Annotated in this window: 40 protein-coding genes and 1 tRNA gene (2 of these 41 cut by a window edge); 35 read left to right on the forward strand and 6 right to left on the reverse strand. The window is 42.6% G+C overall.

What is annotated here, in order from left to right; translation table 11 throughout:
• Both ACNEUN_RS04685 and ACNEUN_RS04690 read right to left on the reverse strand, forming a co-directional pair.
• Positions 1–832, reverse strand: partial view of an ATPase gene (locus ACNEUN_RS04685; RefSeq protein WP_463631166.1) — the 5' portion only. The gene continues 74 nt to the left of window position 1, outside the view; only the first 832 of its 906 coding nucleotides appear in the window; its start codon is at positions 830–832; its stop codon lies beyond the left edge, outside the window.
• Positions 833–967: 135 nt separating this feature from the next.
• Positions 968–1,043: transfer RNA gene (locus ACNEUN_RS04690), tRNA-Asn, on the reverse strand.
• A 286-nt stretch (positions 1,044–1,329) separates the two neighbouring features.
• Here ACNEUN_RS04690 and ACNEUN_RS04695 point away from each other — a divergent pair.
• Positions 1,330–2,034, forward strand: a complete 705-nt coding sequence (locus tag ACNEUN_RS04695) for a M23 family metallopeptidase (protein WP_463631167.1) — start codon at positions 1,330–1,332, stop codon at positions 2,032–2,034.
• Between the two features lie 222 nt (positions 2,035–2,256).
• Positions 2,257–4,071 (forward strand): AMP-dependent synthetase/ligase, encoded by a 1,815-nt coding sequence (locus tag ACNEUN_RS04700; RefSeq protein WP_463631169.1) that lies wholly within the window; start codon positions 2,257–2,259, stop codon positions 4,069–4,071.
• A 170-nt stretch (positions 4,072–4,241) separates the two neighbouring features.
• Here the strand turns inward: ACNEUN_RS04700 and ACNEUN_RS04705 are convergent, their stop codons facing one another.
• From ACNEUN_RS04705 to ACNEUN_RS04715, 3 genes are all read right to left on the reverse strand, one after another.
• A complete protein-coding gene (locus ACNEUN_RS04705) occupies positions 4,242–5,882 on the reverse strand; it encodes a type 1 periplasmic-binding domain-containing protein (RefSeq protein ID WP_463631170.1) in 1,641 nt (546 codons plus the stop codon).
• Between the two features lie 146 nt (positions 5,883–6,028).
• Positions 6,029–6,832, reverse strand: a complete 804-nt coding sequence (locus ACNEUN_RS04710; RefSeq protein ID WP_463631172.1) for a fructosamine kinase family protein — start codon at positions 6,830–6,832, stop codon at positions 6,029–6,031.
• A gap of 131 nt (positions 6,833–6,963) precedes the next feature.
• A complete protein-coding gene (locus ACNEUN_RS04715; RefSeq protein ID WP_427877202.1) occupies positions 6,964–7,383 on the reverse strand; it encodes a hypothetical protein in 420 nt (139 codons plus the stop codon).
• A gap of 240 nt (positions 7,384–7,623) precedes the next feature.
• Here ACNEUN_RS04715 and leuS point away from each other — a divergent pair, with 240 nt between their 5' ends.
• The 12 genes from leuS (at position 7,624) to metF (ending at position 22,915) form a co-directional block, all read left to right on the forward strand.
• Positions 7,624–10,608: a leucine--tRNA ligase gene (gene leuS / locus ACNEUN_RS04720; protein ID WP_463631174.1), complete on the forward strand. Its 2,985-nt coding sequence runs from the start codon at positions 7,624–7,626 to the stop codon at positions 10,606–10,608.
• Positions 10,609–10,780: 172 nt separating this feature from the next.
• Positions 10,781–11,530: a ComEA family DNA-binding protein gene (locus tag ACNEUN_RS04725; protein ID WP_463631176.1), complete on the forward strand. Its 750-nt coding sequence runs from the start codon at positions 10,781–10,783 to the stop codon at positions 11,528–11,530.
• A gap of 32 nt (positions 11,531–11,562) precedes the next feature.
• A complete protein-coding gene (locus ACNEUN_RS04730) occupies positions 11,563–13,296 on the forward strand; it encodes a ComEC/Rec2 family competence protein (RefSeq protein ID WP_463631177.1) in 1,734 nt (577 codons plus the stop codon).
• A 79-nt stretch (positions 13,297–13,375) separates the two neighbouring features.
• Positions 13,376–14,395 (forward strand): DNA polymerase III subunit delta, encoded by a 1,020-nt coding sequence (holA, locus tag ACNEUN_RS04735; protein WP_463631179.1) that lies wholly within the window; start codon positions 13,376–13,378, stop codon positions 14,393–14,395.
• Between the two features lie 30 nt (positions 14,396–14,425).
• Positions 14,426–14,974, forward strand: a complete 549-nt coding sequence (gene tsaE / locus ACNEUN_RS04740; protein ID WP_463631285.1) for a tRNA (adenosine(37)-N6)-threonylcarbamoyltransferase complex ATPase subunit type 1 TsaE — start codon at positions 14,426–14,428, stop codon at positions 14,972–14,974.
• 102 nt (positions 14,975–15,076) lie between these two features.
• A complete protein-coding gene (gene tsaB / locus ACNEUN_RS04745; protein ID WP_463631181.1) occupies positions 15,077–15,904 on the forward strand; it encodes a tRNA (adenosine(37)-N6)-threonylcarbamoyltransferase complex dimerization subunit type 1 TsaB in 828 nt (275 codons plus the stop codon).
• A 25-nt stretch (positions 15,905–15,929) separates the two neighbouring features.
• The gene (gene rimI / locus ACNEUN_RS04750) at positions 15,930–16,460 is read left to right on the forward strand and encodes a ribosomal protein S18-alanine N-acetyltransferase (RefSeq protein ID WP_427877191.1); all 531 of its coding nucleotides are present in this window, start codon (positions 15,930–15,932) and stop codon (positions 16,458–16,460) included.
• Between the two features lie 22 nt (positions 16,461–16,482).
• A complete protein-coding gene (gene tsaD / locus ACNEUN_RS04755; RefSeq protein ID WP_427877189.1) occupies positions 16,483–17,526 on the forward strand; it encodes a tRNA (adenosine(37)-N6)-threonylcarbamoyltransferase complex transferase subunit TsaD in 1,044 nt (347 codons plus the stop codon).
• Between the two features lie 112 nt (positions 17,527–17,638).
• On the forward strand, positions 17,639–18,778 hold the full coding sequence (locus ACNEUN_RS04760; protein ID WP_463631287.1) for a tRNA (adenine-N1)-methyltransferase: 1,140 nt from the start codon (positions 17,639–17,641) through the stop codon (positions 18,776–18,778).
• A gap of 9 nt (positions 18,779–18,787) precedes the next feature.
• On the forward strand, positions 18,788–19,345 hold the full coding sequence (locus ACNEUN_RS04765) for a SixA phosphatase family protein (RefSeq protein WP_463631184.1): 558 nt from the start codon (positions 18,788–18,790) through the stop codon (positions 19,343–19,345).
• A gap of 372 nt (positions 19,346–19,717) precedes the next feature.
• A complete protein-coding gene (gene metE / locus ACNEUN_RS04770) occupies positions 19,718–22,057 on the forward strand; it encodes a 5-methyltetrahydropteroyltriglutamate--homocysteine S-methyltransferase (RefSeq protein ID WP_463631185.1) in 2,340 nt (779 codons plus the stop codon).
• A gap of 3 nt (positions 22,058–22,060) precedes the next feature.
• A complete protein-coding gene (gene metF, locus ACNEUN_RS04775) occupies positions 22,061–22,915 on the forward strand; it encodes a methylenetetrahydrofolate reductase [NAD(P)H] (protein WP_427877183.1) in 855 nt (284 codons plus the stop codon).
• Positions 22,916–22,926: 11 nt separating this feature from the next.
• Here the strand turns inward: metF and ACNEUN_RS04780 are convergent, their stop codons facing one another.
• Positions 22,927–23,307 (reverse strand): hypothetical protein, encoded by a 381-nt coding sequence (locus ACNEUN_RS04780; protein WP_463631187.1) that lies wholly within the window; start codon positions 23,305–23,307, stop codon positions 22,927–22,929.
• Between the two features lie 666 nt (positions 23,308–23,973).
• Here ACNEUN_RS04780 and ACNEUN_RS04785 point away from each other — a divergent pair.
• From ACNEUN_RS04785 to ACNEUN_RS04885, 21 genes are all read left to right on the forward strand, one after another.
• Entirely contained in the window at positions 23,974–31,329 is a 7,356-nt protein-coding gene (locus ACNEUN_RS04785) for a peptidase (protein WP_463631189.1), read from the forward strand.
• An 851-nt stretch (positions 31,330–32,180) separates the two neighbouring features.
• Positions 32,181–35,399 carry a bifunctional [glutamine synthetase] adenylyltransferase/[glutamine synthetase]-adenylyl-L-tyrosine phosphorylase gene (locus ACNEUN_RS04790; protein ID WP_463631190.1) on the forward strand — a complete coding sequence of 1,073 codons (3,219 nt, stop codon included), beginning with the start codon at positions 32,181–32,183 and terminating at the stop codon, positions 35,397–35,399.
• 95 nt (positions 35,400–35,494) lie between these two features.
• Positions 35,495–35,728: a hypothetical protein gene (locus ACNEUN_RS04795; protein WP_004106418.1), complete on the forward strand. Its 234-nt coding sequence runs from the start codon at positions 35,495–35,497 to the stop codon at positions 35,726–35,728.
• Positions 35,728–36,060, forward strand: coding sequence for a type II toxin-antitoxin system RelE/ParE family toxin (locus ACNEUN_RS04800; RefSeq protein WP_463631192.1), 333 nt, complete (start codon positions 35,728–35,730; stop codon positions 36,058–36,060). The genes ACNEUN_RS04795 and ACNEUN_RS04800 overlap by 1 nt, the downstream gene beginning before the upstream one ends.
• A 142-nt stretch (positions 36,061–36,202) precedes the next feature.
• The gene (gene pyrB / locus ACNEUN_RS04805; protein WP_463631194.1) at positions 36,203–37,453 is read left to right on the forward strand and encodes an aspartate carbamoyltransferase; all 1,251 of its coding nucleotides are present in this window, start codon (positions 36,203–36,205) and stop codon (positions 37,451–37,453) included.
• A 55-nt stretch (positions 37,454–37,508) separates the two neighbouring features.
• Positions 37,509–38,921, forward strand: coding sequence for a dihydroorotase (locus ACNEUN_RS04810; protein WP_463631196.1), 1,413 nt, complete (start codon positions 37,509–37,511; stop codon positions 38,919–38,921).
• Between the two features lie 23 nt (positions 38,922–38,944).
• A complete protein-coding gene (gene pyrF / locus ACNEUN_RS04815) occupies positions 38,945–39,982 on the forward strand; it encodes an orotidine-5'-phosphate decarboxylase (protein ID WP_463631198.1) in 1,038 nt (345 codons plus the stop codon).
• Positions 39,983–40,090: 108 nt separating this feature from the next.
• Entirely contained in the window at positions 40,091–40,987 is an 897-nt protein-coding gene (locus ACNEUN_RS04820; protein WP_463631200.1) for a dihydroorotate dehydrogenase electron transfer subunit, read from the forward strand.
• 9 nt (positions 40,988–40,996) lie between these two features.
• Positions 40,997–41,989 carry a dihydroorotate dehydrogenase gene (locus ACNEUN_RS04825; RefSeq protein ID WP_463631201.1) on the forward strand — a complete coding sequence of 331 codons (993 nt, stop codon included), beginning with the start codon at positions 40,997–40,999 and terminating at the stop codon, positions 41,987–41,989.
• A gap of 61 nt (positions 41,990–42,050) precedes the next feature.
• Positions 42,051–42,743: an orotate phosphoribosyltransferase gene (gene pyrE, locus ACNEUN_RS04830; protein WP_463631203.1), complete on the forward strand. Its 693-nt coding sequence runs from the start codon at positions 42,051–42,053 to the stop codon at positions 42,741–42,743.
• A 150-nt stretch (positions 42,744–42,893) separates the two neighbouring features.
• Positions 42,894–44,153, forward strand: a complete 1,260-nt coding sequence (locus ACNEUN_RS04835; protein WP_463631204.1) for a zinc ribbon domain-containing protein — start codon at positions 42,894–42,896, stop codon at positions 44,151–44,153.
• A gap of 176 nt (positions 44,154–44,329) precedes the next feature.
• Complete coding sequence (locus ACNEUN_RS04840; RefSeq protein WP_463631206.1) at positions 44,330–45,178, forward strand: hypothetical protein; 849 nt, start codon at positions 44,330–44,332, stop codon at positions 45,176–45,178.
• Between the two features lie 118 nt (positions 45,179–45,296).
• Positions 45,297–45,860 carry an elongation factor P gene (gene efp / locus ACNEUN_RS04845; protein WP_004115197.1) on the forward strand — a complete coding sequence of 188 codons (564 nt, stop codon included), beginning with the start codon at positions 45,297–45,299 and terminating at the stop codon, positions 45,858–45,860.
• A gap of 166 nt (positions 45,861–46,026) precedes the next feature.
• A complete protein-coding gene (gene nusB, locus ACNEUN_RS04850) occupies positions 46,027–46,548 on the forward strand; it encodes a transcription antitermination factor NusB (protein ID WP_463631208.1) in 522 nt (173 codons plus the stop codon).
• Positions 46,549–46,966: 418 nt separating this feature from the next.
• Complete coding sequence (carA, locus tag ACNEUN_RS04855) at positions 46,967–48,190, forward strand: glutamine-hydrolyzing carbamoyl-phosphate synthase small subunit (protein ID WP_427877155.1); 1,224 nt, start codon at positions 46,967–46,969, stop codon at positions 48,188–48,190.
• A 23-nt stretch (positions 48,191–48,213) separates the two neighbouring features.
• On the forward strand, positions 48,214–51,606 hold the full coding sequence (gene carB / locus ACNEUN_RS04860) for a carbamoyl-phosphate synthase large subunit (RefSeq protein WP_427877154.1): 3,393 nt from the start codon (positions 48,214–48,216) through the stop codon (positions 51,604–51,606).
• A gap of 3 nt (positions 51,607–51,609) precedes the next feature.
• The gene (gene pyrF, locus ACNEUN_RS04865; protein ID WP_427877152.1) at positions 51,610–52,506 is read left to right on the forward strand and encodes an orotidine-5'-phosphate decarboxylase; all 897 of its coding nucleotides are present in this window, start codon (positions 51,610–51,612) and stop codon (positions 52,504–52,506) included.
• A 69-nt stretch (positions 52,507–52,575) separates the two neighbouring features.
• Positions 52,576–53,187, forward strand: coding sequence for a guanylate kinase (gene gmk / locus ACNEUN_RS04870; RefSeq protein ID WP_463631289.1), 612 nt, complete (start codon positions 52,576–52,578; stop codon positions 53,185–53,187).
• A gap of 81 nt (positions 53,188–53,268) precedes the next feature.
• Positions 53,269–53,553: a DNA-directed RNA polymerase subunit omega gene (rpoZ, locus tag ACNEUN_RS04875; protein WP_427877151.1), complete on the forward strand. Its 285-nt coding sequence runs from the start codon at positions 53,269–53,271 to the stop codon at positions 53,551–53,553.
• Between the two features lie 246 nt (positions 53,554–53,799).
• The gene (gene metK / locus ACNEUN_RS04880; RefSeq protein ID WP_463631212.1) at positions 53,800–55,101 is read left to right on the forward strand and encodes a methionine adenosyltransferase; all 1,302 of its coding nucleotides are present in this window, start codon (positions 53,800–53,802) and stop codon (positions 55,099–55,101) included.
• 93 nt (positions 55,102–55,194) lie between these two features.
• A protein-coding gene (locus ACNEUN_RS04885; protein ID WP_463631213.1) for a primosomal protein N' family DNA-binding protein crosses the window boundary here: on the forward strand, positions 55,195–57,671 show its 5' portion. It continues 46 nt past the right edge of the window; 2,477 of the gene's 2,523 nt are visible here — the first part of the coding sequence; the start codon lies at positions 55,195–55,197; the stop codon falls past the right edge of the window.

A 57,671-nucleotide genomic window follows, 5' to 3' on the forward strand; every position in this document is an offset into this window, starting at 1 on the left:
TGTTAGGATCCTTAGTTTTGTTAGGATCCTGTGTGATTAATGGAGTTGGATGTGGTGTATCACCAGGCTTCTCACCCTTCTTGTCGTCCGGCTTATTCTTATTGTCTTTTTGTGGTTGTGCTGGAGTTGGGGCTGGAGCTGGCTTTGGTGCTGGAGTTGGAGCTGGAACCGGAGCTGGGGTAGGAGCTGGAACCGGAGCTGGCTTTGGAGCTGGCTTTGGAGCTGGAGCAGGCTTTGGCCTTGGTTTAGGATTTCGCTTTACGTTCTTCTTAGGAGCGTTGTTAATTATAGAATTAGTTGCTTTTTGCACTTCTTGCTGAACTTTAGCATCTTTTTGTGCTTCGGCTTGTTTTGCTGCGTCAGCATTATTAGTTTCCTCAGTATTTGGTTGATTTTGAGGTGAGATCAAAGATAATGTGAGTTCACGTAAACGCTTTGCTTTTGCTGCGTACCATTCTCCTGCGGCAAGTGCTTGTGCGCCCTTAGACCCAAGTTCCTCAGGGGAGTTTGCGTTGCACGACACCTTTTCAGGCTCTTTTTCTTCAAGAAGTTTCTTTAACTCTACTGCATCAGGTTCGCTTGAATTGGCAAGTGACTGAACGTAGGAATTAGATTTCAGTGCATCCCACATTTTGCTGGATTTCATAATCTGTGAAACTTTAATCTCACACTGTCTTCTAGCAGCTTTTGTGCGATCTTGTTGCTTAATATACCAAAATACGCCTATTCCGCTTAATACTAATGCAAGTACAACAATACCTGTAATCAAAATTATTAATTGCTTTTTGTTGTTGCCTTTATTATTAGTGATTGCAGATTCTTCTTCTGCCATATTTTTCCCCTGTTCGTCAGTGATGGTTCAAGGTTTAATGGATATTTCTATGTTACGACAAACTTATCATGTTTTCTAACTTAGACGATGAAAATATTTTATAACAAAAAACCACCGCACAAAGGCGGTGGTTGTTGGCTCCTGCGGCTGGGCTTGAACCAGCGACCATTCGATTAACAGTCGAACGCTCTGCCAACTGAGCTACGCAGGAATATTCATTTTTGTGTTCAGCTTTGTGCTGTGCACAAGACATTTATATTACACGCATTTTCGCGATATGCAAATTTCTAGCTTTTGGGCGTGTCGTATTTTGATATTTTTGTTGATTTTCTAGCGTTTATTAAGCCTGTATCCACAATCTAAATTTTTTCTATTAATAAAAATTCGTAAATGAGAAACTGTATACAAAACTGTTTTACTTAAAAATTTAGTAAGAAAGATTTCTAATTTTTGGAAAACAGAAGTAAAAAAGTGAGTTTTTATAAATAAGGGGAATTATGTTGATTATAAAAAATCATGCAGTTTTCGCGTGTGCTGCAGTCGCGTTGTTATCTTTTGCCGTGATGGTGGAATCAGTTGCATTTTTTATAGATGATAGTCGATCCTGTGAGTATAAACTTTCAGAAAGTGCTGCTTATAGTTTTCAACAAAAGCATTTATCTTACAATTCTTGTGATTCTGTGCCAATTACGTATAAAAAATACGAAAAATCAGCTTCTTTTTACACGCTTACTTCTGCGACTTCTCTAGTTTTGCCGGCAATATCTTTCGATAATCCTTCTGCAGAAAGTTGCAATTCGCAAATGCAGTGGCCTGTAAAAAGAGTGAAAGTAGTTAAAGAATTTAATCCTCCTCCAAAACCGTGGATGGCAGGCCATCGTGGAGTAGATTTATCTGCATCTCAAGGCACTTTGCTTTATGCACCGGCGGATGGAGTAATAAGTTTTTCTGGCTTTGTAGCTGGTAAATCTGTTGTAAGTATTCGTCATGGAAAATTAACTTCAACATTTGAGCCTGCAATAACTGACTTGACTGTAGGAACTGCAGTTAGAAGAGGTCAGCTTTTTGGAAGAGTAGAAGGAGGTTCGGATCATTGTGGAGAAACTTGTGTTCAATGGGGTCTTAAAAGCGGTAAGAAAAGTTATGTTAATCCACAAGCTGTAACTAAAAAAAGACGTATTGTTTTTAAACCAATAGATTAAAGCGACTTGCAGAAATACTAGTGTCAGTAGCTAAATATAAAAATATTCTACTTTTCTAATCAATATAGGAATAATTTTTTGAAACTGTGAAGTTGTACAAAGTTTATTGCAAAAGATTGTGATATAAACGTAGCGAAACGCTACTTAAAACGCGTATAGTGAAAGTTGTGCCGAGTTTTTTAATATCTTGGCAATAACGGTTTCGTAAAAAGGAGCGCTTGCATGCAGGAGTATACTCGTCCTCTTGATGAAGTAATTGACTATGATGCCAATATTTTTTCGCTTCTCGATGAGCGTGCGAATCGCACTCCTCAAGATTCGCTTGTGGAGTATGTAAACGAGAAGGGTAATTGGGATTCCTACACTGCGCAAGAGTTTAGAGACCTTGTTATTTCTGTAGCAAAAGGCTTTATAGCTAGGGGAGTTATGCCAGGAGATAGTGTGTCTATTATTTCTCACACTTCTTGGCAATGGACTGTGCTCGACTTAGCAATTATGTCGATTGGTGCTTTAACAGTTCCTGTTTATGAAACTAATTCAGCAACCCAAATGAAAACTATTTTCTGCGACTCTAATGTTGGAACAGTGTTCGTAGAAACTCCAGATTTGCGCGCTACTGTAGATACAGTTAAAGATGAATGTCCAACATTGCGTGACGTTTATGTTATTACGCAAGGCGCTCTTGATGCTTTTATTGAATTTGGAAAGTCAGTAACAGATGCTGAATTCTATGAGAGAGAGCACGCAATTCACGGTGATGATTTAGCAACTATCGTCTACACTTCTGGGTCTACAGGAGAGCCTAAAGGTATTGAACTTTCCCACGGAAATTTTGTGTTTATAGCAAAATCTGGAATTATTTCCATGCCAGATATTGCTATGAGAGAAAACGCAAGATTACTTCTTTTCCTACCTCTTGCGCATGTTTTTGCTAGATTCATGCAGTTCTTCTGTTTTGCTGGTAATGTAACGCTTGGTTTGACAAGCAATTTGAAAACAATTCTTAGCGATTTTCAAACTTTTAAACCAACATTTATTCTTGCTGTTCCTCGTATTTTTGAGAAAATTTACAATGCTGCTTCCCAAAAAGCGGGTAAGGGTTTGAAAGGTTTTATTTTCGCTCGTTCTGTTAAGGTTGCGCGAGAATGGTCAAAAGCTCAGCAGTCTGGTGGCATGATTTCGCCAATGCTTGCTATTAGCCATGCTTTCTACAAGAAGCTTGTTTACAATTCTCTTATGCATGTTTTTGGCGGTTCTGTAGAATATGCTGTTTCTGGTGGTGCTCCTTTAGATTTGTCGATTGCGCACTTCTTTAATGGCGTAGGTTTGCCTCTTCTTGAAGGTTACGGCATGACTGAAACTTGCGCTCCGTCTATGGTGAATCCTACTAAAGGATACAAGATTGGCACAGTTGGTTTGCCTGTTCAAGGTGTTTCTGTTGCTATAGACGATGAGGGTGAGCTTTGTATTAAAAGCCCTGCTGTGTGTAAAGGCTACCATAATCATCCTGAGATTACTGAAAAGCAAATCGTAAACGGATGGCTGCATACTGGAGATTACGGTTCTCTTGATGATGACGGTTTTGTGCGCATTACTGGTCGTAAAAAAGATCTTATTATTACAGCAGGCGGTAAGAATCTTTCACCAAGCATACTCGAAGCTTCTATGATGACTTCTCCTGTAATATCTCAGTGCGTTATTATAGGAGATAGGAAGCCGTTTATTGCTGCAATTATTGCCTTAGACTTGCATGATGTTAACTCTTGGCTTATAGCTCAAGGTGCGCGTCCTGTGCGTTCGCTTGAAGAAGCTTCTAAGAATTCTATTGTTCGTGCGGAAGTTGAAAGGGCTGTTACTAAAGCCAATTCACTTGTGTCTAGAGCCGAATCTATTCGTAAATTTGAGATTGTTCCTGACGAATTTACTCAAGATAATGGTCTTATTACGCCTAGTATGAAGGCTCGTAGGCAAAATGTTGTTGAGCGGTATCATGATCTTATTGAGCATGTTATTTACGCTCCTAGAAAGCGCAAATAATTAAATAAATATTAATAAGTATTTGAAAGTAATTTAAGTAAGTTAATTAATTTAAGTAATTTAAACTTATAGTTAAAAATTAAGCTTCTTAACATTAAGCTAAATATTATGCTTAGCGTTAAGAAGCTTAAATTTATTTATTTAGTTTATTTATTTAGTTTAATTACTTTTTATAGACCAGCGTCTGCCATTGATATGAAACCAGGGTCTATAAGCAGAGCCTTCAAATTAGTTGCGCTAACTGCCATAATCGGCTCAACAATTGTAGGAATTTTCTTGCCCTTTGTAGTGTTCGAAGGAGTATCGATTGTTTTTATACTAGAGCTTAATTTGCGAGTTTTATTCAACGATGCGCAAGTAGTTGCAATATCTTTAGCAATTGATTGATAATCTTCTATAGTTGTCATCCACTGCTTTCCGTTTACAATATTTGGCATAGTTTCCTTATAAGCTCCGTAACCAGTCATAACAGGCCAGCGTTTTGCTTGTTCTGGATCATTCTGTTGATGCACACTACTTTTTTCGTCACTATTTTGTGACTTTTCAGAATTGTTTGCATCTTTTTTAGGAGCTGGAACTGGACGTTTTACTATATCTTTTTTACCAATAAAGTTGCCGATTACATCTGGAAGCGTTATTGAAGGATTAATATCTGCAGCGCTTCCCTGATATCCTAAGTTCTCCAAAGCTGAAGTAGCTTGCATTGCTACTTGATCGTTAAGAGTAATTAATCCATCAATATGCTTAGGTAAATTATTAGAGTTACGAGCGTGATTCTTAAGACGTTTTGTAAGCTCATCTTTTACTGCGTTAGGATTATCAGCGTCGAAAGCTACTTTAGCCCAATCTTCTTCTTCTGTTTGAGAATCTAAATATCCTGAAGGTGAAAGAAGAGTTCCAGAAGCAAAATAAGGTCTTAATACCTTCCAAATTCCTTTGAATGCTTCTTTTGCAAACTCATCGTTAAAATCATTATTAGACGAGTAATCGTCATCATCATAATCACTATTGCTTGTATCACTGTTTTTATTAGAAGAATTATTAGGCTTATGGCGATTATGGCAAGGGAGCAAAACTTCTATGTACTTAGGATCGTCTGAAGTTGCTCTATCTAAAGCAAGTTTTTGTACTAAAGTTTTTGCCTGAAGTTCACCAATTCTGCTAGCAGTAGATAAGTTAAAAATAACATCTGGGTCGAAACCATTAATTGATTTCGATAGCATAACAACATGCATTCCAGATTCGCGAGCTAGACGCAATGCTGAAGCAAAACGCGTTTCCGCAGTAGTTTCTTTAGAATTATTGTTATAAGAATTATCCTCTGCTTCCGGACGCGTTGCGAAGTCGCCGTAATCGTTGCTTCCTTTTTTATTAGTCCAAGGAGCCACGAGTAAAGTAGTGTGTGAAATTTTCTTTTTTATATCTTGTAAAGTTTTACTAGAGTTTTTACCCGACTGTTTCTTTTGAAGAGGAGCAATCTGGTTTACTACATAATCTTGTATTGCTTGACTTTGCTCCGAAAGACTTGAGGAAGATTTTTGAGTAATAGTATTATCTTGGAAACCCTTTGATTTTAAGGATTTTATTATTTCTGGAACTAGTATATTCCACGTACTTAATGGTGTTTTTCTAGTTAAATCAATACCGTCATCTGGAGTAAAAATAGCAACAGTTCCTATGCTCATTTGAGCTTTTGATGGTGAAGATGATTGAGATGTGCCTGAACATCCACTCATAAGTATCAGTATGCTACTTGCGGCTGCGCATGCAGTAAATAGTTTGTTTTTTGCACGCTTGCACAAACGAATCATAGTAGTGACCTCTCGTTTCGTGGTCTATCTGTTGCTTTTAGTATGTGTTCTACTCGTAACTATCTTTTAACATTGTATATAGTCGTGTGCTAAATACTTAAGTTACGTTTTTAATAAGCTAAATTTTAGTAATCTAAATTATTAAATTATCTTAGAAGACTTTCGCACATGTTACGGTATTCGCTCACATAACCTCCGCCAAAGAATACGCAATGTCCTGCAATAGGGTAGAGCTGCCATAAAGTTAGACGATCTTCAAAACCGGATTTTAGCGGGTGTACAGACTGATATCCGTCAATAATCTGGCTGTAGTAGCTTATACCAAATAGTTGAAGCATTGCTAAATCTTCTTCACGGTGTCCGCCGTGTGCTGCAGGATCAATTAGCACAGCTTCAGTGTGATCTCCGTCATCACTTTTAGTCCATAATACGTTTCCGCTCCATAAGTCTCCGTGAACTCGCGCAGGCTTATCTTCTGCGGCCTTTCCTAACAAATCAGGAAGTGCTGCAATAACGTGGTTTGTGAGAGCTAAATCGTTTTTAGTAAGTTCTCCACGAGCTATACCAAGTTCTACCATTGGGCGCAATCGTCCCTCTGAAAGGTAATCGATAACGTTATTCCATGTGCCTGTTGGCATTTCAACAGGGTCACTTAAAGGACCAAAATAGCATGTGCCATCGTAGTCAGCTGGAGCTTCTCCAAAATATTTCGCTCCATAATCGTGCATATGAGCGAGTGCTGCACCAAATTCAAAAGCTGCTAATGGTGTTGGTGAAGTTGTGCTAATTTTTTCAATATTTAAATAATCTTTACCCCAGTCGAAAACTTTTACTACTCTAGGCCCACCGTATTTTCTAGCTTCGCTCATCCATTGCAAGCCTTTTCCTTCACACTCGAAAAAACGGTTAGGTGCATATGATCTACTTTTTTTATACACGTTATTATCCATAGCAGCCTTCTTAGCGTAGTAGAATGTGCGTCTTATACGTGAAATATTTAATAAAATATTTCATGAATAAGCTAGATTACTTCTAATCTCACCATTTTACTGAAGTATTAGCACAATCAGATACGTTGTGTTTAAGCGTGTGACAGAATGTTTTTTACAAACTGATATCCAAAAAGTAATCCTGCTAAAAATAGTGCGGCACCTAAACCGGTGTAGAACACTGCAATAAAGCGTTCTGGAGCTACATTAGTTGCGCGTAAAGCGATTCCGCCAGTCATCATAAAAGCCATGATTATGAAAGATTTTATGTCAAAGAATTTAAGGAAGAACTGTTTTTCTTTACCGTAGCTGTTAATTCTTTTAGTATGTTTTTTAACAAGTTTGCCAAAAATAAAGAATTGGAATATGAGGAAAACTAGCAGAGACAAAGCGTAATTTACAGGCTGTAAGTATTTTTGGTATACAGACAAACCAATATTAAGAATATTAAAACCTGCAGCACCCCAAACTAAGAAAGCAATTAATAGTAGAGTATTTTTTGATACTTTCAATTCCTAACCTCTTCAATATTTATAGTTTTGCTGAATTTTATCTAATTTTCTAATCTTTTCTTACTAAAAAACTTTATTTCCTATTGTAGTGTTTTGTTTTTAAAAACAAGCGCAATAGTCCAATTTTGTGCACGTAATAGGAAAACTTACGTTAAAAGTGGATATTTACTTAATAAAATCTATATAAAACTTGTAAAAAGTGTTGCGTAATGACGATGTGAGACGCTATAGTCCTAGGGTATGAACGACAACGATCAACAGTATGCAACAGCTGACAATAAAGCTACTATTGCTGAGCCAGCTTTTCGTTATAATGCGCAGCTAGCGCAAGATATTGAGCAGCGCTGGCAAAAAACCTGGGACGAGCAGGGCACGTTCTGGGCTGCTAATGTTAAGGGCGATTTGAAGGATGGCGAAGGTAGGAATGCTGACGGTCGTCCTTCTTTCTTTGCAATGGATATGTTCCCTTATCCTTCTGGCAAGGGCTTGCACGTTGGACATCCTCTTGGATATTTGGCAACGGATGTTGTAAGCCGCTACCATCGCATGAAGGGCGAGAATGTTCTTCACGCAATGGGCTACGATGCTTTTGGACTTCCTGCAGAACAGTATGCTGTTCAAACTGGTCAGCATCCTCGTATAACTACTGAGGCAAATATTGCTAACATGCGCAGGCAGTTGCACCGCATGGGCTTGAGTTTTGATGATCGTAGATCTTTTGCGACGATTGATACGAATTATGTGCGTTGGACTCAATGGATTTTCTCAAAGCTTTATGATGCTTGGTACGACCCTGATTTTGTGAGAAAAGATGGCGGTAAAGGTTCTGCTCGACCAATTTGCGAGCTTGTTGATGAGTTTAAGAGTGCTAAGCGCGAAATTCCTGGTTTTGCTGGCAAAAAGTGGGAAGAACTTAATAAAGTAGAGCAGGCGGATGTATTAAACGACTTCCGAATTGCTTACATTTCTAAATCTCCTGTGAATTGGTGCCCAGGCTTGGGAACTGTGCTTGCAAATGAGGAAGTTACTGCAGAAGGTAAGTCTGAACGAGGAAACTTCCCAGTGTTCCAGCGCAATCTTCGTCAATGGTCAATGCGAATTACTGCTTACGCACACCGTTTGGTTGAAGATTTGAATACTATTGATTGGCCAGAAAAAGTTAAGCTTATGCAGCGAAACTGGATTGGCGAATCTCACGGCGCTTCCGTGCATTTTGAAGTGCCATGTGCAGATGGTGAAACACGCGATTTGGAAGTGTACACGACTCGTCCAGACACGCTTTTTGGTACTACTTTTGCGGTTGTTTCTGTGGATCATCCAATTCTTGAGCATGTTCCAGAAGCGTGGAGTGCTAACGTTCCAGAAAGCTGGAAGGGCGGTTACGCAAATCTTAAAGAAGGTTTAGCAGAGTACCAGGCTCAAGCTCGCGCGAAGACTGCAAAAGATCGCACGGAAGATGCTGGAGCAAAAACCGGCCTGTTTACGGGTCTTTACGCAATTAATCCTGTAACTGGAGCGAAACTTCCGCTGTTTACTGCTGACTACGTGCTTATGGGCTACGGTACGGGCGCAATTATGGCAGTTCCTGGCGGCGATCAGCGTGACTACGATTTCGCTAAAGCATTCGGTTTGCCAGTAATTTATACTGCTCAGCCACTTGCAGATTCTGAAGAAAAGTTGGCAGATTATGAGGGTAAAGCTCCATTCGTTTCTCACGACGGAGTTGTTATTAACTCTTCTGTAGAGCATACTCATAAGCTTGGCGATGCTTTATCTATTAACGGTTTGCGCGTGGATGAAGCTGTTAAAAAGATGACGACTTGGCTTGAAGCAGCAGGAGTAGGTAAAGGTAGGGTTTCTTACCGACTTCGCGACTGGCTGTTCTCTAGGCAGCGATACTGGGGTGAGCCTTTCCCAATCGTTTATGACGAGGATGGTGTTGCTCACTTAGTTCCAGATTCTGAGCTTCCAATTGCTTTGCCTGACGTTCCGGACTATCAGCCGAAAACTTACGCTCCGGACGACGCAAATTCTGAGCCAGAAGCTCCTTTGAGTCGAAACGATGATTGGGTAAAAGTTCAGCTCGATCTTGGCGACGGTGTAAAAACCTACTATCGTGACACCAACACTATGCCAAACTGGGCTGGTTCCTGCTGGTATTACATGCGTTACTTGGATCCAAACGATGCCGAGAATATGGTAGATACCGACGAATACGACTACTGGATGGGTACGAATCGTCCTGGTAAAGAACACGTTTCTGGAGGCGTTGACCTTTATGTCGGTGGCGTAGAGCATGCAGTTTTGCACTTGCTTTACTCGCGCTTCTGGCATAAGGCGCTTTACGATTTGGGTTATGTGGATTCTGCTGAGCCATTCCATCGCCTGTTTAACCAGGGCATGATTCAAGCTTATGCGTACACGGATGAGCGTGGACAGTACGTTCCGGCCGATGAGGTTGAGGAAGGTGCTGCAAACGGCTCCGGTGAGCCAACATTTACGTGGCACGGCGAAACCGTGAATCGTGAGTTTGGCAAAATGGGCAAGAGCTTAAAGAATATTGTGACACCAGACTACATGTACGAAAACTATGGTGCAGATACATTCCGCTTGTACGAAATGAGTATGGGCCCACTTTCTGAGTCTCGTCCGTGGAATACTCGCAATGTTGTTGGTGGCATGCGATTCTTGCAGCGCTTGTGGCGTAACGTTGTTAACGAGGAAACTGGCGCTTGTGTTGTAACAGACGACGCGTTAGATGAAAAGACGCTTAAGATTCTTAACAACACAATTGCAGAAGTGACTGTGGAAATGGAAGCAATGCGTCCAAACACTGCAATTGCTAAGCTGATTGTGTTGAATAATCACTTAACTTCTCTTCCTCATGTGCCTCGTGCAGCTGTTGAACCGCTTGTTCTTATGCTTTCTCCAATTGCGCCGCATATTTGCGAAGAAATGTGGAGCAAACTTGGGCATACTAAGTCTATTGCTCACGCCGATTGGCCTGTTGCGGATTCTCGCTACGTTGGTGCAGATACTGTTACGGCCGTTGTGCAAATTAAGGGCAAGGTTCGCGCAAAGCTTGAAGTTGACCCGAATATTGAGGCTAGCGAGCTTGAAAAGCTTGCGCTGGAAGCTGTAGCTGATCGCTTGGGCGGCAAGGCTCCTCGCAAGGTTATTGTAAAGGCTCCTAAGATCGTGTCAATTGTTCCTGACGAAAGCTGAACGATTTATAAGTTTTGCTAATAATCTGATACGGCTTTTATAAATATCAAATAGGCTGTATCCACAATTGAAAATTTATCTTGCAAAGCACCTGCTTTCTACGAATAGTAGAAGGTAGGTGCTTTTTGTTTGTAAACATGCGTAAGTGTGCATAAGTTCTAAGGGGGAAATTTTGGGAGAATTTAAGCAAAATTATGAAAAATTTACGAATAATAGATTTAGTAAAGTTGGTTTTGAAAATAAGAAAGCTGAGTCTCTTTCTCAACTATCTAGAGGAGTGCTTTCTATACGCAATCCGCAAACTAAAGCGTACTTTGGAGAAAATTCTGTTGATAATACGCAGACTAAAGCGTTTTTACCAAAGCATGCAATCGTAGAAAATAATGATAATTTGTATGCAAAAAAATCTCGTTTTAGTGTAAAACCAGCTCATATGCTTGCTATCATGCTTATTTTGATTACTGCGCTAAGCGCGAGTCTTACCATGCTTTTTAGTCAGGCAGTAACTTATAACAAAATAATTTATGCGCAAAATGATTCGAATAACTATAAAAGCAAGGGTTTTAGTAAATCTAATAAATTTTATGAAGAAAAGACTGAAGAAAAGACTGAAGATAGTGCAAAAACAGAGAGAAAAAAGAGTATAGAAAGCGAAAATAGCGCGGAAAATAGCAGTGTAGAAAATCAATCTGCAAAATCTTCTACAGAATCATCATTAGATGAGTCTGGGAGAGTAAATATAAACAGCGCAACTTTAGAAGAATTGCAAACGATTAAAGGTATAGGTCCGGCAATGGCAAAACGCATTATAAGTCAGAGAAATTCGGTTGGTAAATTTAGAAGAATTGAAGATCTGCTAAAAATTCGCGGAATAGGTTCTAAAATTTTGAAAAAAATTCGCAGTATGGCTTTTGTTGGCTAAAAAATTTCGTTAATAGCGTATTAGGGGGAGATATGCTAAATGAAGAAAATGGTAACAAGGATTTTCGTATGATTCCTGTTGCTTTAGCAATGTGGGTGGGTTGCTTGCTGGGAAAATATTTTGCAAAAAATCAGCAGAATTGCGTTTATTCAGTAGTTTTGTATATTTCATTATCTTTATTGCTGGTTTTTGTTTTTAGTGTTTTAGACGTAAAATTCTTCGAAGTTTTTAAGTTTATAAAACGGTATAATCTGCTTATAATACTAACTTCGTACGCTATGATTGCGGCTATTTTATTGGGTTTTGTACATCAAATTATGTTACAAAATGATCCTGTATTTCGTTACGCTAACAAAAATTCGAATAAGATTGCGTTAGTAGAAGCGAGTGTTGTAACTCCGATTCGTTCAGCTGCGCCATTTTTAGGTGATTGTAAGGCGAAAGTAGAAGTGCGATATTTAAAAAATGTAGGTAAAGATAACGCAATTGACAGTAGTCAGATTTTAAAAAGTGGTATTAGTGCGCAACTTTACGCGTATAAGCCTGTGTGCGATAAAATCTTGTATGGTTCTACAATTAAAGGATTAGCTCGCCTTAAAATTTCTCGTTTTAATAGAGATATTCCGGAAATAACTCTTTTAAAAACGGGTAGTAAGTTTAATATTTCTAAAAATGTAGATTTTGTTCATTATTTTGCAAACTATATGTGGAATGCGTTTTACAAAGTGACTCAAGAATTAGATGAGCAAGGTAGGATGCTTGTGCCTGGAATTACAGTTGGAATGTTAGGCCAAGAGTTTGTTCAAACTGATGCAGATTTTAATTCACAAGACGAATCTGAAAAATCTGAAAATGCTATTGATAAAACTTATGCAGAAATCACAAAACAGCATTTTCAGCACGTAGGAATTATGCATATTATGGCTGTTTCAGGAGGGCATTTTCTGCTACTAGCTTTAATTGTGCGTCGCGTTTGCGCGTATTTTCTTGTTCCTAGATTTTTTACTGCTTTTGTGCAACTTATTTCGCAATTACTTTTAGCTATTCTGGTTTATCCTTCTGCTTCTGTGCTTAGAGCAGCTTTTATGGGAGCAGTTTCGGCAGTAGCGTTCGCTGCGAAAAGACCGTATCAATCAGCAAGCGCACTTAGCTGGACTGTGATATTAGTTTTGCTTGTTAAACCAAATTATTCCTGGGATTATGCTTTTGCTTTTTCCTGTGCTGCAACTTTCGGAATTATTACAGTTGGCGCGAGAATAAGAAAAACTTTTGTTGTTTTTATGCCAGATTGGCTTGCTTCGATTCTGTCGATGACTTTTTCTGCGCAAATATTTACTTTGCCAATTCAAATGATGATTCAGCCTGAAGTTTCTCTTATGTCTGTTCCTGCAAATATTGTTGCTTCTCCTCTTATGGATATTGCTACTTTATGTGGGCTTATTTCTTTAGTTTTAGCGTGTTTTTCGGGAGGAATTTCGCTTATTTTTGCGCATTTTGCGGCATCTGCAACTTCGATTATAGAAAAGTGTGCTAGTTATTTAGATGATTCTTCCGTCGGCGTTTTTGCGTGGAGTAAGGGAGTAAGTGGAGCGTTTTTAATGATTATTACGGAACTCACTTTAGCAGTAATTTTTATTGTTATTATGCGTTTTCTTAGTAAATCTTATTTATTTAATAATATTCAGTATGCTAGTCGAATTATGGCAGGCTCTTTCAAACGAAAGTATAGTGAAGCGCTGGAAATATTTGATTATGATAAGAAGTAAATTTCGCATAAAAAGATACTATTAATATGAAGTCTTTAAAAAGTCTTTAAGAGTTGCAGCAAAATTAGTAAGGAGCAACATGGTTGCCAATAGCAGAAGCTCGGCAAAAGTAGCGTCCGTAACGCTAGTTGTTGGCGGTGACGCATACTTAAATGAGCTTAATTCTCGAGACGTGCGAGAAAAAATATTAAGTAGCTATCCTGAAGCTGATGTTGTTTATCTTGATGCTGCTAACAGCGATCAGTACGAATTTAATGAAGCAGTAGGTCCATCGCTTTTTTCGCAAGGAAATATCGTAGTAATTTCGGATTTGCAGAATTCTGAAGAAAGTTTTGTTGCTGCAGTAGAAAATTTTTGTAAAGAATCTTCTGGAAATGCTGGAAATGCTGGAAATTCTGATTTAGAAACGAACGCAAGTTGGGTAATCGCAAGGCATGAAGGCGGCGTAAAAGGAAAATCAATAATCACGCGCTTACAAAAAGCTGGAGCGCAGATTATTACGGTTCCTGATCTTAAAAAAGATGATGCGAAATTGAATTTCGTACTAAGCATGTTTGAAAGACGAAACCGCACAATAGAGCCTCAAGCAGCGCAAAAAATAGTTGCAGTATTAGGTGGCAAAACCGAAGAGCTAGCTGCATTGTGTTCGCAGCTTTGTTTCGATTATGATGACAGCACAATTACCCTTTCGTTAGTAGACCGCTATCTTCTTGCAGATCCGCAAGTAACTGGCTTTTTTGTAGCAGATAAGGCTGCAGTAGGAAATTACGGAGAAGCTCTTCTTGCTGCTAGAACGGCAGTATCTCAAGGAATTGATCATATAGCTTTAATTGGTGCTCTTGCAGCTAAAATAAGGCTTTTAGCTAAAGCAATTGCGGTTCGTGACGGAAGTATTTCACAGGCTGAATCTAAAGCAAATCCTTGGGCTATTAAAATGGCAATGCGCCAGCTTGCAGGGTGGAATAATGCTGGTATAGCCGAATGTATTAAATGTTTAGCTTGGGCAGATGAGCAGTGTAAAAGTGGAAAAAGTGACGCTGATTATGCACTTGAGTATGCTATTATGCTGGTTGCTTCTAGAGGACATAAGAAAGAATAAATTATGATAAGTGAGCAAAAATCGAGCGACATGACTTTGCGTAAAGTTATTGCCACTTGTGAGGATATGAAAGAGCTTGGTTGCGCTGTAGCAAAAGTTGTAAAAGAAGGAGATGTGATTTTACTTTCAGGTCCTCTTGGGGCTGGCAAAACCACGTTCGCTCAAGGTTTTGGCGCAGGTCTTTCAATTAGCGAGCCGATTGTGTCTCCAACTTTTACTATTGCGCGCGAATTGCGAGGTGCTTTTGCGGATGGCAAGCCGGCTACGCTAATTCACGTTGATGCTTACCGTTTGGGTGGTGAGAATTTTGCTCCAGGTCAAGATACTGTTTCGCGTTTGCTTGACGAGCTTGAATCTTTGGGACTTGACGAAGCTTTGGAAGAGACAGGAGATGGCACTGTTGTGCTTATGGAGTGGGGCGAGCAAATGGCTGGAGTGCTTGCGTCTGAGCGTTTGGAAGTTCATATTGAAAGGCCTGTTGACTCTTTGCAAGTAGATGATTTTACTAGCGACGGTGAGCGAATCGTAACTTTGAAAGCTGTTGGTAAGGATTGGCTTAATCGAATTGCAAAATTGTAATTAGAAATACGTGAGTAAATATCGCAAGTAAATATCGCAATAAATAAAGCAAGTTGTGGTAAGCGAGTAAGCTAGTTGGGTACGTGACTTTGAGGAATTAACATGAGTAATACGCTGATTATTGATACTTCATTTGGTTCTACTGTTGGAATTGTGGGTTATGAGCCGATTGTTGAAACAGATTCTCGCACTCACGTGGAGCGCTTGCAGGTAAATATTGCGAAAGTCGTGGAGTCTGCTGGTCTTAAGCCTTCTGATATTGATCGTGTGGTTGTGGGAGTAGGGCCTGCTCCTTTTACGGGACTTCGCGCGGGATTGGTTGCTGCGAAAGCAATCGCGTTCGCTAATAATGCTCAAATTTTGGGGTGCGATAGTCTTCTTCCTCAAAGTTTGATGATGCGTTCTGGTGCCTTTGAAGAAGCGCGCAAAAATGGCGTTATTTGCAAGGATTTATTGCTAAATATTCCGGATTCTGCTGATTCTTGCGATTCTACAGTTCATCATTATGTGCTTTCGTTAAACGATGCTCGTCGTCGCCAAGTGTACATGTCTTTGTACGATGATGAAGGAAATGCTGTAGTAAATATGGATATTGACTATCCGCAGAACGTAGTTGCGCGCGTGAACGAGTATTTAGCAAGTAAAAACGATGAAAATTATTGCGTAGATGTGCTCGGACACGGTGCTAAAAAGTACGTTGAAGATTGGCGAAATATTTCGCATATTGGCGTTATTGCTGAAGTTTGCGCACTTGACTTGGGTGTACAAGGCTTGCAAATTTTCGAGCAGTGCTCTTTGGAATGTGCAAATAAAGATGAGCATGTAAAAGCTGTTGAACCGCTGTATTTGCGCCGTCCTGACGTGTCTGTACCAAATCCGCTTAAGCATGTGCTTGGATCTGGCGAGGCAACTAGAGCTAAAGAAAAATAGAAGCGTTTTAACGATTTGAGTAATTATGATTGTTGATATAACGCGTTCTAAATTTCCGGCAGTAGACGAGAGCTGCAATATAGTGCAGAAATGCGATTTTACGTGCGATGAGTTAGCGCAAAAAATAGCGCCTATTGAAGCCGACTTATTTGGTAAAGGCTCATGGAATAAGAGCATGATTTCGCAGGAATTGCAAGCTCCTATGCGCGCGTATTATGCAGAAATTGACGAAAATACGCATACGTTATGTGGGTATGCCGGATACTGGTTTGACGGCGACGATGCACAAATAATGACAATCGGCGTTGCAAAACAATATCAACGAAAAGGCATAGCCTCTAAGCTTTTATCAACCATGATTAAAACCGCAAAACAGATTGGTGCTAAACGCATGCTGTTAGAAGTGCGAGTCGATAATGTTCCTGCGCTCGCTCTGTATGAACGTTTTGGTTTTACGAAAATGGGTTTGCGAAAACGTTACTATCAGCCAGAAGGCGTGGATGCGTACACGATGTGCGCTGATCTAATCGAAAAAAATAACGCAAACGAGGAATAACGAGAAATAACGAGGAATAGCAATGAGCGAAGCAATCGTATTGGGAATTGAATCAACTTGTGACGAAACTGCCGCAGCAATTGTGCGCGGACGTACGCTGGTGTCAAATGTGGTGGCATCTTCAATGCAAGAGCATGCGCGTTACGGTGGCGTAATTCCAGAAATTGCTTCTCGTGCGCACGCTGAAGCTTTTGTGCCGGTTGTTTCTAAAGCTTTAGCAGATGCAAATATGGATTTAAGCGATATTGACGCGATTGCAGTAAGCGCAGGTCCTGGTCTTGCAGGCTGCTTAGCTGTGGGAGTTTCGGGAGCTAAAGCGCTGGCTTGGGCTGCAAATAAGCCAATTTATGGTATTAATCACGTAATTGGGCATATTGCAGTAACGCAATTGCAATTCGGCGACGTGCCGGAAGATGTGCTTGCTTTAATTGTTTCCGGCGGTCACACTTCGCTACTTCACGTAAACGATATTGCAAGAAGTATTGACGTTGTTGGCACAACTTTGGACGATGCTGCAGGCGAGTGCTTCGACAAGGTTGCGCGCTTGCTTGGATTCCCATACCCTGGTGGTCCTCATATTGATAGGCATGGCAGGCTTGGTAACCCGGATACTTTGAAAGTTCCGCAAGGTTTGACGCAAGGTCGTTCCGGCAAAGAGCATCCTTACGATTTCAGCTTCTCGGGTGTAAAAACTGCTGTTGCGCGCTGGGTGGAGGCACGTGAGGCTCAGGGTCTTGAAATTCCAGTCGACGACGTGTGTGCTTCTTTGGCTAATTCTGTGGCGGAAGTGCTTTCACGCAAAGCTATGATGGGTTGCGAGCAGTACGGTTCTAAAACATTGATGATTGGCGGCGGATTCTCTGCTAACTCGCAGCTTCGTGAACATTTGTTGGCTTGCGGCAAGGAGCATGGAATTGAAGTACGTTTGCCGGAGCTTAAGCTTTGCACAGATAACGGCGCTATGGTTGCAATGCTAGGCGTGAATTTGGTGGAAGCTGGGGTTCGTCCTTCTGCTCCAGATTTTGCAATAGATTCTGCTATGCCGCTTACGACGGTAAGTTTATAATAGTAGAAATAATAAAATTTGCGCTAAAAAGTAGTGATAAAAGAGTAGCTATAAAAAGTTTTTCGAAAAATAAGTGAGGTGTTTTGTGCAGTCAGTTAATTCGCGTAGTGGAATGTTGCGAGTAGGTGAGAAGATTCAGTTCACTGATCGTAAAGGTAAGCGAATTACTGCACAACTTGTTGTGGGCGGTGTTACGCAAACTGAGCACGGTCTTATACGTCACGACGATGTGATTGGCCAAAGTGAAGGCATTGTAATTACTACTGTTAGTGCGAAGCGCGAAACGCAACAAGCTATCTCGGATCCTTCTAAATCTTCCAATAAGCCTTGGAAGGCAGCACGCGCTATTGGTGGCTGGGATTATGTAGTTATGCGACCTCGCATGGTTGACTACGTGCTTTCTATGCCTAGAGGTGCGCAAATTATGTATCCGAAAGATATTGCGCAAGTAATTTCTCTTGGCGATATTCGTTCCGGTATGCGCGTTTTAGAGTCAGGTGCTGGCTCTGGAGCTATGAGCTTAAGTCTTTTAGATGCAGTTGGGGAGAGTGGAAATCTTACTACGATTGAGCTTCGCCCGGATTTTGCGCGCATTGCTGAATCTAACGCAACTTTGTACTACGGTAAGCGCCCAGAATGGTGGAATCTGCTTACTGGCGATTTTGATTCCGTTGCAAAAACCCTAGAAGCTCATAGTGTTGATCGCATTATGCTAGACATGCTTGACCCTTGGAATCGTCTTGAACAAGCGCATCGCGTTATTGTGCCGGGAGGCGTGCTTGTTGCGTACGTGACGACTACTACGCAAATGTCTAGAATGGCTGAAGCTTTGAGAGAAAGCGGCATGTGGACAGAGCCGGAAATTCAAGAAACCTTGGAGCGCACTTGGAAAGCGCAAGGTTTAGCGGTTCGCCCAGATCACGCGATGATTGGTCACACTGGATTTTTGATTGTTTCGCGCGCAATGGCAGAAGGTTTTAGCGCTTTGAAGAAGCGTGAGCATGGAACTAAAGATACTGTTAGCGATATTGACGATATGACAGAAGAAGAGCGCGCTGAACAGTTGGAAGACTTGTCTTTGCGCGATATTTCGGATCGTAAACTTCGTAAAGTATTGCGCGATTTAGACGTGCAGCTTGCGCAATTGCCGCAAAGTTCGCAGCTGCAAGAGTCGCAATCGCAAGAGTCGCAATCTGCGCAACAATCAGCGCAACAATCAGCGCAACAATCAGCGCATAATCAAGCTAAGTAGGAGAGCATTATGGCATCACCAATGAAAAAGCTTATGAAGAAAGCACATCATAGTAAGTACGTTTTGTTGCTGATGCGTCATGCGAAGGCTGAAGCTCCTGAAATGGGCGACGACTGGGGTCGTGGCCTTACCGATAAGGGCTTAAAGCAGGCGAAAATTATGGCAAAAGGCTTGGAATCTTTAAAACTTGTGCCAGATTATATTGTGTGTTCTAGCGCGAATCGCACTGAGCAAACTTTGAAGCGTATGCTTAAGCGTTTCGGTGATACTCCTGTGGTTGAGTCTCGCAAAAGTCTTTACGACGGCGGAATGCAGTCTGTTATGGACGAGTTGCATGATATTCGAAACGATGTTCATACGACGATGATTGTGGGTCATGAGCCAACGATGTCTATGGCTGCGCAGTGGCTTTCTTCACCTGATTCAGACCCTGATGTGCTTGGAACAATGCGCTTAGGACTTTCTAACGCCTCTGTTGTGGTTCTTGTGTCGGATCGCCCATTTTCCACTTGCGGCTTGCGTGGCGCAACAGCGCTCGCAGTACTCACTCCCAAATCCTTTGAGTAGTGTTTACATATGTACTCATATTTTGAGTGAGTGTGAGCAATGTGAATTGCTTGGTCGAGTAATATAAAAGCGGAGCGATAGTAATAATCTTGCTGATGAATACTATTTTTGAAAGAAAGTAACTAAAAACTAAACTTAACTATGCAACCGCTAAGTCCAAGTAAGGTATAAGAGCGTAGCGCTGCGAGACAAGCAATTCCCATTGCTCACACCTGATTATCCGTCATACAACACACTTCGTCCAATAGAAGGAACACACGCAATTGAGCATATAAATTTAATTTATAACGACACCCAAAGTTCGTGAATGACCATTTTAAGCGAATTTTTGCTAAGCTAAAGCGAGTCACGAAGAATATTTTGGAGGATCGTATGTCTGTTTTAACTTCCGTATCTGGTTTCCCTCGTATTGGTGCTAATCGCGAGTTGAAAAAAATTATTGAACGCTACTGGAAGTCTGACGCAATCCTTGACGATGTTCGCGAAGAAGCGAAAGTTTTGAGAGCAAGGCATTGGCGTTTGCAAGCAGAAAACGGTATAGATCTTATACCTAGCAATGATTTCAGCTACTACGATCAGATGTTAGATACTGCGATACTTCTTGGTGCTGTTCCTGAGCGTTATACTGCTCTTAATTTTGAAAATAAAGAAGATACTCTTTTTGCATTAGCTCGCGGCTACCAGGGCGAACGCGGTGATGTTACAGCATTACCAATGAAGAAGTGGTTTACAACAAACTATCATTACATTGTGCCGGAAGTTGAGAATGCACAAAACTTGCATTTGGCTGGCACTAAGCCTTTTGATGAGTTTTTGGAGGCTCGTGCTCAAGGTTTGGAAACAAAACCTGTGCTCATTGGCCCATACACTTTTTTGAAGCTTGCTAGAACCCCAGAAGCGCAAGAGTTGAAAGTAACAGAGTCTGTGATTTCGGCGTTAAGTAACGCTTACGCGAATATTGTGAAGCGTTTCGGTGAGCTTAATGCGTCATGGATTCAGTTTGATGAACCGTATTTGACTTTAGATAAAGAAGATGGCGATTTAGAGCTTTTCGAGTCTCTTTATAAGCCGGCTCTTGAAGCGCGTTCCGATGAAGTTAAAATTTTGCTCAATACTTACTTTGGTCATATTGCTGATGCTTACGAAACAGTAAATAATCTCGGTTTTGATGGTATTGGCGTTGATTTGGTTGAAGGTAAGGAAGAAAATCTTGCCGCTATTGAGCGTTACGGCGTAAACGAAAAAACTACGCTTTTTGCAGGCGTTGTAAATGGTCGTAACATTTGGCGTAATGATTATGCTGTAAGTCTTGGTTTAGTTGATGCGATTCGTGAGAAGGTTACGAGTCGTGTGGCTGTTTCTACTGCTTGCTCACTTCTTCATGTGCCTTTTAGTACAGTTGGTGAGGACGCTTTGGGTGCGGAAGTATTGCAACATTTTGCTTTTGCTGCGGAAAAATTGCAGGAAATTCAAGATATTGCAAAACTTGCAGAATCTAGTGAAGAAGAGCGCAAAAACAGTGCTGTACTTGCTAAGAATCAGGCTTTATTTGATGGTTCTCGAGTGCAAACAGACGCGGATGTGGCAAATCGTTTAGCTAATCTTAAAGAATCTGATTTTGTAAGAGAGCCTGCACGAGCGGAGCGTCAACGTTTGCAGAAAGAAGCGCTTGGTTTGCCGGATCTGCCAACAACAACTATCGGCTCTTTCCCGCAAACTAAAGATATTCGTAACACTAGAGCCGCTCTTCGAAAAGGCGAGATTACGCGCGAAGCTTATGACGAGTTTATGCGAGAGCGTATTGCTCAGTGCATTGAACATCAGGAACAAGTTGGTTTGGATGTGCTTGTTCACGGCGAGTTTGAGCGCAACGACATGGTTGAATATTTCGGCCAGCATTTGCGTGGCTTTAAGTTTACGAAGAACGCTTGGGTGCAGTCTTACGGTACTCGCTGCGTGAAGCCTCCAATCGTGTGGTCGGATGTGTCTCGCGAGTCTGCGATTACTGTTGAATGGAGTGCTTATGCTCAAAGCTGCACTAAGCATGTTGTTAAGGGCATGCTTACAGGCCCGGTGACGATTCTTAACTGGTCTTGGCCTCGCGAGGATATTACTCACGAGCAGCAGACTCAGCAGTTGGCTCTTGCTATTCGCGATGAAGTGTTGGATTTGGAGCGCGCTGGTATTCGTGTGATTCAGATTGATGAGGCTGCTTTGCGCGAGAAGTTGCCGCTTCGTCGCTCTGATTGGCATAAGAAGTATTTGGATTGGGCTATTCCAGCTTTTCGCTTAGTACATTCTGCTGTGGCTGCTACTACGCAGATTCACACGCATATGTGCTATTCGGAGTTTAATGACATTATTCGCGATATTGACGCTATGGATGCGGACGTGATTTCTTTCGAAGCCTCTCGTGGAGATTTGGTTGTGCTCGACGCTATTCATGACGCGCATTTTGAGACGGAAGCTGGCCCTGGAGTTTACGACATTCATTCTCCGCGCGTGCCTGGCGAGGCTGAGCTTGTTGAGCGTATTCACGAGATTTTGCGTAAGATGCCTGCCGAGAAGCTGTGGATTAACCCGGATTGCGGTCTTAAAACTCGAGGCGACGCAGAAACTTGGCCGAGCTTGGAAAATCTGGTTGCTGCTGCTAAAGAAGTGCGTGCACAATTGCAAGCTAACAAGCTAAGCAATCAGCCGAGCAAGGGGTGAGTGATGCCTTATAAACCAAAGTTTTCGCTGGAAGTTTTTCCACCTAAGCGCACATCTCCTATTGGTACGATTTACGATACTTTAGATGGTTTGCAAGGCCTCGACCCGGATTTTATTTCGGTTACTTACGGCACTGGAAAGCTGCAGGATCGTACTGCTACTGCGCGAATAGCGAACACAATTCGTTCAGAGTATGGTATTAAGGCTGTGGCTCATTTGACGGCTCGCTATCTTGACTATGATGCTGTTGACGAAGCTTTAGAAATGTTTAGTAACGCTGGTGTTTCTGGAGTTTTGGCTTTGCGCGGTGATGTGATTGCAGGTCAAGAGGCTGCCGGCGTTTTTGAGCACGCTAGTGATTTGGTGTCGTATATTCGTTCCAAGCGCCCGGATTTGCCTATTCTTGGCGCTTGCTATCCGGAGAAGCATCCAGAAGCGGAAACTTTGCAAGCGGATATTGAGAATCTTAAACGCAAAGTTGATGCCGGTGTTACGCATTTAATTTCGCAACTGTTTTACGATAATGAAGATTTTTTGCGTTTCCGTGATTTAGTTCGCGCTGCAGGCATTGACGTGCCGATTGAGGCTGGTGTGATGCCTGTGGCGAATGCTTCGCAAGTGCAGCGCATGACGAGTCTTTGCTCTTCGCGTATTACTTCACAGGTTTCCGCAATGATGAGCCGTTGGGGTAGTAACTCTGAGTGCTTGCGCGAGGCTGGCAGTATTTTTGCGTCACAGCAGATTAACGATTTAATTGCTGAAGGCGTGGATGGTATTCACTTGTATACCATGAATCATCCGGGAATTGCGCGCAGGATTTGGGCGAATGTGAAGCCACTTTTTACGAAAATCGGGTAGGTGAGTGTCTACTAGCGCTTGCTTTTCTTATTTTCGTGAGCGTCGCTTGCGTGAGCGTTGTTTGCGTGAGCGACGTTTCTTCTTTCATCGTTTTTTGGCAGAAAAACATTCGGGAATTTTTTAAGCAAAGCGCTGTGAACTGGTGAAATTTTGCCAATAATCATTCCTACGCAAATTGAGAAAATCATAATCCAAGACAGAAGCTGCATTCTGTAAAGGAAGGCTATAATAATCATTGCAAAACTCAGTACGCTAAGTGCTTGTTGAGTGACGTTTTGCTGTTTTGTCATTGCTTTAACTTGTAGTGGTATTCCTGCGAAGTATATGCCGATTGCTAAGCAAATAAGTATGGCAAGTATTGATATTATGCTGCTGCTGGTACTGTTAAACACTTCTTGCCTTCCTTCTTAATTCTTTTTATTTTATTTTTATATTTTTTTATTTTCTATTTTTCGTGAAATCTTTAGTGCGCTTGAATGTGCGTTTCGTTGTTTTTATGCGCGTTCGTTGCGTTTTCTTTTATACTATAATATTTTTCTACTATAGTATAAAAATTTGATTTTGCGACGTGCGAATGTATAAAATTTAAAGAAATGTATAAAATAAATACATAAGCTGGTAATGATTTTTTAAGACAAATATGTGTGTAAAGTGTATTAATTTGGGTTGATTGTTCTAAACTTATGCTTATTCTTAATTAAGAAACTATGATTATGATCACACAATTGTGAAATTTTAAAAAATAAAAAGAGTGCGCGAAAACGTTGGAATAATGTGGCTCGGGGGGGGGGGGGTAATGGCTATTAGTTGTTATAGAGAATCTTTCTTAAAATGCGTTTAACTGCTAGGATGAATCCTAGTTCTACATTATGAAAGATAATACGTTATAACGAAAGGAGTTATAAGTGAATTGTATATATTCATTATTTAATTTCTTAGTTTGTTTTGATCGTATTTAGTTTATTTAATTCTTTCATAATTTTTCAAAAAATTTTAACAGAGATATAGAGACTTAAAACACATAAACATATAAAAGGAAAAACGGAAGGATATATCATATGGCTAATTCAAATTCCGGAAAGCACGCTCGCAAGGTAACGCTGGATGCTGCAGTAAGTAATGCGATTGAAAAGGCTGTTGACGCTCGCAAAGTGGCGGCGTTTACGGTTGGTGCCGCTGGCGTGCTGGCTGGTGCGGCGTTCGCTTTTGGTGCAACTCCTGCAATGGCGGCGGATGCTGGTGCTGCGGCTGATACTAATACTGCTCCTGTGACTGCTGGTGAGAAGGCTGGTAAGAAGGCTGATGCTGGTAAGAAGGCTGATGCTGGTAAGAAGGATGATGCTGGTAAGAAGGATGATGGTAAGGCTGATGCTCAGCCTGAAGCTAAGGAAACTGAGTCTAATAACGCTGAGGCCAAGGACGCTGCTAAGCAGGAGCAGACTGGCGATAAGAATCAGACTGACGCTAATAAGCTTGAAGAAAAGAATCAGACTGAAGAGAAGTCTGCTACAGGGGAGCAGACTGAGCAGTCTGTAGCAAAGACTGAAGATAAGAAGTCTGAGAATACTACAACTACTGAAGATACTAAAGATAAATCTACTGTTGTAAATAAGCGTTCAAAGCGTGATTTGAGTGATAAAGCTCCACAATCTGATGATACTGCGTCTGAAAATCAGAATCGCGCATCTGATGGTACAGCAAATCCAGATCCTAATAAAATTACGCCAGACACAAAAGATACTACTAATACCAAGATTGAAATTAACGAGAATAACGCTGGCACTATGCCAAATGCGTATGCTTGGGGAAGCTCAGACAATACGTATAGCAAAGCTGGCGAAACACACACCGTAACCTTCCACTTTGATAAGCCAAAAGATGGTAGCAAGATTACCAGTATTGCTATTTTCCCTTCTAAGACAAATGGTTTCAATAATGAAAAAAGTGAGAGAGGTATTGATTTTTACTCGAAAAATTCAGGTAAACACCAAGCCTATTCTGGCGAATATGAGTTTACTGCGAATGATGATGGTTCTGCTGACCTTAAGATGAAAACTCTTTTTAGGGATGGTAACCTTAATGGAGGCGCTGAGAAGTATACAGCCAGTCGATCTATTTTCGTGTATGTAACTAATAAAGATGGTAAAGAAGATATTGCTTATAAAACAAACGTATTCCGCACTGTAACGCTTGTTCCGCCAAAGACTTCTGGCTCTGTGGTTCTTAAGTATAACGAGCAGCTTACTCCTGAAAAGGTTCAAGCAGCAATTACTGAAGCTGGCAATGTTGAAACCGCGCGTAGTGATAAAAAGTCGGTAAATGATCAGCTTTCTGGAGCATTTACGCAAAATATTAACGTAAAATCTTCGGATGCCTACGACAAGACTACGTTTGATGCTATTAATAAGGAAACATCAGCTAAAGGCGCAAAAGATAAGACTTATGAGGCTGGCGCGAAGACGCTTAACACTTATATGGTTACGTATTTGGGCTTTAAGTCGCAAGCTATTCCGCTTACGGTTGCGCGCTATGATACGCGCATCGATAAGCCGATTGTTGAGGACACTGACCCGTCCAAGGTGTCCGACGAGGTAAAAGCCGATATTAAACGCAAGCTTGCACAGCTTAATCATGTAGCTCAAGACAAGGTAAGCATCAACGATGACGGCACGTTCACCATCAAATTCGACGGCGTGGATCCAAACGACGCTCCTAAGATTCCTTTGCGCGACCTCGTGTTGAAGAAGCTTGAGGAAAAGGATATTTCTGTTCCTACAGCCGATAAAGCAGTCTTTGTTGCTAATCCGCTTGGCTACTCAAACGCCGAACTTGACCGAATTAAAACAGCTATTTTTGACGCTAACAAAGATAACCAAGAGCTTGGTCTTACCAGCAAAGATCAAATTACACTTTCCTACATTACGAGTGACCTTGTTAACGCAGGCGATGCTAATAAAGGCCGTTCAAACGGCTTACAAGAAAATAATATTAATGTAACCATTAAGACTGATAAAGCACTTGCGAAGTTTACTTCAGACATAATCAAAGATAAACTCACGCGTCTCCCAGATATTCGTACTGATTATAACGTTGAGCTTGTAAAGAATAAGCTCGATGGTCGCGATAGCGATGAGGGTTTCTCGTGGAGTGATGATAAACACACTACACTCATCTATCGTTATGACCCAACCAAAGCTCAAAAGTTCACCGCTCCTGAGATTGTGAAACTTATCAAAGCCACGCCTAAGGATCAGAAAACAGGTTTGCGCACGCTTACGGGTGGTGAAGCGCTCGATCACGAAGGTGCGCACGGCAAGCCACGCAAATCTCATATGAATTATTCAATTGATGAAAATGATGAACCTACTACCGAGCTGACCCTTGGTATGATGAATGGCGCATATTGGATAGGCGATCCACAAGTTGCTAACTCAGATGCGAATATGGGTGATGAAGAGTCGCAGGTGGGTAAGTATACATGGGACGACGAGGCTGGTTCTGTAACTGTTGCTGCTAAGCAGAACAAAGTTTTTAAGACACGTCTTTTTGTTGCACCATATGCTTTGACATATTATCGCGGTGTATACACAGATCCGTATAAAAAGAATCCAAACAACACGCCTAAGGCGATTAACGTTATCTTTGTGCCGCAGACGAAGAATAAGACGAGTGATTTGCAGAAGTCGATTGGCGAGCACAAGACAGTTGCTATTGAGGGCAAAGATGTTCCAACACAGTCAGCCTATTACAACGCTTCTGACAAGGTAAAGAAAGACTACGAAGATGCACTCAGTGCTGCTAAAACTTTGTACGATCAAGTTAAAAACACAGAAGAATCGAAGTTGACGGAGCAGCAAAAAGCCGATATTGACAATGCAACCATTAAGCTGGAAAAGGCTCGCAAAGCTCTTGATGGTGATGCTACCAAGAAAGAAGAGCTGAAAAAGTCGATTGATGCCAATGGCAAGGCTCAAGAAGGCAATACTGCAGCAACTGGTACGCAAGCAACGAATCAGTTCAAGAACGTAAGCGATCCTGACTTCAAGACAGCTGATGGTAAGGCTGACGAAGCCAGAAACAATGCAGCTAAAGAGGCTAAGAAGGCTTACGACAAGGCTCTCGAAGACGCTAAGGCGTTAAAGGACGACGCCAACGCCACGCAAAAGGCTGTTGACGAAGCCAAGGCTAAGCTGGACGAGGCTCGCAAGAAGCTTAACGACTTCACCACTAACAAGGATGGGTTGAGCGCAGCGATTGCCACGGATGGCAAGGTGAACACTGGCGATACGTCTAAGCAAGGTGATGAAAAACTCAAGACCGCTGACCCAACCTACCAGAACTCTACTCCTGAGCAGCGCAAAGCATACGACGACGCTGTAGCGCAGGCAGACAAGGTTTCCAAGGATCCAAACGCTTCCCAGAAGGAAGTAAACAAGGCTATTGATGATCTTAAGAAGGCTAAAGCTGTTCTCGACGCTAACGCAACCGACAAGGCTCCTCTTGACGCTGCTGTGCAAAAGAGCTTCGATAATCCTTCAAACGACGAAAGCAAACAAAGTGTCTTCTACAAGAACGCCGCCGCGAAGAAAGACACCGACCCTGCTGCTAAAAAAGCTGTTGAGGACTACGACAAGGCACTTGCAGAAGCTAAGAGAGTTCTTGGTGACAAGAATGCTACAAAGGCTGATGTAGACAACGCAAAGAAGGCGCTTGAAGACGCTGAAGCAGCACTTCATGCTGATAAGTATCAGACAAAAGCAACTGATTTAGCTGAAGCTATTGCAGACAACTTCAGTGGTTATTTGATGCCAGCCTACTTCAATGCCTTTGATAAAGCGCAAGCTGAGGGCAAAGATTCTCAAGCTGCCAAAGACTTCAAAGCCTATAACGACGCTTATCATGCTGCAAAAGATTTGATGGAACAATTAAAGAAGCCTGGTAGCACAATAAAGCAAACAGAAGTTGACGCGGTTAAAAATCAGCTTATTGAAGCACGCAAGATTATCGACGCCTATGCAACCGATACTAGCAGGCTTTCTGCAGCTGCGTTAAATGACCTTGCGATACAAAAAAGCCCTGCATACAAGAATGTATCCGCAGATGATGCGAGCGAAGAAGCAAAAGAAGCTAAAAAGAAGTATGACGCCGCAGTAGAGAAGCTGAAGAAGGCGCTTACTAACAAGCTCGACAAGGATCCAGATGCACAAGACACTAAGATTCCTGATGCAAAGGGTGACCCGACCTCCAAGAATTATCTTGATGGCATCCAGAAACACGCAAACGGTGAGCCGCTGAACAGGGATGTTGACGCAATCATTAAGGAAATGAACGCTGCAGCTGCTGACTTGAACAAGTTTGCAACTAAGACTGACGCTCTGCTTAAGTCTGTTAACGAGCATGACAATACCCAGCAGACGCCTGCATTCAAGAATGCAAATCAGCCTGCTTTCAAGAATGATAACGGCAGTGCCAATACTGCTAAGAATGATGCTGCTAAGGCAGCTGTAGATGCCTATGGTGATGCTCTTAATGCCGCAAAGGAATTGCTCAAGAAACCTGATGCAACGCAGAAGGAAGTCAATGACGCATTGAAGAAGCTTGACGATGCTCGCAAGGCACTTGACGCCTACAACACCGACACCACCAAGCTTGAAAAGAGCGTTGCCGAGCACGGCAAAGACGCAGATGGCACGAATCCTGCTGTTGAGGGCACAAAGGATTCTGATGCGTATCGCAATGCGTCTGATCCTCACTTCATGAAGGCAGATCCAAATGACGCAACTAAATTAGTTGAAGATACCCAGAAGAATGATGAGGCTAAGAAAGCTAAGGCCAATTACGACAAGGCATTGGCCGAAGCTCAGGAGCTTTTGAAGAAGCATGGCGATAAAGATACGCCACAAGACGCAAAACCAACGCAGAAGCAGATTAACGATGCGCTTGATGCTCTCGATAAAGCACGTACCAAGTTGGATACGTACAAGACTGACACCTCTAAGCTTGATGAGGAAGCAAAGAAGTCGACTGCAGACGGCGCTGCTCAGGCAACTGCTGGATCATTCGAGGACTCTCCAGAGTTCAAGAACGCCGACGCCAAGAAGGATGGCACCAACGAAAACGCCGATGTCAAGGCTTATAAGAAGGCACTCAAGGCTGCGCGTGATTTACTTTCTAAGAAAGACGCTGCTAAGTTCAGTGAACGTCCAACGCAGCAGCAGGTTGACGAGGCTCTTGATGCCTTGAAGAAGGCAAAGCAAACTATTGCCGACACCTACAAGACCAATGCGTCTTTGCTGAAGGATGCAAAGGAACTTGCGAGTGGCGACTTTAAGAACACGCCTGAATACAATAATGCTGTGGCTCTTAAGGATGACACCTCTGCGGCTTCTGAAAATAAGACCGCGGCTCAGAAAGCCGTTAATGATCTTGATGAGAACACTAACGACAGCGCTCTGAAGAAGGCCAAGGATATTCTCGATAAGTTCGATGAGAACGGCAATTTGAAGGCGGGTCAGACTTCTCCAACTCAGAAGGAAGTTGACGATGCGCTTAATACCTTGAAAGCTGCCATGGACAAAGTTACAACCGACTATCCAACTAACACAGACGCGCTTAAGAACGAAGTTGGTGATAAGGACGAACATGGCAAGGATGTAATACCTCCGTTTGAGGCGACGGTTGAGTACAAGAACGCGCTTGAACAGTCGAAGACGGAAACTGATACAACTGGCGATACTTCTGCAACCAAGAAGCTCAAGGACTACGCCGACAAGCTTGCTAAAGCAAACGAGCTTATCGAAAAGGTCAAGAATCCTGATCAAAATGCAAAGCCGGGAGAGCGTCCATCGCAAGCGGATGTTAACAAGGCGCTTGAAGATTTGAAGGCTGCCAAGAAGGCAATCACCGACAACTTCAAGACCAACGCGGCTAACCTCAAGAAGGAAGCTGACGATAAGGATGCGACTGGCAATGTCCACAATCCGAAGTTTGAGGACAGCCCAGAGTATCAGAACGCTCTTGCCAAGAAGGGTGATAGCCAGGAAGATATTCCTGATGTAAAGGAATACAAAGCTGCGTTGCAGAAAGCTCAAGACCTCTTGAAGAAGTTCAACGACGACGGTTCTGCGCCAAAGCAGGGTGAAACCGGCATCCCATCTCAGAAGGAAGTTGACGAGGCTCTTCAGACACTGAAGGAAATCAAGGAAAAGATTCTTGCCAACTACAAGACCAGCTCTGTTAATCTTCAAAAAGAAGTTGACTTGTCTAAGGACGGCAAAGACGACCCGCGTGATGACGTGTTCGAGAATACTCCTGCGTTCAAGAACGCCGATGCTGCGAAGGATGGTAGCGACGACAACGCCGACATGAAGGCATACCAGGCTGCGTTGAAGAAAGCCAAGGAGATGCTTGAGAAGTTCGACCGCACTACTGGCAAGCCAAAGACTGATCTTACAGCTGGCACTAAAATTCCAACTCAAAAAGAGCTCGACGAAGCCCTAGATGCATTGCAAGCTGCCAAGAAGAAGATTGAAGACAACTACAGCACAGTCAAGTCTGTTTTGCGTCAAGAGGCTGGTGATAACTTCACTAATTCTCCTGAGTATCAGAATGCTCAAGCTAAGGGTGATGATGCGTCTAAGCAGGCTCTTGAAGACTATAAGAAGGCGCTTGACGAAGCTAATTCTGTGCTTGATGATCCTAACGCAACTCAAGCTGAGGTTGACGCGGCTTTGAAGAAGCTTAAGGCTGCTAAGGATAAGCTTAGGGATGAAAACAGCACGGATAAGTCTAAGCTTAAGACTGAGGCTGATGCTGATGCTAGCTTCCGTAAGTCTGTGTACTTCATTATTGGTAACAAGGCTGATATTGAAGCGTATGAGAATGCTTTGGCTGAGGCTCGTAGCGTGCTTGCAGATCCTAACGCAACGCAGGCTCAGGTTGATGAGGCTTTGAGAAAGCTTCAGGCTGCTAAGGATAAGCTTAATCACCCGTTTGGCACTGGCAGTGGTAGTGGAATCGGTAGCGGCTATGACCCTAATGCTGGTGATGGTTTTGCTGTTGAGATTAGTGATTCTCAGAGTGCTTCGGTTGATAAGTCTGCTTTGCAAATCGAAGTTAACAATGCTGTAGACACTAATGCAAACACTGCGGCAGCTAGAGCCTATAGGCAGGCTTTGGCTGAGGCTCGTCGTGTGCTTGCTGATGAGAATGCTACTCAGGCTCAGGTTGATGCGGCTTTGAGGAATCTTAAGGCTGCTAGGGCTGCGTTGCTTGGTAGTTTGCGTGGTGGTTCTGGTTTGAAGCTCGCTAAGACTGGTGCTGAGACTTCAATGTTTGCAAGTATTGCTGCGGCCTTTGCTGGCTTTGGTGTTGCAGGTGTAGCTTCTCGCCGTCGCAAGCATTCCAACGAGTAGTTTTGCGCGTAACTAAGCAAATTCCCTCGCAGGTTATCCTTCGATAATCCGCGAGGGTTTTTCATATGCACTAGGCACGCGTGAGGTGTGGGTGTTGCTTGTCTCGCAGCGCTGCGCTCTTATACTTTACTTGGACTTAACAGTTGCATAGTTAAGTTTAGTTTCTTACTTACTTTCCCTGCAAAAACAGTTATTAATCAGCGAGACTATTAACATCGCTCCGCTTTTATATTGCTCGACCAAGCAACACCCACTCCTCACACTCAACAGCCAAATCTACTCACAGTAGACTAATTGGTTTTAATCATAGGAATATTAGTGTGGTAGAGATTTGAGATTTTTCGCACTGAATGAGATGAACCTCAGCATCTTTGATGGTGATTCATCGAATGAAGAAGAAAAATCGAAGAATCTCGGCGATTAAACACGGTTATTAACGATTGGCACGCAGAGTTTGGGGGGATTTCTCTACGAGCACTAAAAGAGGACTGAGCGAACGTAAGTACAACATAAGCAAAGTTGTTTTACGTTAATAATGTTTTGCATGAATATGTAGCGAAGGCCGGGAGGTGCGAGGAGAGAAATCCCCCCAAACTCGCGCCACGCCAAAATCAGATACTCGCGTAGCGCTGCGAGACAAGTAACACTCACCACTCACCGCTCATCACACAACTCACAATCGCGCCACACCAAACACAACTCAATTAATACGCACATCGTTACTAACGCAGAACGCGTACTGCAAGAAGAACGAAAAAGAGGCAATGTGCGTTATGCGCGAGCGCTGACTGCGCCAGTAACACAAGCCATACTGTGTAGCCTTGTACAGCACCACAATGTAAAGTTGCGGTATGGAAAGTGCGAATAAAATGGATAGTGCAGCTGCTGAAACTAATTTTAACGAAAGCAGTGCAAGCAAGTTCGCGCTCACATCAAACGCGCTCACATCAAACGCGCTCACATCAAGAAGTCTTATTAAATCAGGCTTTGCTCGACCAGATGCTGCGCGTTGCGCAATGATAGCAATACACAAAAATTGCAATAAAATATCGTTTGAAACATTGCTAAAAAGCGCGCTTACTGTTGAAGATCCAGACTCTGCGGTACTTTCATTGCAATATTTAAGTGAAGCATATGAAGAAGTAATAAATAATATTTCAGATTCAAGTTCGCAAGTATCAGACGCGTTAACAAGTTTAATGCAAGTGTTGGGAGCGTCTAACGCGTTGGCGATGCTTATGCGCACAAGGCCTAATCTTATAAAAGCTGCAGCAAACGACCCTGAACATTTGTTTATAATGACTCGAGAAGAGCGTATAAAAGATTTACTTGATTCTATACAAGCGTATACTGCAACAGTTGTTTCTTCCGAAAGTAGTGATTCCAATTCGATTTACTTAACATCCCTTGGTTTTGCGCAAGCAGTTTCTGCGCTTCGTGCGCGCTACCGTGAGCATGTTGCTGTAATTATGGCGGCTGATTTAGCTAGCGCTGACCCTGTTGAAGTGCAGCCGGATATTAGCCGAAAGCTTTCCGACGCGGCGGATGCTGTTTTAGAGGCGGCTTTGACTATTGCGCGCGGCCAGGTTACTGGTTCTTCCGCGTGCAGGTTTGCGATTATTGCTATGGGTAAGCTTGGTGCGCAAGAAATTAACTACGTTTCCGACATTGATTTGATTTATGTTGTGGAACCGGCGGATTCTAGTAATAAGCAGAATCAGGATGCGGCTTTGCGTGTTGGTGCGTCTATTGCGATGGTTTTGCAAAAAGTGTGTCAGTCGGTTGTTATTGGCTCTGATGAGCCTCCGCTTTGGCAGATTGATACTGCGCTCAGGCCGGAAGGTAAGGATGGGCCTCTTGTTCGAAGCCTTGAATCTCACCGTGAATATTACGAAAAGTGGGCGAGTAGCTGGGAGTTTCAGGCGCTTTTGAAGTCTCATCCTGCAGCGGGGGATGCGGATCTTGGGAAAGCCTACCGCGATATGGTTGAGCCGCTTATTTGGAAGGCTTCTGGACGCGAGCATTTTGTGGCGGACTGTCAGCATATGCGTCAACGTGTTGAGTTGCTTATTCCGGCTTCGCAACGAGATCTTGACATGAAACTTGGCCGCGGTGGTTTGCGTGACGTTGAGTTTACTGTGCAAATGCTGCAACTTGTGCACGGAAGTGAGGATGAGTCGCTTCGAGTAAGGGATACTATTTCTGCTTTGCAGGCGTTGGCTCAGGGCGGCTACGTTTCTAGGTCTCAGGCGGCGATTTTGGCGGAACACTACCGTTTTGAGCGTGTGCTTGAGCATCGTCAGCAAATGTGGAGTATGCATCGCACGCATTTGTTCCCAGATTTGGGTGCGCAAGGAAACGGCGGTTTGGATCGTGCGCGCACAATTTCTACCGAGCAGCTTAATAATAATGAGCAGATTCGTCGTCTTTCTCGTGCTGTGCGGCTGCGTCCGGAAGAGTTAGTTGAGCGTTTTGATAAAGCTCGCCGTGAAATCCGCAATTTGCATAAGGATATTTACTATCGTCCTATGCTTCCGATTAATGCTCAAACGGATGCGGATCCTATTGTGCTTTCGCCGGAAGCTGCTCGCGCGCGTTTTGCTTCTATTGGTTTTGCGGATGCTGCCGCCGCGCAATTGCATGTTGAAGCGCTTACGGAAGGGCTTTCTAGGGCTGCTAAGATTCACAGGATTCTTCTTCCAGCTGTGTTGAAGTGGCTTGGCGACGGCCAGAATCCAGATATGGGTTTGCTTGCGTGGCGGCGTCTTGCGGAGCGTTTTGGCGGCAAGAACACGTATCTTGGTTTTTTGCGTGATTCTCCTTCTGCAGCTCAGCGTCTTTGCCACGTTTTAGCGGATTCGCGCTATCTTGGCGACGCTATGATGCAGTCAATGCAGTCTATTACTTGGCTTGGTGACGACGAAGCGTTATCTGCTCGCGATAGAGCAAGTCTTGATATGCAAACTAGCGCAATGGTTGCGCGTTACGCTAGTAATATTGCGGATTTTGCGCAGTCTTTGCGTGCGCTTCGCCGGCAGGAAATTGAGCGCGTTGCTTTAGCTTGGATGTGTGGTCTTATTGACGACGATACTTCTATGCGCGCTATGAGTGACGTTTTTGACGCTGTTTTAGACGCGGCTTTGTGTTGGTCTATGCGCGAGGCTGCTTTGCGCATGAGTTTTAGCTCTTCTCAAGCCGAAATTGCGATTATTGCGCTTGGACGTTACGGCGGTAGGGAAGTAAACTTCTGCTCGGACGCAGACATAATGGTAGTTTATAAGCCGGTTGGTGAAGATTGCGATTTAGATGCGGCTCACCGTTTTGCTCAAACAACTGTAGAGATTTTGCGCAATATTTTGCAAGGGTCTCTTACTCTTGAGCCAAAAATTATGGTTGATTTGGATTTGCGTCCGGAAGGAAAAGACGGCCCTCTTGTGCGCTCGCTGGAGTCTTGTGAAAAGTATTATCGTCAATGGGCGAGTACTTGGGAGCATCAGGCGTTGCTTCGAGCGCGTTTTGCTGCAGGTTCTAAAGATTTGGCGGATGCTCTACTTGATGGCGTTGTGAACGATTTGCGTTACTCTGCAAATCCTCTTAGTGAATCGCAACTTGCTGAAATTCGTAAGCTTAAAGCGCGTATGGAAGCGGAGCGTTTGCCTAGGGGAGTAAGTCGAGATAGGCATTTGAAGCTTGGCCGCGGCGGTTTAAGTGATGTTGAGTGGACTGTTCAGCTTTTGCAATTGCAATACGCTGGCACTTACGAGTCTTTGCGCGTGGTTGGTACGATGCAAGCTTTGAAAGCGTTGCAATCTGAGCATTTGATTGAGGATGAGGATGCTCAAATTTTGGAGAGATGCTGGCATATGTGCTCTGCGGTGCGCAACGCGAACTTCTTGTGGTCCGGGTCAATGTCTCGCGCGGATGTGATTCCAACAGACTCGTATTCGCTCGGCGGAATCGCAACTTATCTTGGATATGAGCCGAATCAGGGCCGCGTTTTTGAAAACGATCTTTTAGCAACCATGCGCCAGTGCCGTGAAACCATGTCTCGCCTTTTCTACGGCCGCTAGGCGTTATGGCGTAATTGCGTCATCTTAGTACGATTTGCGTTTATTGTTGCATTCTCTGCTTTAGGTTATAATTACAGGATGGGAGGTGATTTTTAATGAAAAATGCAGTAATAAGTAATGATGTAAAAGAAAGAGCTAATTCTTCAGTTTTTTATGCTGATGTTTCTGCACCTATAAAACAAGCAGTCAGTAGTGAAAATTTAGAAGAAAATGACGAATTATTATCTACTGATTTTGCTGCAAAACTTATGCATAGTTATAAGCAGTCAGTTTCTGGTTTAGCACGCCCATATGCGGATGTTTTTGCTGAGTTAGAAAAGGGCTTGTAATGAGTTCTTTTAATATTCTTGTTACTCAAGATGCAGAAAATGATTTAAAAAATATAAGAGACTATATTGCATCTAATATCTCTAAGAAAACTTCCGTAAGAATTATTAATCTTATTAAATCTAGTATTGAAAGACTGTCTCTTTTTCCTCAGTTCGCACCTGCAGTCAAGTATGAGCCTTGGAATTCACTTGGCGTGCGTCGTATAGTTGTAAAGAATTTTCTTGTTTATTACAGAGCTGTTTTAGAAGAAAATACAGTTTATATTTTGAAGGTTACTTATGGTAAACGTAATCAACAAACTGTATTGGAACAAATAGATTTATTGGATTGAATGCTTATTAAATGTTGCATAATAAGTTATAGTTCTTCGCCACTCCGGGTGGTGGATTCGTCAAAGCTAATCAGTAATATTGCGTAGGTCGCGTGTGGTTGCGACCGTCTTGCCAACTGACGAAAGGTAAGCGATATTTATTATGACGAACGCAATGAACGCTTCTAATTCTTCTGTTTCTTCAGATCAAATTTTTTCTCGCAACACAATTGCAAATTCACTAGCAGGTAAAAGTGTTGTTACATTAGACGATATTTCAACGGCGCAAATACGAATGCTTTTAGACAAAGCGCGATACATTGATTCGCACCGTAAAGAAGTGGCTCACACTTGCGATGGCAGAGTGTTGGCCACTCTTTTTTATGAGCCGAGCACGCGCACTCGTTTAAGCTTCGAAACGGCAATGTTGCGTTTAGGTGGCAAGGTAATCGGCTTTGCAGGCGCGCAACTTTCCAGCGCAAGCAAAGGTGAGACTGTAAACGACACTTTGAAAGTTGTGTCTAATTATGTTGATGTTGTTGCAATGCGTCACCCAAAGGAGGGTGCGGCTTTCGTTGCTACGCAAGCTGTGAACACGCCTATTATTAACGCAGGTGACGGCGGTCACATGCATCCAACTCAAACTCTTGCAGATTTAGCAACGATTCTTGCGCGTTTTGGCAGACTGAATAATTTAACTGTTGGCTTGTGTGGCGACTTAACTTACGGCCGTACAGTTCACTCGCTTATTGAAACTTTGTGCCGCTTTGGAAACGTTCATTTTGTGCTGATTAGCCCAGATGAGCTTAAAACTCCGCAGTACGTAATCGACCGAATTAACGACACTCCTTCCTGCACTTACGAGGAAACTCGCGACTTGATGGAAGTTATTGGCAATCTTGACGTGCTTTATATGACTCGCGTGCAAGAAGAGCGTTTTACGGATCGCGAGCAATACTTGCGACTTCGCGACACGTACATTTTGACGGAAGAAAAGTTGCAGAAAGCAAAGTCGCATATGCCTGTGTTGCATCCTCTTCCGCGTATTAACGAGATTGCGGTTGATGTTGACGACGACCCTCGTGCAGCATACTTTGAGCAGGTTAAAAACGGTATGCTTATGCGCATGGCTTTGGAAAGTTCCGTTCTTGGCGACGAGCTTTGCGGCTACGAGCCAACAGATTTTGTGAACGTTCCAGAAGACGAATTGCAAGCGGTTGACGCACACGGAATTTCCTTAGCAGATCCTCGCGTACATACAACTGACGAGAATGCGCCTGAAAATCTTACATGCCCGAATCCTCGTTGCATAACAAACAGTGAGTTAACTCTTAAACGCAAGTTCTACAAAGCTGATTCTGACAGAAACGAGTATCGCTGCATGTATTGCGACGAAGAAGCAGAAACCAAGTAAAAAATCCGTAAAAGTCTTAATATAACTATAAAAATTACGCAAAACTAGGAGTGATATGAATAACGCAAACACCTTAACTTTGCGCAATATCTCCGTGTGGGATACTGGCGAACGAATCGATCTTATTGTTGATGGAGTTCGACAAGATGCCCTAATAGAGCCACATGCGCGTGTTGCTGGAGATATTGACGCAAGCGATTGGACTGTTGCTCCTGGTTTTGCGGACCCGCACGTACACTTCAGGGATCCTGGTCAAACAGACAAAGAAACCATGCTTACCGGAAGTGAAGCCGCTGCAGCAGGCGGATACACTCGTGTTCTTATTATGCCGAATACTATTCCTGCAGTAGACGGAGAGCCATGGGGAGTATCACCATTTGATGCAGAAAACGTTATAGATTATTTGCAGCGTTACGGTTGCTTTTATGGAGTAAAACTTCCAGTGCGATACGATTTAAGCGTGTGTGCTTCGCTTAGAAGAGCCGGCTTAAAACCAAGTCGTATAGAAAATTGGCGAAAATACGTTCCTGGAATTGACGACGACGAAAAAACTTCGCCAATGAAAAAGCATCCAGTGACGGCAATAAGTGACGACGGTGCTGCAGTTCCAGAACAGATTTTGCACGACGTGCTAGCTATGGCAAAACAAACTGGTTTGCCTTTCGTAGAACATTGCGAGCATCACGATACTGGAGCAGTAAACGACGGACCTGTAGCAAAAATTATGGGAGTTGGCGGAATACCGGCATCTACAGAACTAGCTATTGTGCAAAGAGATATTGACGCAGCGCGCGAAACTGGGGTACATGTACACTTCCAGCATGTGAGCACGGCCGCAGCTTTCAAAGCGATTCGCAAAGCAAAAAAAGAAGGTTTACCAATTACTTGCGAAACTGCTCCACACTACGTGGCTCTTTGCGATGAGGATGTTCTGCGATATGGGTCAATGGCAAAAATGAATCCGCCTCTTCGTTCAAAAGCAGACAGGCAAGCAACGTTAGCTGCTGTTGCTGACGGCACAATCGACATGATAGCAACAGATCATGCTCCTCACACTATGAAAGAAAAATCAGGCGATTTTGCGAGCACGCCAAACGGAATTATTGGACTTGAGTGCGCGTACGGAGTGTGCAGAAAAGTACTGGTAGACGCAGGATACACAGACGACAAGCATTTAATAGAATTAATGGCAGTAAACCCGATGCAATTAATGAGTAAAAGACCAACTGATATTGCAGCTTTACTAAACGTTTCGTCGAGATGTGCAAATAAGCGAACGCTACGATTAAGCATTACAGAGCATCCAGAAAATGTTGATCTAGTGCTGATTAATATGCATGAAAAATGGACAGTTGACGCAAATTCGTTCCATTCAAAAGCAAGAAATACGCCATTTGACGGCTGGCAGCTTACAGGCAGGCCGGTTGCTACGATTATTGGCTCCGAACTAGCATTCTCTAGAATGTAATTACAGTTAAGTGTGGGAAAATTATGGACGAACTGATAGAAGCAATAGAATCTAAACAAAATCCTAGTGTTGTAGGGCTTGATCCTAAACCTGAAATAGTTCCTGCTGAAATTATTAGCGCTCTTGCTGACGAAGTTTTACAAGAGGTTACAGGCGAAGAAGCGCTAGAAACTCTTCTTTCTACAGCATATTTTGAATTTAATCGTGCAATTATTGATGCGGTTGCTGACATTGTGCCGGCAGTAAAGCCACAAATCGCAATGTACGAGGCTTTGGGGCCTGCTGGAATGGACACGTATGCGATGACTTGCGATTACGCAAAATCGCGTGGACTAATCGTAATAGGAGATGCTAAGCGAGGAGATATTGGCTCTACTGCAGGACAGTATGCAGCACACTTATCTGGTTTCGCTAACTTAAGCTCCTACTTAAGTGAGGATACGAAAAAACTCCTTCAACCTTCTTTAGTAAATCTTCTTTCAGAATATACAAATAAAAACGTGTGGCATGAAGATTCTCTTACAGTAAACCCTTATATGGGTTCGGATGGTGTGGAACCTTTTATCTCGCAAGCAGAAGCGCATAATAAAAGCATTTTTGTGCTACTTCGCACATCAAATCCGTCTAGTAAAGAGCTTCAAGAGCTTATTTTGCAGGATGGAAAACCTGTATATGAGCATATGGCTGATTTGATTGAAAACTGGGGCGCTGCACACGTTGGAAAGCATGGTTACTCCAGAGTTGGTGCTGTAGTTGGAGCCACACATCCGGAGGAGGGGAAGCGTTTGCGCGAGTTGATTCCGCATACTTTCTTCTTGGTTCCAGGCTACGGTGCTCAAGGAGGAACGGCTAAAGATGTTGCCGGAATGTTTGATAAAAACGCTGAAGGCGCTATAGTGAACTCTTCGCGAGGAATTATTGGAGCGTGGAGAAAGTCAGAAAATTACGCTAAAAATCAAGGAAAACTTCAGCTTGATGATGTGCTTGATATTGTGCGCGATTCTGCTTATGATGCTGCTCGAAATATGCGAGATGACTTGCGCAATGCAGTATACCGATAAAATTTATAACTAAACTAAAAATATAATTAAAAATAAGACTAAAACTAAAAATAAAAGTAAAAATAAAACGCAACGGTACAAAACACATACAAGGGTAGGGGAAACCACATGAGTGATGGCATGTTTATTCCAACGCGAAAAGCTTCGGGAAACGCCATAATTACGTTACGTGAAGACGCTTTTGACTCTTCAGGTTCAAGCGCATTAGATGAAAGTAACAGTGCAAAATATTCGCGTCTTTTAGGGCGCAGAACTATAGAAGTGCTTAATAACGAGAAGCTTGATGAAGGCGTTTACCGTTTGACTTTGCGAGATTGCGAAATTGCTAAACATGCCACTCCTGCGCAGTTTGTTAATTTGTATTCGCCGGATCCGACTGCAATGCTTCCACGTCCTTTTGGTGTGGCAAGTGTAAAAGACGACACTTTTACGCTGATTTTTGCTGTAATTGGCAAAGGTACAGCAGAGTTTTCTAAGCTTAAGTCAGGAGATAGTGTTGATGCTCTTGGACCTTTAGGATTAGGTTTTGATATTTCTAAATCTGCGCATTATTTGCTAGTAAGTGGCGGCTTAGGTGTGCCTCCTATTATGTGTGCGGCTCAGGCTTTAAGCGAGCGTAAGGATTCTAGCGTAACAGCAGTTCTCGGATATAGAGAGAAGCGTTTTGCAGACGATTTGATGAAAGAGTATATTGCAGACGTACAAAGTATTACAAACGCTGAAGGAACAGTTATTACGCTACTTGACGAGCTTGAGCAAAATGGTCATTTTAATTTCGATGACGATTTGCCAACTGTGATTTTGTCTTGTGGACCTTTGCCAATGATGAAAGCTGTAGCTCACTGGGCGAATGAAAGAAATATTGAGTGCCAGCTTAGTTTAGAAGCGAGAATGGGCTGTGGGTACGGAACTTGCGTTGCTTGCGTAGTAGATACGCTAGAAGGACGATTGAAAGTTTGCAACGAAGGTCCTGTTTTTGATGCTAAGCGATTGGGTTGGGAGTAAGAAGTAAATATGAACGCTGCAAATAACGCTGCAAATAACGCTGAAAATAACGCTGCAAATTCTGCTGCAACTTTAGGTTTTGACACAAGCCACGTTTGGAAGCATCCAACTAAAGTTGCAGGAGTTGAATGGAAAAACATGGTTGGAACTGCTTCTGGAACCTTCCAGCTTGCAGCTTGCCGCCGCTTTTACGACGTAAGTCAGCTTGGAGCAATCTGCACAAAAGGCGTTTCTCCAGTCCCGTGGGAAGGAAATCCTGCTCCTAGAACTGCGGAATCTCCTTCCGGAATGGTGAATGCTGTAGGCTTGCAAAATCCTGGTGTTGACCACTATTTAGTAGACGAGCTGCCAAAACTAAAATCCATGGGAGCGCTTGTTATTACTAATGTTGCTGGTCACAGTGACGACGATTATGCTCAAGTTGTTGAAAAGCTTGCTGATTCTGCGGCCGACATGCTTGAAATTAACGTAAGCTGCCCAAACGTAACTCACGGCGGAATGAGCGTTGGCACGGATCCTGTTGCGTTGCATCGCTTAATTAAGCGTCTTCGTGCAATGACAAATAAGCCGATGATTGTAAAAATGACGCCAAACGTTACGGATATCGTCTCGATTTGCAAAGCTGCAGTTGACGCTGGTGCGGACGCTTTAAGCATGATTAATACGCTTGTTGGTTTGCGAATTGATATTAGAACCGGCGAGCCGATTATTGCAAACCGTACAGGCGGTGTTTCAGGTCCTGCTATTTTCCCGATTGGTCTTGGCTTCGTGTGGAGAGTGCGTCAAGCTATGCCAGATATTCCAATTATTGGTATTGGTGGAATTGATTCCGGCGAAAAAGCTTTGGAATACTTGTACGCTGGCGCGAATGCTGTAGAAGTTGGTGCTGCCGCTTTGGTAGATCCTACTGCTCCGATTCGTATTGCGCGAGAGCTTGACGATTTGCTTGATTCTAGGCCAAAGCTTGCGTCTTTGCTTAAAGAAGGCAAAACTTGGCGCTGAAATTAAGAAAGTAAGCGTATTTAGAAAGTATTTAAAAATATTTTAGGAAAGAGAGCTAATTATGGCAGAATTAGACGAACGTTTTACAAAGTTTTTGCTTGATTCAGGCGCGTTAAAATTTGGTGACTTTACGCTGAAATCTGGACGCAAATCACCTTATTTTATTAACGCTGGAGCTTTTGACGACGGCATGAAAATAGCGAGCTTAGGCGCATATTACGCTCAGCGAGTTGTTGCAGCAATTGAAGATGGCAAACTTCCGCAAGATATCGATACTGTTTTCGGTCCTGCTTATAAAGGTATTCCGTTGGCTGTCTCTACAGCAATGGCTTTGACGAATAATCATAATATGCCAGTCGGTTTTACTTTCGATCGCAAAGAGCGAAAGGATCACGGCGACGGCGGAATTATGGTTGGAAAACCGTTAAAAGACGGTATGAAAGTGCTGTTAGTTGACGACGTTATGACTGCTGGAACTGCAGTTCGTGAAACTTTGCCAAAGCTTAAAGCAGAAGCAAATGTGCAAGTTGTTGGCTTGATTTTGGCAGTAGACAGAATGGAACGCACAAAAGACAGTGAGCTTTCTGCAGTAAAAGCAGTAGAGCAAGAGTTTGGTTTCCCAGTTTTACCAATTGCTAACGTGCGTGAAATTTTCGCTGCAGCGCAAAAACTCACTAATAATGACGGAAAGCCAGTTATGGATGAGAATTTAGCTGCGCGTGCTGAAAATTATTTGCGAGAATATGGTGCGTAAGTATTTTCTATAATTTTTAAATACAAACGGTTGCGATAACATTTTTGCACTTCGTTGTATGAAAAGTTTGTTGGAATACTGTTGTAGAATCAGCACGTTTCGTTAATTTATTACGGCTAGTTAATTTACTTTAGTTTTGGGGGAATGAATATGTTCTGTGCACAATGTGGCAGTAAAAATGCGGAAAATAGTAAATTCTGTGATACTTGCGGTGCTCCGTTAGAAAACCTGCAAGAAGATACTGCTGCTGAACAAATTGAATCGCAAGCGGATTCAACTCAGGCAATTGAATCTCAAAATGATTCAACTCAGGCATTTTCTTACGAGCAGCCAACTGAAGCAATGCCGCCATATAATGCAAATATTGCAGAACAGCCTAATTCTTATGCTGACTCTTACCCAAATTCTTATTCGACAGATCAGCCTTATCCAAATGGCGCGTTTTACCCTCAAGCTGATTTTGCAAATCGCAATGCAAATGCGAATAAAAATAAAAAGCAAGTTATTATTATTACTGTAACTATCGCTATTGTCGTTTGTGTTTTAGCAATATGCGGTGGCGTATGGTGGTACGTAACTAATGGGAAATCTAATAAAGCGCATAATCAAACTAAAATAGAGCAAGTCAAAAATAAAAAAGATAAAAAGCAAGTTAAAAAAGATGATGGCTTTGATGTAGACAACAAGGACGACGAGGACGACAAGAGTTACAACAGCAAAAATAAAAAAGATAATAAAAATGCTGTTTCCGAAAATAAAAAACTGAATATACAAAAAATTGATAATTTAATAAAAGATTTTTCACAAAATCATGTCGCATCTGTTGCTATTGCAGACAAAAATAAGATTTTGTATGAGACTGGTAATTCGCACACTAAACTCCCGGCTGTTGGTTTTTATTTCCCTGTAATCTTGCACGCTGAGGAAGTGTCAGATTATAACTATGAGCAACAATACGAAAACGTTATTAAAACGATGAGTAATGAGTCCGCTAATGAGCTTATAGATGCTCAGGGTGGATTAGATGGATTAAATAGTTGGTTGTCTAATAACGGATATTCAGACACTTCGTTTGCTCGTAAATTTGGTGATGTTAATGCGTCGAAAGAAGGCAATGAGAATTACACTTCTTCGCATGATGCTGCACTTATGCTTTCAAAAGCAATGGGAAATTCGTTTATTACTAATCCAACAGGTTATAATGTCGCTAATGATGGCGTTAGAATCCCAAACGGCATAACAATTATGGCGCATCGAGGTCAGGGAATTCAGAACGCATATAACTATTTCATGATTATTAAGAGCGGCGATAAGATGCTTGGTATGTCGGTTTTGACAAGTTCTGCAGATAAATCTGAGGTTGCTGAATTAGTTTCAAATCTGTTGGATTTGTTGAAGAATAATCTATAAATCCATAATCTAAGTAGTAGGACTGAAAATTATTTGCGAGAATATGGTGCGTAAATAGTTTAAATGATAAAATTTATAAAATTCGTATTTTATAAATAGATTTTAAACTAGCGTCTAATTCTGTCTGCTAAGTAAAGTCTATTTTAGTTACTTTTTAGATGGTGGAATGACTGATTATGAGAGAGCAAAATAGTTCTGTTTCTAAAAATAGCAAAGTTGTTATTGCTGTAGTTGCTGTTTCGATTATAGTAGTTGCAATCGTAGTCGCAGCAGTATTCTTCTTAACTACCAATAAAAACAAGCCGAAAAGTAGTGTTTCTGCTCCTTCTAAAACTTGTATTCAAATGCGAGAAAAAGCAGTTAATGCTCAAAAAAATCTTATAAAATCTCTTTCAGATGATGACGTTATTCGCGCTATTGATATTAAAAAAGTTGAATTCAATTCGTATTCAGATGAAGCTAAAAGTGCTTTTGAAGATTTTGAATCATCATTAAATCACGTGAAATCTGATTCTAAAGAGAAAATACCTAACTGTCCTGCTGGAACTGATTCTGATAATTCTTCATCTGTTGAAAATAAGCTTTCAGATAAAGTCAACTCTTTTAATAAAAACGGAGAAGCTCTTGTAAAATCTGCTAAAACAGCTTTAGAAACAGGTAGAAAAGAAATTTCTAATAAGCTCTTAGAATTAGTTAAGCAAGGTCAAGAGCTTATAGATAAAACTAAGAATGTTCCTATTTTTGGTGCAGCTCAAGCCGATTTAGAAAAAGTTGTTGATACTGCAGGAAAAGCTCTTGCTAAAAGCAGTAACAACAGCGATGAGTTAAACCAGTGTATTACAGATTTGCAAAATGCTATTAAAGATTATTTGGCGAAAATTAAGAAGATAAGCGCAGATTTTACAAATCTTGATGGCAATGGGTATCCGTTAAATGCTCCACATCCTAAGGATGATCAAGGCGGTTATATTCCAATGGGTCGCAGCAATAATCCGGAATCTTCAAATCAAAGTGATAAACAATAATCAACTAATTGCGCTAGGAAAGTGTTGTTATTTTAATTAGTTGAGGCGTTGTGGCATAATTAGCAAGGTTTATTACATGGCCGCGTTAAACGGCCTACGTCGAAAGAACGGATAACTCGTGGCACAGACTACCAATGATATTAAAAATGGATCGGTTTTGAACCTTGAAGGTCAGCTTTGGACCGTCATCAAGTTCCAGCATGTGAAGCCAGGTAAAGGTCCTGCATTCGTGCGTACCACCATTAAGAACGTGCTCTCGGGCAAGATTGTCGACAAGACTTTTAACGCCGGCATGAAGATGGAGTTCGAGACCGTTGATAATCGTACTTTGCAATACTCTTATGAAGATGGAGATAACTTCGTTTTCATGGATATGAACACCTACGATCAGGTTTACATTCCTAAGGATTTAGTTGGTGAGCAGAGCAAGTACTTGCTTGAAGGCACTGACTGCATCGTGAGCTTCCACGACGGTACTCCTTTGAGCGTTGAATTGCCAGCTTCGGTGATTTTGACCATTACTCACACTGAGCCAGGCTTGCAGGGTAACCGCTCGAACGCTGGTACTAAGCCTGCAACCGTTGAAACCGGTGCCGAAATCCAGGTTCCACTCTTCGTGGGCGAGGGTGAAAAGGTGAAGGTCGATACTCGTGACGGCTCTTACCTTGGTCGCGAAAACTAAAGAATTAGCTAGTTAAATAATTAATTAAATAACTAACTAGTTTCAAAATAATTTTTATAGAGTGACCCGGTGGCGATTATTCGTTGCTGGGTCGCGTAATTTTTGATACAAAATTTATTAAGTAATTTTATTTTTACACAGAATTTTTACACAGAAGGGCGTTACAATGGCACGTTCCACAGCTCGAAAAAGAGCATTGAATACGCTTTATGAAGCTGACGAGAAGAATCAAAATATTCTTTCCCTACTTGAGGAACGCTTGAAAGAGCCTGGAGCGCAAACGCCGCTTCCTGATTATGCTGTTGAAATCGTTCGTGGAGTAGGAGAGCGACGAAACAGAATAGATAAAACTTTGAACCGCTATTCAACCGGCTGGAAAGTTGGCAGAATGGCTGTTATAGATCGCAATATTTTGCGAATGGCCGTGTGGGAAATACTACTCAATGATGAGATTCCAGATAAAGTTGCAATAGATGAAGCAATTGCTTTGGCGAAAATGTATAGCGAGGATGATGCTATTAGTTTCGTGCACGGTTTGTTGAGTGCGATAGTGTCCGATAAAGATGCTTGCTTGGCTAAGTTTAATGGCGAGGCTGCTGCGGAAGAATCTGCGGAAGAAGCTACTGAGGAAGAAGCTGCGGAAGAAGCTGCTAGCGATACTGCAGAATCTTCCGAAGCTACGGAATAATTTTAAAAGCTTACAATTTGACTATTTTTGATACGTCAATAGATTTGTAACGATTATCCGCTTACTGCACGCAGTGGGCGGATTTTTTATATGCTGATTTTGTCGTTTTTACCAAATCAGCCGATGTTTTCGACAAAATGCAGTGTAATTCTGTCGAAAATACCAAATCATTTGGTGAAATAAACAAAATGTAAGCTGAAACTGTCGAAAATACCAAATCATCTGGTGAAATAAACAGAATGTAGGCTGAAACTGTCGAAAACACAAAATTTCCCGATGTTATCGACATTTCTTCGTTCTAAGGCTTGTACGCATCAATTACAAAGCAAAAACTGCAGTAACTTAATATCCGGCGCGTCGCCGTCCTACAATCTGAGTAGACTTACCACGAATAACCTAAAGCCATAAGGGGGTTAAGGTGGACTACAACGACACCTTTGCCGGATTCGGCAGTGACGATGCAGTATTGGTATTAGAGGACGGTCAGGTTTACGTCGGTAAGCCTTTTGGCGCTGAAGGTTCTACTTGCGCCGAAATTGTGTTCTCAACAGGTATGACCGGTTATCAAGAAACGTTAACCGATCCAAGTTATGATCGACAAATCGTGGTTCAAACATTCCCACATATAGGTAATACGGGAGTTAACGATGAAGATCCGGAATCTCAACAAATTTGGGTTGCAGGATACGTGGTTAAAGTCCCAAGTCCTATAGCAAGCAATTGGCGATCCAAAGGTTCCTTGGAGGATGATTTAAGAAAACAAGGTATCGTTGGTATTAGTGGTATTGATACTCGAAAGCTGGTACGACATTTGCGCTCGGTTGGCGTTATGCGTGCCGGCATTTTTTGTAATAAGGCTCTTATTGATGAGTCCACGGGTGCTTTGCGCACTGTTGCGTCCTTCGTTGACGAAATCAAGCGCACTCCACAAATGCAAGGCTTACGCTTAACAGATGAAGTAAGCACTGAAAAAACTTATACTATTGATCCTTGTGGTGAATTTGAAGGCAAAGACCCACTTTACAATGTTGTGGCAGTCGACTTTGGTATTAAATCCATGACTCCGCATCGTTTAGCAGAGCGTGGATGCCGTGTTCACGTAGTAAGCTCCTCAATCAGTTTTGAATCATTAGAAGCTTTGAACGCTGACGGCGTGTTCTTCTCAAATGGTCCTGGAGATCCTGCTCAAGCAAACCGCGAAGTTGAGCTTTTGCGAAAAGTTTTGGACGCAGGATATCCGTTCTTCGGAATCTGCTTCGGAAACCAGCTTCTTGGACGCGCACTCGGCTTTGGTACATACAAACTGAAGTTTGGTCACCGCGGTATTAATCAGCCTGTAAAAGACGTAACAACAGGAAAAGTGGAAGTAACAGCTCACAATCACGGCTTCGCAGTGGACGCACCTCTTGACGGGCCGGTTCAATCTCCTTACGAAAACGGTCACTTTGGTCGCGTTCTAGTTTCTCACATTGATTTAAACGATAACGTCGTGGAAGGTTTGAAATGCCTTGATATTCCAGCCTTCTCTGTGCAGTATCATCCAGAAGCTGCAGCAGGACCTCACGATGCTTCGTATCTTTTTGACCGTTTTGTTGAATCTATGCATAATTCTTCACGCAAGAATTTAAAGGCTCAGAAGTAGGAACAGGAAAGAGAAGATTTACTATGCCAAAACGTACTGATATTAAGTCGGTTATGGTAATTGGTTCTGGCCCGATTGTTATCGGTCAGGCTGCAGAATTTGATTATTCGGGAACGCAGGCTTGCCGAGTGCTTCACGAAGAAGGAATTCGCGTAATTCTTGTGAACTCCAATCCTGCTACGATTATGACCGACCCGGAGCTTGCAGACGCAACATATATTGAGCCAATTGACACTTCGATTTTGGAGAGAATTATTGCTAAAGAGCGTCCAGATGCGCTGCTTCCAACACTCGGCGGCCAAACTGCTCTTAACGCGGCAATGGATTTAGGTCGTGCAGGAATACTCGAAAAATATAACGTTGAGCTTATTGGTGCTTCTTTGGAAGCAATCGACCGCGGTGAAGACCGTGAGCTTTTCAAAAAAGTCGTAGAAAAAGCCGGCGCTGAGTCAGCAAAATCCTTTATTGCTCATTCAATCGAAGAAGTAGATAAAATTGTTGAAACTTTAGGCTACCCGGTTGTTGTACGCCCAAGCTTTACTATGGGCGGCCTCGGCTCTGGTATTGCTCATAACGAAGAAGAGCTTCACCGCATTGCAGGAGCTGGCATTCACTATTCTCCAACAAACGAAGTGCTTATTGAAGAAGGCATTGAAGGCTGGAAGGAATTTGAGCTTGAGCTTATGCGCGACGCAAAAGACAACGTCGTAGTAGTTTGCCCAATCGAAAATGTTGACCCTGTAGGCGTGCACACTGGTGACTCTATTACAGTTGCTCCTTGCTTTACGCTTACAGACCGCGAGTACCAGAAGATGCGCGATATTGGTATCGCGATTATTCGAGGCGTTGGAGTTGACACCGGCGGATGCAATATTCAGTTTGCAATCAACCCTCAAACCGGCCGCATTATCGTAATCGAAATGAACCCGCGAGTTTCTCGCTCCTCAGCGCTCGCATCTAAAGCAACCGGCTTCCCAATCGCAAAAATCGCAACGAAACTTGCTCTCGGCTACACTTTGGACGAAATTCAAAACGATATTACTCGTTCAACTCCTGCAAGCTTCGAGCCAACAATCGACTACGTTGTAACGAAGATTCCGCGCTTTGCTTTCGAAAAGTTCCCAGGAGCAGACACTACGCTTACAACTTCTATGAAGTCAGTTGGCGAAGCAATGGCTTTGGCTGGAAACTTCCAGGAGTCCCTTGGAAAAGCAATGCGCTCAATCGATAAGCGTCACGCATGCTTTAGCTGGGATGGAGAGCGTCCAAGCAAGGAAGAAGTGATCAAGCTTCTTGAAGAAATGCATACTCCAACAGAGCACCGCTACTTGCAAATCCAGCGTGCGCTGTGGGGTGGAGCAACGCCAGAGCAGATTTTTGCAGCAACAAAAATCGACCCATGGTTTGTGGAACAGCTAGCGCAAATTAACGAAACTGCGCTCGCAGTTCGTGAAGCTGAAACTTTAACGCCTAAAGTTTTGAAGCGCGCTAAGCTTGCTGGCCTTTCAGACGTTCAAATTGCGCATTTACGCAATCTCGGCGACGAAGGTGAAAACATGGTTCGTGAGCTTCGTTGGGCTTACGGTTTGCGTCCTGTTTACAAGACGGTTGACACTTGCGCAGCTGAGTTTGATGCAGCAACTCCGTATTACTATTCTTGCTACGCTGACGAAAGCGAGTTGAAGAAGCGCGATCGCGAAGCTGTGATTATCTTGGGTTCTGGTCCTAACAGAATTGGCCAGGGTATTGAGTTTGATTACACTTGCGTTCACGCTGTTCAGGAATTGGGTAAGGATTACGACACCATTATGGTTAATTGCAATCCTGAAACAGTTTCTACAGATTATGACATGTCTGACCGCCTTTACTTTGAGCCTCTTACTTTCGAAGATGTTCTTGAAATTTACGAAGCAGAAAAGAAGCTTGGTCCAGTTAAGGGTGTGATTGTGCAGCTTGGCGGTCAAACGCCACTTTCGCTTGCTGCTCGTCTTAAAGCTGCTGGAGTTCCAATTTTGGGAACTACTCCGGAGGCTATTGATTTGGCTGAAAACCGTGAGCTTTTCGGCGAGGTTCTTCGTCAAGAAGGCATGAATGCTCCTCGATACGGCACGGCTTTAAGTCTTGAAGAAGCAAAAGATGCAGCTCACGCAATCGGCTACCCGGTTCTTGTGCGCCCAAGTTACGTGCTCGGTGGTCGTGGCATGGAAATCGTGTACGATGACGCTCAGCTTGCAAAGTATGTTGATCGCGCTTTGGAAGAAGCTAGAGCAGACACGGTTGTTTCTGGGCGTTTGCCTTCGCCGCTTTTGATCGATAAGTTCCTTCAGGACGCTATTGAAATCGATGTTGACGCGCTTTACGACGGCAATGAGCTTTATATTGGCGGAATTATGGAGCATGTTGAGGAGGCTGGCGTGCACTCGGGTGACGCTGCTTGTACTCTTCCTCCAAGCACTCTTTCGGACGATCAGATTCGTCGTCTTCGTGAAGGCACTCTTTCTATCGCCCGTGGCTGCTCGGTTCGCGGTCTTATTAACGTGCAGTACGCTTTTATGGCAAACACTTTGTACGTAATCGAGGCAAATCCTCGAGCATCTCGTACAGTTCCATTTGCTTCTAAAGCTACTGGAGTTGCTCTTGCTAAAGCTGCTGCTCGAATTATGGCTGGTGAAACAATCGCCCAGCAGAGAAAGCGCGGACTTCTTCTCCCACAAGGCGATGGTGGAGATATTCACCCAGGTCAGCAGGTTGCTATTAAAGCTTCTGTGCTTCCGTTCAAGCGTTTCCGCACTCCTGTTGGCCGTACGGTTGATATTTTGCTTGGACCAGAGATGCGCTCTACTGGCGAAGTTATGGGCTTCGACCGTGATTTCCCACACGCTTTTGCTAAGAGCCAGCTTGCAGCATACAAGGGCGGTTTGCCTACAAGCGGAAACGTTTTTGTTTCCGTAAGTGATGCTGATAAGAGGCAATTGCCGCTTCTTGCAGTTCGTTTAGTAGAGCTTGGTTTTACTATTTGGGCTACTGAAGGTACTGCTTCTGTGCTTCGACGCTACGGCATTGATTCTGTGATTGTCGACAAGATTTCCAGCAAAGGCGACACTGCTAAAGATGTACGTAGTACTGATGGCGGAGAAAGAATTGGTAAAAACGTCGTAGAGCTCATTGAGAATGGTAAGATTGATATGGTGCTTAACACACCAAACTCAAGAGGGTCTCGTACGGATGGTTACGCTATTCGTGCAGCTGCAGTAGCAGCAGATCTTCCGCAGTTCACCACCATTACTGAGTTTGCTCCAGTTTTGATGGCAATTGAAGCTGTAAAAAATAATGATTACCAGGTGATGAGCATTCAGGAGCATGCAAAGCAACTGTTTGCAATCGAACGGGCAGAAAGCCAAGAAAGTCGGGCGTGACACATGAGCGAGAGCATACGTGAACAGGAGTTGCAGGCACAACGTTCCGATTTTGGTTTGCGTTTGAAAAACGCTATGGCCAAATACGGTCCTCTTTGCGTTGGCATTGATCCTCATAGAAAAATGCTTCTTAATTGGGGATATAAGATGGATGCGTTGGGAGCTGAATTGTTCTCTATGCGTATGCTTCAAGCCATGAACGGCAGAGCTGCCGCAGTAAAGTTTCAATCAAGCATGTTCGAGCGCTACGGCTCTAAAGGTTTCGCAGCGCTCGAGCGTGTGCTTTATGCGGCTCGTCAAATGGATGTTATTACCATTGTTGACTGCGGTCACGGTGGTTTATCTACTACGATTTCTGCATTAGCTGACGCTTATTTTAAGCCAGGAGCTCCACTGCTTACCGATGCTATTACGCTTTTACCATACTATGGTGCTAGATCTATGGGCGGCCTTATTAACGATGCTTTAAATAATGGTAAAGGTGTATTTATAGCTTCCTTAACTTCAAATCTTGAAGGCGCTAGCTTGCAAACTGCTATCCGTCAAAGTGGAGACTATCGCGGAACTACTGTTGCTCACGGTATAGCACAGACTGCTCAAAAGTTTAATAATAAAACTAAGGGCATGGGGTCAGTCGGTTTGATTGTTGGTGCTACTGTTGGAGATTGGATGAATGGTGGCGGTATTGATTTAACAAGTTTTACCGGCCCTATTCTTTCTCCAGGTTACGGTTGGCAGGGTGCTGAAGCGAACGATTTGAAACGTGTTTTTGCTGGAACGCATGGTAACGTGCTTGTGACAGTTTCGCGCTCAATAGCATCGCACGGTCCAAATATTGGAGATCTTTCAGCTGCTACTGAACGTATCGCTTGGGACATACGTCAGGCGCTTATGGATTAAAATTTAGTCAAGAGCAGAAAGTTAATAATCATGAAAAAGCATACTGTTGGAGCAGAAACTACCACTTCAATGCCGGCAATTTCTGCTACCGAACCTATTGACGGTAAAAAACGTCGACTCATAGTATTAACTGGTCCTACAGCGGCTGGTAAAGGTACTGTAGAAGGTATGCTACGCGAGAAACATCCTCGAATATGGCTTTCTGTTTCGGCTACAACTCGCGCGCCTCGTCCTGGAGAATTTAACGGAATCCACTACTGGTTCCTTGACGAAGAAGAGTTTGAGCGTCGCAAAAGAAACGGTGAGTTTTTAGAAACTGCTTTAGTGCATGGAATGGCGCATTACGGTACTCTTTTGCAACCTGTTCTTGATCATCTTGCTCAAGACGTACCGACTTTACTTGAGATTGATCTTCAAGGCGCTAGAAGAGTAAAGCAGGAAGCGACTCGTCTCGGTTTAGAAGTTGTATACGTTTTTATAGCACCTCCTAGCTTTGAAGAGCTGGAAAGAAGACTTATTAAGCGTGGTACAGAAACTCCTGAACAGCAGACGAAACGTTTAGAAACTGCTAAAGTTGAGATGGATGCTGCTAATGAGTTCGACGTTGTTATTGTTAACGATAATGTTGAGCGCGCAGCTGACGAATTGTGGAATATTATTGCGAAAGAATACGATTTGTAAATTATCTGTCACAATATCCAATATGTGGCATATAATAAGCTTTTCGGAACTATTGTGGCACCATAGAATATGGAGAACATTATGGCATTGGGCACTCAGCCAACACCTACGGGACTTGCGAATCCGCCAATTGATGATTTAATGCAGCATGCGGACTCCAAGTATGCGCTTGCCTTGTTTGCCGCAAAACGAGCACGGCAGATTAATTCTTATTTCACTCAACTTAATGAGGGAATGCTTCAAAACGTTGGTCCTCTTGTTGAGTACAAGAATCAAGAGAAGCCTCTTTCTATTGCTTTCCGCGAAATTAACGAAGGATTGCTAGAAGAGACTCTCGGCGAAGACGATATGAGCGAAGGAAATTAATTCCAGCTTAACTTGTCTTAAAATTTTATTCAGTCACACTTCTGCTTTGGGAGTGTGACTGTTTTTTTTTATTTTCTGATATTTAATCTTCTGATATTTAATCTTCCGATACTGGATTTTGTGCATAATCCAAGTATTTTGTAAAACAGTTTCGTGTTTGTTGCATAGTCGATAGTAGTATGTCAGTTACAACTGTTTTATTTACTTTTAAATATTACTTTAATTATTTTTGCAAATGGGGCAAGCATGGCGGAATGTGTGAAAAGTGAGATAAACGAAAATAGCGTAGAAACTGCAGCAGAGCATAATCGTATTGAGCCAAGACTGATTTCTGCAGAATCTGTTACAGAAGGTCATCCAGATAAGCTTTGTGATCAAATTGCGGACGCTATTTTAGACGATATGCTTCGTCAAGATTCACATTCTCACGTTGCTGTTGAAGTTTGCGCTTGCGTTGGCCAATTTGTTGTTTTTGGTGAAGTTCGAGGCGAAGTTTACACTGATATTCCAGGCATAGTTAGAAAAGTTGTTAACGAAGTTGGTTACAACAGTTCAGCTGTAGGCCTTGACGCTAACTCTTGCGGAGTAATGGTATCTCTTACTGAGCAGAGTGCTGAGATTAATCAAGGTGTTTCAAGATTAGATGAGTCGCATGAAAGTGCTGCTTCTAGGCAAGAGCGTTACGCTTCGCAAGGTGCTGGAGATCAAGGTGTTATGTTCGGCTACGCTTGTAACGAAACTGACTCGTACATGCCTCTTCCAATTTACTTAGCTCACCGTTTAGCGCAGCAGCTTTCTTTAGTGCGTAAAAATGGTACAGTTTCGCACTTGCGTCCGGATGGCAAAACTCAAGTAACTATTGAATACGACGAGAATGGAAAACCTAAGCGATTAGATACTGTTCTTATTTCAACTCAGCATGATCCTCAAGTTAATCACGATTGGCTAGAAGATCAGCTTGTAAATAATGTTGTTGAGCCGATATTGAAAGAAGTTTTAGGAGAGTCTGTAAAGCACGATAATTACAGGATGCTTGTAAATCCAACTGGTTCTTTTGTTTTAGGAGGTCCTGCAGCTGATTCTGGCCTTACTGGTAGGAAAATTATTGTTGATACTTACGGTGGTGCTGCTCATCATGGCGGCGGCGCTTTTTCTGGAAAAGATCCTAGCAAGGTTGACCGTTCTGCTGCTTATGCTGCACGTTGGGTTGCAAAAAACATTGTTGCAGCAGGATTAGCTAGTAAAGCTGAAGTGCAGGTTGCGTATGCTATTGGTGTTGCTGACCCTGTAAGCGTAAACGTTGAAACGTTTGGTACTGAGGCTTCTGGAGTTACTCGTTCAGATATTGCTGCGGTTGTTCGTAAAGTTTTTGATTTACGTCCTGCAGCTATTATTGACGAGCTTGATTTATTGCGACCAATATACGCAAAAACTGCAGCTTACGGTCATTTTGGTCGAAAGGATATTGAGTTTCCGTGGGAAAAGCTTAATCGAGTAGAAGAAGTAAAAGAAGCTTTAAAAAATTTGCATTCTAATTTGCGAAAATAGTTTATTGAAATAATTTTCTGAAATTATTTTCGTAAGTTTGTGCAAGTTTTCGTAAGTTTTGCGTAAGAATTGTTTGCTAGTAAGGATGTGTTAATGCTTGAGCAACCATCATTAGACGGTTTAGAAAGAAAAGCTAAACGCAGCAGAAAAACTGTGCAAACTTCTATTGCTGCTTCTAATCCTATTGCGCATATAATGCTTGACGTTCAAGCTTTACACCTGGGAAAAACTTTCGACTATCTAGTATCGCAATCGCAAGATGAGATTGCGCAACCTGGAAGTTTAGTTCGCGTAAAATTTGGTGCTAGTAGAGTTAACGGAATTATTTGGGGAAGATCTGATAAAACGAGTACTCCAAAATCTGCTCTAAAATTTATAGATCGCGTGCTTCCAGGTGGCTCAATTGTGTCTAATTCAATGCGTAATGATATTTGCGCTATTGCTGAAGCGTACGGTGGCACTCCTGCAAATATTATTCGCCTAGCAATACCGCCTAGAGTAGCTAGCGTAGATAAAGAGCAAATTTTAGATTCGATTCATGCTTTAAGAAGCAAATCATCGTTATCTTTGCTATCTAAAAAACTCAGAGAGTACAATTCAGAAACAGTTTTCGACGGCTCTGAAAAAGTTAAGTTCACAACCGACGCTCGAATGGAAGCATCATATAGTAACGTTAATGCGCTTAAAGAAGCGTTACAGAAAGTTTCTTACGAAAATAAAATAGGATCGTCGGAAAGTTTTCTGCAAAACGCGAGTACTTACGCTAGTTCTTATGCAACTTCTTACGCAAAATCATTTGTAGTAGATGCTCTTCCTGGATCTTTTAGATGGGCTCAAGATTTAGCTTGGATTATTACAACAGCCATTAGTTCTGGGCGAAAAGCTTGCGTAGTTTTACCAACATTGCGCGAAGTAAATGATCTTATGCGTGCGCTTATGGAATTTGGTTTAAAACCGTATAAAAAGTCTCCTACTCAAGGAGTTTTCTCAGGAGATGTTGCGCGTCTTTGCGCAGCAGATTCTCCAGCAGACAGGTATAGATCTTGGAAAGCAGTTGCGCAAGGTCTAGTTTCCTGCGTTCTTGGTACTAGAGCAGCTATGTATGCTCCTGTAGAAGGCAACGCGCTATTCGTTATTGTTGAAGATTGCGCATACCAGTATGCGGATGGGATGGTTCCTTACGCTCAAGCTCGCGGTGTTATGAAGCTTAGAGCAAAAACACACAATGGTGTTTTTGTGTCAATGTCTTATATGAGAAGCGCTGTAAGTCAGTGGGAAATTCAAAGCGAGTTTTCGCCTTCTAAATTTAGTCAAGTAAGCGGTAAAAGTACTCTTATTGCTCCACTTAGTAGCATAAGAAAGCAATCTTCTTCTTGGGTTCGTGTACTTAATCGTGAGGCTCTTATAAGACTTGCAGACTCTAGCATTGGGTCTAGGGTTCCGCATACTGCTGTGCGGGTTATACGTAAATCTTTAGATGAAGGGTATCCTGTTCTTCTTTCCATACCGGCTGATGGAGTAACTCAGGCAGCATCTTGCGAACACTGTCACGCGCAGGCTCGCTGTAAACGCTGCACGGGGCCTTTAGATATAAGCAAAATTAATTCTCCACGATGCAAATGGTGTGGAGCTAGTGCATTAGATTGGACTTGTGCTAATTGCGGTTCTAATCGCATACGTGCGCTTAGAGTTGGTGCTGCTGGAACTGCCCAAGAATTAAGAGGATTATTTAGAAACGTCCCAGTTTTGCTATCTTCGCCTCACCAACCAGGCGGTATTATCGAAGTTATTGAAGAAAAGCCGGTAATAGTTGTTGCAACTCCTGGAGCAGAGCCGAGAGTTAAATCTGCAAGTCAGAAAAATAGCGCTTCAAAAAGTTCATCTTCTGCAGAATCATATTGCTTTACTGGAGAATATAAAACTGTTGCAATACTAGACGCTTGGAATAGTCTTTATTCTACAGGACTCGATGCAAGAATAGATACTCTTAACGCTTGGATGCGCGCAGCAGCATTGTGTGCTCCAAAATCTCGTGACGGAAGTGTACTTCTTATCGGAGAAACATATTCGTCGTGTGCACAAACTCTTTCTACATGGAATCCTTCTTTACTTGCCTCTCGTGAAATTAATGAACGAAGTCAGGCAGGTCTTCCTCCTAGCGTTTGTGCTGCATGCGTGTGGGGAGCGCGTGACGCTGTAATGAAAGCACTGCACAATATTGGTGCAATTCCTAGCGCAAAGGAAAATTCACATAAAAACGAAAATAAAAGCGTGAAAAGCAATGAAGAAGTGTCCTCGCAATTTTCAGCAATTTTGCCGATGATTTCTATAGACATTGGTGCTGATGATTCTGAGTCTTCCGTAAAAAATTCTCGCGCAGAATCAATTGTTATACCACCACTTTTAGGTGTTGTTCCTATGCATCCGCCTGTTACGGATAATTATCAGCATTTTGATGAACTTGACGATCGCGTAAAAGCAGTAGTAAGAGTTCCGCTTTCGTGGAGGCAGGAATTAGTGGATCGTTTGCTAAAAGAAGTAGCTCATCACATAGCAACACGAGCTGCTGG

The sequence above is a fragment of the Gardnerella sp. C0684A1 genome (assembly GCF_055326835.1).

Excerpts from the sequence above, each read along its gene's own strand:
- ACNEUN_RS04710 (WP_463631172.1), bottom strand. The coding sequence starts at position 6,832 with ATGGATAATAACGTGTATAAAAAAAGTAGATCATATGCACCTAACCGT.
- tsaD (WP_427877189.1), top strand. The coding sequence starts at position 16,483 with ATGAGCGAAGCAATCGTATTGGGAATTGAATCAACTTGTGACGAAACT.
- ACNEUN_RS04800 (WP_463631192.1), top strand. The coding sequence starts at position 35,728 with ATGAGTTCTTTTAATATTCTTGTTACTCAAGATGCAGAAAATGATTTA.
- tsaB (WP_463631181.1), top strand. The coding sequence starts at position 15,077 with ATGAGTAATACGCTGATTATTGATACTTCATTTGGTTCTACTGTTGGA.
- rimI (WP_427877191.1), top strand. The coding sequence starts at position 15,930 with ATGATTGTTGATATAACGCGTTCTAAATTTCCGGCAGTAGACGAGAGC.
- ACNEUN_RS04820 (WP_463631200.1), top strand. The coding sequence starts at position 40,091 with ATGAGTGATGGCATGTTTATTCCAACGCGAAAAGCTTCGGGAAACGCC.
- ACNEUN_RS04825 (WP_463631201.1), top strand. The coding sequence starts at position 40,997 with ATGAACGCTGCAAATAACGCTGCAAATAACGCTGAAAATAACGCTGCA.
- ACNEUN_RS04790 (WP_463631190.1), top strand. The coding sequence starts at position 32,181 with ATGGAAAGTGCGAATAAAATGGATAGTGCAGCTGCTGAAACTAATTTT.
- ACNEUN_RS04840 (WP_463631206.1), top strand. The coding sequence starts at position 44,330 with ATGAGAGAGCAAAATAGTTCTGTTTCTAAAAATAGCAAAGTTGTTATT.
- holA (WP_463631179.1), top strand. The coding sequence starts at position 13,376 with ATGGTTGCCAATAGCAGAAGCTCGGCAAAAGTAGCGTCCGTAACGCTA.
- ACNEUN_RS04835 (WP_463631204.1), top strand. The coding sequence starts at position 42,894 with ATGTTCTGTGCACAATGTGGCAGTAAAAATGCGGAAAATAGTAAATTC.
- metE (WP_463631185.1), top strand. The coding sequence starts at position 19,718 with ATGTCTGTTTTAACTTCCGTATCTGGTTTCCCTCGTATTGGTGCTAAT.
- metK (WP_463631212.1), top strand. The coding sequence starts at position 53,800 with ATGGCGGAATGTGTGAAAAGTGAGATAAACGAAAATAGCGTAGAAACT.
- ACNEUN_RS04695 (WP_463631167.1), top strand. The coding sequence starts at position 1,330 with ATGTTGATTATAAAAAATCATGCAGTTTTCGCGTGTGCTGCAGTCGCG.
- metF (WP_427877183.1), top strand. The coding sequence starts at position 22,061 with ATGCCTTATAAACCAAAGTTTTCGCTGGAAGTTTTTCCACCTAAGCGC.
- ACNEUN_RS04730 (WP_463631177.1), top strand. The coding sequence starts at position 11,563 with ATGCTAAATGAAGAAAATGGTAACAAGGATTTTCGTATGATTCCTGTT.
- gmk (WP_463631289.1), top strand. The coding sequence starts at position 52,576 with ATGCCGGCAATTTCTGCTACCGAACCTATTGACGGTAAAAAACGTCGA.
- pyrE (WP_463631203.1), top strand. The coding sequence starts at position 42,051 with ATGGCAGAATTAGACGAACGTTTTACAAAGTTTTTGCTTGATTCAGGC.
- ACNEUN_RS04795 (WP_004106418.1), top strand. The coding sequence starts at position 35,495 with ATGAAAAATGCAGTAATAAGTAATGATGTAAAAGAAAGAGCTAATTCT.
- ACNEUN_RS04765 (WP_463631184.1), top strand. The coding sequence starts at position 18,788 with ATGGCATCACCAATGAAAAAGCTTATGAAGAAAGCACATCATAGTAAG.
- pyrB (WP_463631194.1), top strand. The coding sequence starts at position 36,203 with ATGACGAACGCAATGAACGCTTCTAATTCTTCTGTTTCTTCAGATCAA.
- ACNEUN_RS04760 (WP_463631287.1), top strand. The coding sequence starts at position 17,639 with ATGTTGCGAGTAGGTGAGAAGATTCAGTTCACTGATCGTAAAGGTAAG.
- pyrF (WP_427877152.1), top strand. The coding sequence starts at position 51,610 with ATGAGCGAGAGCATACGTGAACAGGAGTTGCAGGCACAACGTTCCGAT.
- ACNEUN_RS04785 (WP_463631189.1), top strand. The coding sequence starts at position 23,974 with ATGGCTAATTCAAATTCCGGAAAGCACGCTCGCAAGGTAACGCTGGAT.
- nusB (WP_463631208.1), top strand. The coding sequence starts at position 46,027 with ATGGCACGTTCCACAGCTCGAAAAAGAGCATTGAATACGCTTTATGAA.
- pyrF (WP_463631198.1), top strand. The coding sequence starts at position 38,945 with ATGGACGAACTGATAGAAGCAATAGAATCTAAACAAAATCCTAGTGTT.
- leuS (WP_463631174.1), top strand. The coding sequence starts at position 7,624 with ATGAACGACAACGATCAACAGTATGCAACAGCTGACAATAAAGCTACT.
- ACNEUN_RS04810 (WP_463631196.1), top strand. The coding sequence starts at position 37,509 with ATGAATAACGCAAACACCTTAACTTTGCGCAATATCTCCGTGTGGGAT.
- ACNEUN_RS04705 (WP_463631170.1), bottom strand. The coding sequence starts at position 5,882 with ATGATTCGTTTGTGCAAGCGTGCAAAAAACAAACTATTTACTGCATGC.
- rpoZ (WP_427877151.1), top strand. The coding sequence starts at position 53,269 with ATGGCATTGGGCACTCAGCCAACACCTACGGGACTTGCGAATCCGCCA.
- carB (WP_427877154.1), top strand. The coding sequence starts at position 48,214 with ATGCCAAAACGTACTGATATTAAGTCGGTTATGGTAATTGGTTCTGGC.
- ACNEUN_RS04700 (WP_463631169.1), top strand. The coding sequence starts at position 2,257 with ATGCAGGAGTATACTCGTCCTCTTGATGAAGTAATTGACTATGATGCC.
- tsaE (WP_463631285.1), top strand. The coding sequence starts at position 14,426 with ATGACTTTGCGTAAAGTTATTGCCACTTGTGAGGATATGAAAGAGCTT.